Below are 56,230 nucleotides of genomic sequence, written 5' to 3' on the forward strand. Positions count from 1 at the left end.
CACTGCCTCCGTCATGACTCGTCTCCGCTGCTAACAAATCCATCATCAGCATCTCAGATTCGAGCCTCCAAGGCTCCGGCAGTCATGGGGTCTAACGCCACGTCAGCGCGCCGTTTAGCGTCCCAATTGGGATGGTATTTCGGGATTATGGAAGTAGATCGGTTAGCCGGTTCCACCTGAGACATCAGGAGCCACTTTGGGGTCCGGGTCCTGCGCCTTGCCGGTCGCGGGTGCCACCTTCTGGCTCGGCATAGCGGTGAGATAAGCAACGATCGCATCGACGTCCTTCTCGGCCACTGGCGCCTTATACACCTCACGCATCTTGGTGACGGTCGCCTTCCACTGATCCGCCGATAGCGCAGGCTGGGTCAGCGCCATGCTGGCTGAGTGGCACGAGGTGCAATTGGCATTGATGACGTCGGCGTGCGGACCGTCGGGGTAGGTCGCGTCGTCGGCCGGCAGGTCGACGCTGGTCGAGGCAAGCGAGAAGCCGCGCGCTGACACGCTGGCGGCCGGCGCCGGCTCAGACATCTCGGAGATCGGAACGGGCGCCTTGCGGCTGCTCGGCGCGCCGATCGAGACGAGGATGATGCCGGTCAGGCCGATCAGGCCAGCAGCCATCATGCCGGGAGACGGAGTCTTCATGATTTGCTCGCTCCTCAGGCCGCGATGATGGTGGTGGTTTCAATGTTGCCGCGCATGAACCCGCCGGGATTCCAGATCGGCTTCATCGGCTGAGCGACACCGTTGGTGTTCCAGCAGCGCACCATGATGGGGTTAGGCCCGCGTCTCAGCGGCACCCGCCCGTCCCAGCGCCGGAAGCTGTACCTGCCCTCGTCCGCTCCGAGCGTCGTCCTGTACCAGGTGCGGCCACCGTCCGACGACACATCGACCTTGGCGACGCCGCAATCGCCGCCCATTGCGATGCCGCCGACCGGGATCGACGCTTCATAGGCGATCGCCTGACCATCGGGCAGGCTGGTCATCCAGCTACGCGGGATCATGCGATTGATCGGTACGGTCGGGAAGTCCTTGGCACCGGGCGCGACATTCGCGCCGGGTGTCGCGGGGATCTTGTAGGCCTTGGCCATCCAATACTGGTCGTCAGGGCCGGGCAGTACCTCGATCGCGTTCAGCATCTTGACCCAATAGGTCGAGTACCAGCCCGGCACGATCAGCCGGCAGGGAAAGCCGTTGAGGAGCGGCAGTTGCTCGCCGTTCATGCCGAAGGCGATCATGACCTCGCCGTCGCGGGCATGGTCGATGTCGAGTGCCTTCTCGAAGTCAGGAGCGCCCGCCACGACCGGCTGATCGAGAGCGCCGAAGCGCACCTGCACCGCGCCTGCCTTGACCCCGGCGAGGTCGAGCACGTCGCGCAGGCGAACGCCGAGCCACTTGGCGTTGCCCATCGCGCCATTGCCCCATTGCGCGCCGGCGACGCGCGGCTGGAACAGCCCGCGGCTGTTGCCCGAGCACTGGTTCACCGCCGCCATCTCGACCCGTGGAAGGCGCAGCAGCTGAGCGAGGCTGATCGACAGCGGCCGATTGACGTGGCCGAAGACGTTGAGGCGGAAACTTTCGACGTCGATCGAGGTCGGTATGTCGGCCCAGTGCCAGCGGACGAAGAACTGGTCGTTGGGCGTGAACACCGACTTGTCGAAGACCTCCATCGGCGTCTCCAGCAAGGGTGGATGGACGCGCTGGAGGATCATGCTGCCCTTGCCGGGAAAGGCGCTGGTCATCGGCCGCTCGGCATTGCCGCCGGGCAGCTTCAGGTCGACGAGCTGCTGCGCCAGTGCCGGCGCGGCGGCAAGGCCGGCGGTGCCGAGCGCGGCATGGCTGAGGAAGCGGCGACGGCTGGTCTCACTCGCCAGCCCGGCGTCGAAATTGTCCATGACAAGGCTCTCCTGTGGCCAGTCACGCTGGCGGATCGAAGGGGCATTCTGCAAGTGATCGGACCGACTGATCCGATCATCATGGCGGATCAGTTCGGGGTGGCGATGCAGGGCGAGACGAACAGGTTGCCCCGCCATGCACCGGCTAGCGTCTTGGCACCGACCAGCAGCCACATCGCCGCGAGCGCAACCGTCAGCACCGTGCCGACGATACCGAAAAACATAAGGTTCAGCGTCGTGCCGAGGCGGAAGGTGGCGACGGTGTAGACGCCGAGCGGGAAGGTGTAGCCCCACCAGCCGAGGTTGAACGGCACGCCCGCGCGCCAGTAGCGGATGGTGATAAGCGTCGCGAGCGCCAGCCACCACAGGCCGAAACCCCAAAGGCAGAGCCCGGCGACAACGCCGATCCCCTGCGCGACGGTGCCGACGCCGGCTAGCCCGTGCGCGGTGAGGATCGCCGGCGCATCCGCGCCGAGCACCAGCATGCCCAGAGCACCCGTGCCGATCGGCCCCAGCGCCAGCCAGGAAGATGCCGCCATGCTTTCATGCGGCAACTTGTGGAGTGCCATGCGCAGGATGAGGATGGCGAGGATGCCAAACGCGACCGGCACCGAATAGGCCCACAGCACATAGGAGGTCGCGAGCGTCACTATCTGCGCGTGGGGATCGGTTAGATGCGGCGCGAGCAGCCCGCCGCTGGCGCCCGCCACTTCGGCAGCGACGACCGGCAGCAGCCATACGGCGGTCATGCCGTCCAGGCTGTGCTCGTGGCGGGTAAACATCAGGTAGGGGATCAGCACGCCGCAGGCGAGCGACATGGCGACGTCGATCCACCACAGGATATGCGCGACCGGCACGATGCCATTTCCGAACCGCGCGATGCCGAAGGCGAGACAGCCGTTGATGATCGTCGCCAGCCCCATCGGAATGGTCCCGATGAACATCGACACGGTGTTGTGCCCGAAGATGCGCCGCGCCTCGTGCCCGAACATCACCCAGCGCGCGCCATAGAGGCCGGCGAACAGCGCGAAGAGCGCGATATTGAAGAACCACAACACCTCGCCGACAGGTTTAAGCGAAGGCCCGATGCCGGGCACCTGCGGCAGCGCGAGGGCAAGGATGCCCGTGCCCATCGTCGCGGCGAACCAGTTGGGCGTGAACTGGCGGATCATCTCGCGGGGGTGATCGAGCCGGCTGAGCGGCTTGAGGCCGCTGAGAACGGAGTGCGTGTCGGCAGTCATGCGACCTGCTCCTTGATGAGATCCGTCAGCGCGTCGGCCGCGCGGGTGCGATAGCGTTCCTTGTGGCGCAGCGCGTGAAAGGCGCGGTCGGGCAGCCCGAGCGGCAGCTCGACGAGATCGCCAGCCTTGAGCGCGCGCGCGACGACCAATCGCGACAAGACGGCAACGCCGGCACCGGCCTCAACGGCGGTGCGCACCGCCTCGTTGGACGGCAGCGTCATCGCTATCGTCAGCTGGGCCGGATCAAACCCGCGCGTTCGCAGCACGTCCTCGAAAGTCGAGCGCGTACCCGATCCCTGCTCACGGACGATCCAGCGTGTAGTGCGCAGCCAGGCCTCGTCGATGCGTTCGGCTTCCTCGCGGCCGACCAGCACCATTGGGTCATGCCCGACATTCCAGTGGGCAAGCGCCGGTTCGTCCACCTCGCCCTCGACAAAGCCGAGTTCCGCCGCGCCGCTCAACACCTGCGCTGCCGCGCCTTCGGTGTTGTCGATCGCCAGCTCGACCGCGATCTGTGGGTGGCGTTCGTGGAAGGCGGCGAGCTTTGCCGGCAACCAATAGCTCGCGATCGTCTGGCTGGCGACGATCCGCAACGAACCACGCGCGAGCCCGGCATAGTCCGCGAGCATCGTCTCGGCATGCGCTGCCCGCCCCAGCACCGCGCGCGCTTCCTCCAGAAAGCCGCGGCCTGCCTCGGTAAGCTGGATGCCACGCCCGACGCGGTGGAACAGCGGAACGCCGTAGCGCGCTTCGAGGGCCGCAACCGCCCCGGAGGCAGCAGACTGCGTGACGTTCAGCGCCTCCGCTGCCTTGGTGACGTGTTCGCGCTCCGCGACACCGACGAATATTCTGAGCTGCTCCAAAGTCATGCATCATATATCGCGTACTTAGATCGATACGACCAACCGTTTGATATGGTCATTCCAATCTGGATATCGGAATGGTCGGCAGCCTTTCGTCTGCGATGGTCTCGAAGACTTGAAGCGTTACGCGTGCCCGCGACGTTTGATCGTCCATGACCGATATGATCGAGCGCAGTTCTGATCCCTACAATGCCAAGCCGACGCCCGGTGCGTTGATCGAGCGGTTTCTGACGCCGCAGGCGCTGTTCTACGTGCGCAGCCACGGGCCGGTGCCGGATCTGCCCGCCAATCATCGGATCGAGGTGAGCGGGAGGGGCATGGCGAGCCGCTTCTTCTCGGTGCAGGAACTGAAGAGCACGTTTGCCACGCGCACGGTAACGGCGGTTCTCCAGTGCGCCGGCAACCGGCGTACCGATCTCCAGCAGGTCGCCAACACCTCCGGCGATCCGTGGGACGTAGGCGCGATCGGCAATGCGGAGTGGACCGGCGTACGCTTGGCCGATGTGCTCGATGCGGTCGGCGCGCCGGATGCGTCCGAGCTGTTCGTGGCGTTCACCGGCGCGGACGAGGTGGACGTGGAGGGTGAAGAAGCCTTGTTCGGGGTATCGATCGCCATGAGCAAGGCGCGGGAGCCCGACGTACTCCTCGCCTGGGCGATGAATGGCGAGCCGCTGACGCCCGAACATGGCGCCCCGCTCCGCATGGTGGTGCCTGGCTATGCCGGGGTCCGCAGCGCCAAATGGCTGACACGGATCGAGGTGCGTGAAACGCCCTCCGAGGCACCGATCCAGGCGCACGACTACAAGCTCTTCCCCGCCGCTGTGACGAGCGACACCGTCGACTGGAGCCAGGGTCTGACGATCAATGCCATGCCGCTCAACGCCGCGATCTGCTCGCCCGGTGCGGGCGAGAGTTTGGCCGCCGGAGAGGTGCGGATTGAGGGATATGCCATTGCCTATGACCGCCGTATTTCTCGGATCGAAGTGTCGGTGAACGGCGGTCGCGACTGGCAACAGGCGACCTTCGCCGATGATCCGGAGACGCGCTGGGGCTGGCGGCGCTGGATCCTTGACGCCACACTTGCCAAGGGACGCCAGCACCTTGTCGCCCGTGCCTTCGACGAGACCGGGCAGGGACAGCCCGAGCGGCCGGATACGATGTGGAATTTCGCCGGCTATCTGTGCACCGCCTGGCATCACGTTCACGTGCTGGTCGAATGATCGAAGCATCAGCGGCACCGGACGTCGCTTTCTGGATCGATGCGATTGGCCGGCTGGTGGTGGCGACCGCGGCCGGGATGGTGCTCGGCTGGGAACGCTCGCGTGAGAACCGGCAGATCATGGGCCTGCGGACGCTGGGTCTGGTCGGTCTGGCGAGTTGCATCGCCGTTCAGGCGATCGTGCATAGTGGCTTGCCGAACGTGAACGCCGATGCCGCAGGACGGGCGATGCAGGGCATTCTGTCCGGCGTCGGCTTCATCGGTGCCGGTGCGGTGCTGCGGGTCGGCCAGGGTCAGGAAGTGCATGGATTGGCGACCGCCGCGTGCATCTGGGTGACAGCCACGATCGGCGCGGCAGCAGGGTTGGCGGTGTGGCCGCTCATCATCGGCGGGGTGAGCCTTGCAATGCTCGTCCTGTTCGTCGGCGCGCCGCTGGAACGCCGCATCCGCGAGCGAGCCCGTCTGACGCCGGCCGAGACCGACAGGAAGGATGTCGAGCGCAAGCCGTGATCGCGCTGGACCGCCCGGTGCCCGTCGGCGCCGGGAGGCGGCAAGGCGCTATCAGGACACAAGCGCGGCATCTGCCTGACGCCGGACTTCATCGGCGATCGGATGCAGTTCGGCCGCGGGTCGCTCGCCCACCACACTATAGCCGATCCCGTCGACCGCCCATGTGACCCGGCCCATGGTCCCGCTGGACGTGCTGGTCATGCTCGCGGTCTTGTCGATCTGCATGGGCCTCGTCAGCACTGCAAGTTTCGACGCTTGCGGTCCGTCGTAGAGGAGCAGTGCCGCAGGGCCGTGGGGCGTCGCGACCAGTCGCCCCCCGCCATAGCGATAGCCGGCCGTGCTGAGGTCCGGGATCGTGACGCGCTCACCCAATCGAGCGGAGGTCCATCGGATCAGCATGGCGCGCTGGTCGGGGCCGATCTCCGCCGGTCGTATCCGGTCGGCGGCATAGACACGGAAATTATCACTCGCCTCGTTGGCCAGCGCCGCGATGCCCGCGCGGGGTTCGCCGCTCCACCGCGCGCTCGACCAGCCACCGCCAAACCCCAACGCCAGCAGAAGTGACGCGGCGATGGCGAGCTGCCAACGCGGTTGCCGTTGCCGTCCCCTGATCGCTGCCACGCGCATCGTCGCCGGGATCGGTTCATCCGCGACGGGGGCGAACAGGGATGCAAGGGCTCGCGCCTGCTCCGCCTGCTCTCGCACACGGGCATGCACGTCCGGCTGGCCTTCAAGATAGGCGTCGACCAGGCGCTGCCGCTCGGGCGACAGCCTGCCATCGATCCATGCGGCCAGATCGTCCTCGCCGATCGGGCTGGTCATTGCACGCTCCTCAATCGCGGCCGTTCACCCTCCCGGAGGAGGGTCGCCAGACGGTCGCGCCCCCGCGATATGCGCGACATTACCGTGCCCAGCGGCACGCCGACTACGGCAGCGACCTCCGCATAGGGCAGGCCCTCGACCGAGACCAGGAGCAGCACCGTTCGCTGTTCTTCAGGCAACGCATCAAGCGCGCGCAGCAGGTCGCGGTGGTGCAGGCCTGTGTCCTGATCGGCCGGGCGGCCGAGCGCGGCGTCGTCCACGAGGTGGAGCGGAACCGCCGTACCTCGCCGGCTATGCTGCCGCTGATGATCGACCAACAAATTGTGCAGGATCGCATAGACCCACGGGCGGACCTCCGCACCCCGTCGCTGTCGCCAGCGCCCGACCGCGCGCTCCAGGCAATCCTGCACCACGTCATCCGCCATCACCCGGTCGCGCAACCACGACCGGGCATAGCGGCGCAGCCCGGGGATCAGCGGTTCGATCGCGGCGGCAAGCGGGTCCATCTCAGTCGCGCTGCACCTGCACGATGCGCCCCGGCGCGCCGTTCACCACCTCCGCAACCGCCAGAAAGCGCCGGGGTGTCGCGGTCCTGCCCTGAACGATCTGGCGGATCGGACCCGATGCGTTGACGATCGCCGCACCTGCCGGGTTGCTCATGAAGTTCGCAAGCGGCTCTACAGCGCCGCTGCCGTCCGCATTGGCGGTCAGTACGAGCATGTAAGGCTTCTTGGGCTGCAAACCGGTAACGGCACTCTGCACGACCTGAATGATGCCCTGGTCGAAGAGGGTGATGCTGCTTGCCGTACCTTTGCCGCCAATCGGCCCCATGGTCAGATGCAGCGCCTTGCCCGCTGTGCCGAGCGGCTGGAGATTGTCGGTGCCGGGGCCTGTCGGAACTGCGTTCGACACATAGGCGATCGCCTGCGGTGCCTGTCCGACCGGCACGGTAGCGACGACCGTGTTGCCGGCAGTGTCGATCGCGGCCAGCTCATCGGAATTCTCTAGCCCGACATAAACGCGCCGGCCGTCGCCCGATGGCCAAACACCGTGCGGCATCTTGCCGACCGGAATTGTTGCCACCGGCGTGAAGTCGGACGTGCGGAACACCTTGACCACATTCTCTCCGCCGACCGTCACATACGCGAACTGCCCCTTGGCCGTGCGGGCGAAATTGACATGGTTCGTGATAGGCCCGGTATCCAGCACCTTCAGGATCGCGAAGGGTGGCCGAGCATCGAATGCGACCGTCTTGCCGATGTCCTTCAGCGTAAACCACACTTGCTTGCCGTCCGGCGTCGCGGCGATGTTGGGGCAGAAGGGGCTTGGCTGCGCCACCTGTCCGACCTGCGCGTGGGTCGCGACATCGAACACAGCCAATACCGGATTGAACGAAGAGCAGACATAGCCGTACCGGCCATCGGGAGAGAAGATCGTCATGCCCGGACCACCGGGCGTCTTGATGCGCCCCGTCTCCTTGTACGTCGTGGGGTCGAGCACGGCGATATAATCCTCGCCGCGGACCGTGACCCACACCTCCTTGCCGTCCGGCGTGAAGAACGCCTCGTGCGGACTGCGCCCGACATAGGTCGTGTGCTTGACGGTGTTGGTGGCGGTGTCGATCCACGACACGGCGTTCGATCCGATCGACACGACCGCCAAGGTCTTCCCGTCCGGCGAGAAGCCCAGGCCGTGAACCAGCACCTGTCCCTTGTAGAGCGGGGAGAAGTTCATCGGCTGGGGATCGCCGAGTTTGATGACGCCGAGCAGCCGGTTGTCGGCCGGGTCGGTCACCGACACCGTGTTGGAGAATTGTTCAGACGCATAGACGCGGTCGCGGTGGCTGACGGGCATGTCCTTAGCGTTCCACGGCGCCTGCTGGGCCATGGCGAGGCCCGGTGCGGCGCTCATCAGCAAGGCGGCCGAGCGCAGGATGGTCCGGATCATGTCAGTGCTCCATAGGGCTATGGTGGTCGCCGCCCTGCGTCGGGGCTGGCGTCGAAGGCGGTAGCGGCTGGCCGATCGCCAGCTTCATGGCGGCGATCTCCTGCTGCTGATCGATGATGATTTCCTGCGCGATGCGCTTGAGCTGCTCGTTATGGCCGTAGCGCAGCTCCGCCACCGCCATATCGATGGCACCCTGATGATGCGGAAGCATCATCGCCACGAAGTCGCGGTCGACGTCACCGGACGGCTTGACCATCATGCCCGCCATCATCCGGTCCATCGCGACAGACATCATGGTAGCGTAGCCATCGGCGGGGGCGGCCGCGACTGCGCCGGTAAGTAGGGCCGAAGCCGTCAGACCCAGCATCCAATCTCGTCTACGCATAAGCCTCCAGCGCATCGGTCTCGAAAGCGTAGACGATGCTCGTCGGGGTTTATTCCGTGGCCAAAGCCATTTTATCGGTCCTCACCAAAACGATAGTCTCATGCTTCTGCGGTTGGTTGACCGGGTCGCGGTCGGACAGCATATGCGCAGGCACGGCGATGGATTTCCGCCGGGCCATTCGGTCGAACCGCCCTCGCAAGGGCCGATGATTCCTACCAGGCGCCGCAAGGCAGCAAGGAGGAATCGTGCGCGCGACATTTCGCAATCTCTATGACCAGTTCAACATGGCAGCGTTCATTCGCGATCGCCGCACCCATGCCACGTCGGTACTGCGGTGGGCTTTGATCCTGGTCCCGATGGCCGCAGCGGTGGGAACGCTCTGCGCGGCCTTCCTGCGGAGCCTCGACGCCGTAACCCGGCTTCGCTTCGCCTTTCCCTGGCTGCTCTACCTGCTGCCGATCGGCGGGTTCGTGGTCGGACTGCTCTACCATCTGACAGGGCGCTTGGTCGAAGGCGGCAACAACCTCATCGTCGAGCAAATCCACGAACCGGGGGGCGGCGTGCCGCTGCGCATGGCTCCGCTCATCTTCTTCGGCACGGTCGTGACACATCTGTTCGGGGGATCGGCGGGACGTGAAGGCACCGCCGTGCAGTTGGGCGGCAGTCTTGCCAGCGGGTTTGGACGCGCGCTCAGATTGGATGCGGAAGCGACACGCACCCTCCTTATGACCGGGATCGCGGCTGGGTTCGGCGCGGTCTTCGGGACGCCGATTGCGGGCGCGGTCTTTGCACTGGAGGTGCTGGCGATCGGTCGGGTCGAGTATCGCGCGCTGGTGCCATGCCTGGTCGCGGCGCTGGTCGGTGACTGGACCTGTCTTGCCTGGGGCATTCATCACGGCGTCTACCATGTCGATGCGCTGGTGCCGGTCGACGCGCTGCTCGTCGCCAAGGCCGGTGTCGCCGGCATTGCCTTCGGTCTGACCGGGCTGACCTTTGCCGAGGCCAATCACGCGCTGGGCGGATGGTTGAAGCGCGTGATCCCCTATGGCCCACTACGACCCGTTATCGGCGGGCTGGCCGTGATTGCGCTGGTCTGGCTGCTCGGAACCCGCGACTATCTTGGCCTGGGTACGCTCGCCGCGACACCGGACAGCCTGACCATCGCCAGCTTCTTTGGTCCCGATACGCACTCGTGGAGCTGGGCGCTGAAGCTGCTCTTTACCGTCGTGACCCTGAGCGCGGGCTTCAAGGGGGGCGAGGTCACGCCGCTGTTCTTTATCGGCGCGGCGCTCGGCAATGCGCTCGCGCCGATGTTCGGAGTACCGTCGGGGCTATTCGCAGCGATCGGCTTCGTCGCGCTGTTCGCGGGCGCGGCCAACACACCGCTGGCTTGCACGTTCATGGGGATCGAGTTGTTCGGCGCGGCCTATACGGTGCCGATCGCAGTCGCGTGCTTCGTCGCCTACCTCTGCTCAGGCCACAACGGCATCTACCTGTCGCAGCGCGTCGCTGTGCCAAAGGTACCTGCCGCACACCTCACACCCGACGCGACCCTGCGCGATGCCCGCACGCACCGCGCTTCTCGCCGGCGCACGCGCGCCTGATCCTGTTTCCTGTCGAAAGCCCGTCATGCCCAATCGTTTCACCGTCCATCACCGCGAAGTCGGGATGCTGCGCATCTATCTGAAACCGTCCGACAAGATCGGCCCGCGTCGCTTCTGGGGGGCAAAGCCGCTCTATCGCGAGCTGATTCGCACCGCGAAGGCGGACGGCATCATCAACGCCGTCGCGCAAAATACCCATTACGGCTTCAGCAATCACGAACCGATCCGGGAGAACGGCTCGGAAATTGCCGATCCGCATCTGACGATCTGTGTCGAACTGGTCGGCGATCGCGATCAGCTCGACCTCTTCTGTCGCCGGTATGGAGATCTGATCGGCGACAAGGTGATCGTCTACAAACGACTGGAGCATTGGACTATCACGCGCAAAACTGAGCTAACCAGAGCCTGATCGGCGTTCCCGTAAAGGAAGGTTGATCGAGAATGACGGTGTACCCCGTGCAGTTTGATCAGTGCTACTGCGGTAGGCTTTCCCAAATTCTGTTCCCGGTTGCCTTTTCCCGGAATGGCGCCGGACCAACGGGGAAACGGGACGCTTGAGCCTGTCGGAACGCACCTGATTCCCGGTGCCAAATAGCAGTTTTAAGACAACTGTTCGCGCCCCTCGCGATCTCGACACGACAATCCATGCCGGATGGCCAATATGCGCGACAGTCAACCCGGCCGGGTTTTCCGATAGGCGAAGCGCCGTTTCGTGCTCGTTCTATGTTATGCCCCCAATGAGTGACGCCGGGGCCGTGCGGGTGATCAAACGGCGATCCGCTCGATCACGGCACTGGCCGCCCGGACAGGAATGAACAGGCGGGTCTTGTGCTGAATGATCTCGGTGAAACACCCGGCCGCCTTCAACTCCCCGAGGCGCGAATATGGCCAGTCGAGCAGTTCGAGCCGATGCTCACCTGCCACCAGGCTGCGCTTCAGCCTGTAGCTGCCAAGCGTCGCCATCTCGCCGGTGCCCAGCACGTGTTTGGCGGTATCCTCCCCTGAGACAACGATCGCTGCCTCGATCCCGAAAGCGGCGGCAAGTTTCGGGACGACCGGCGCAGGCACCAGACGTCCGAGGAACGACTGGCCATCGTCGGTGGTGATACGCCAGACCTGGACATGGTCGTCCGGAAGGCGGTCCCAAACAGGCAGGAGCAGGCCGGCCACCAGATAGATGGTGCTGGTGCGGGTTTTGCCGCGCAGATCGTCGACCTCGGCTGACCAAAGCGTCGAGAACTCTTCCTCGCTTGCTTCCTCCCACATGGTCTCGAGCAGCAGGTCCTGGCGCATCCGCTCGGTTCGGGTCGGCCGGATGAGTTCGAAGCGGCGGACAATTTCGCCGTCATCATCGGTGAGGGAAAAGGTGGTGCAGCGGATGGCCGCCTTGCCGGACTTCCGATTGACCATCGGCCGCGCATCGTCGCCGAGGCGGCGCAATGCCTGTTCCAGGGAGATAGGCTTGTAGCGTTCCTCTGTTTCGAGGCGCAGGATCTCGGTTTCGGCTCCGCTGACCGGATCGCGCCTGATCACCGTTCGATCGAGAATGGTAATTCGCTCGGCGTTGATGGTCTCGACGCCGACGTCGAGCGTCCCAGCCTCCCGAGCCGCTTCAACCCGGGCTTCGATCAGGCCGAGATATTCGTCGAAGATGGCGTTCTGAAGAGCGACGCGCAGTGCCAAGATGCGATTGAGCCAGCGCTGGATGGGGGGTAGATCCTCCCTCAATCCGCCACCTTCACCTTCGAGTTCGAGCCCGGTCAACTGCTGGAACGTGGCGAAGGTGATCGAGCGAAGCTTGCCCTCGGCGAGCAAGCGAAACCATGTCTCGAGCGCCTCTCGTGCATAGTCGCTCTCGAGGTTATCGCGCGGATCGAAAAGTCCTTGCCCCCCCGTTTGGCGTTGGCCGCGGGTCAGTGCACCAAGGCTGTCGAGCCGTCGCGCGATCGTCGAAATGAACCGGCGTTCGCCTCGACAATCGGTGGACACCGGTCGGAAAAGCGGTGCCGCTGCCTGGTGGGTCCGGTGGGTTCGACCGAGGCCCTGGATCGCCGCATCGGCACGCCAGCCCGGCTCGAGGAGATAATGGATACGCCGGGACTGGTTCTCGGCTGAAAGGCTCGCGTGGTACGAGCGACCGGTGCCGCCTGCATCCGAGAATATCAGAATCTTCTTCGCACCACGCATGAAGGCGTCCGTTTCGGCGAGATTGGTGCGCGCTGAACGGTTCTCAATTCGCTGCCGACCACCGACGTCAACGATGATGCGCCGACTACGGCCGGTGACCTCGGCGACGGCGTCGGGGCCGAAATGACCGATGATATGGTCGAGGGCGGACTCGACGATCGGCAGCGCACCGACCTGCTCGACCAGGGTGTCGCGCATCTCGAGCGCCTCCTGGCTCAACACCGGATGACCCGCTTCGTCGCACATCGGCTCCGACCGGGTCTTGCCGGTGTCATCGACGAAGGTCTTCATCTGACGAACGGGGAAGGCCGCGATTAGATAGTCCATCAGAAACTCGCGGGGTGAGAGTTCGATGTCGAGATTGCCGCGTTCCTGTGAGCCGAGCCCGGCCAGTGCGCGATTGAGCATCGCTTCCGATGTCGAGACAAGTTGGACCACCACACTGTCACCGCGCGCCAGATCGGTGCGCATGGCGGGAATGAGGGCGGGGAGCTTCATGCCGATCAGAAGCTGGCCGAAGAAGCGCTGCTTCGTGGATTCGAAGATCGACAGCGCGGCCGCCTTTGCACCCCCGTTATACGTGTCCTTCGAAAAGCTGTCGGTGACCCGCGTTGCGTCCAGTGCGGCACGAAGATTGGCGTGGATGATCGCCCAGGCATCGGCATAGGCGTCGTATACGGCGATCTGATCGTCGGTGAGCTGATGCTCGAGGATGTCGTACTCCACGCCCGCGAAGCTCAGCGCGCGTGCCGTGTACAGCCCCTGCATCTTGAGGTCGCGCGCGATCAGCTCGAGGGCCGCCATACCGCCGCGCCGCAAGCTTTCAACGAAGGCGCGGCGATCCGCGAAGGCGGTACCTTGACCCCACAGGCCGAGGCGGGTCGCATAGGCAAGATTGTTCACATCGGAGGCACCGGTGGCCGAGACGTAGAGGACTCGCGCGCGTGGAAGGAGGTTCTGCAGCCGCACGCCTGCGATGCCTTGATCCGATCCGTCCTTCGTGCCGAACCGGCCTTCGCCTCCAGCTACACCGGCCATCTCGTGTGCTTCGTCGAAGACGAGCATACCTTCGAAGCTATCACCCGCCCAGTCGAGGATCTGCTGGAGGCGACTGCCCTTATCGCCGCGGCTCGATCGCAGCGTCGCATAGGTGAGAAAGAGGACGCCCTCTCCGGCGCCGATGGCCGTACCGAGCTTCCATTGGTTGAGATGCTGGATGTCGAGTGCGAGTCCTCCCACCGCGGTCCAGTCCCGTCGCGCGTCCTCAAGGAGCGTTTCGGTCTTCGAGATCCAGACGTGCCGGCGATGACCGCGGAGCCAATGATCGAGGATGATAGACGCGACTTGCCGACCCTTTCCCGCCCCGGTTCCATCGGCGAGGAAGAAGCCCGTCCGATACGGGCGACCTTCATCGTCCGGAATCAGGGTCAGGCCTTCCTCGCCGGGATGAAATCGGCCGGGAAGGTCGCGCTGAAAGGCGTCACCAGCGTAGATCAGCGTCTCGAGCTGCGCGTCCGACAGGACCTGGCTTTCGAGAATGGCGACGGGAAGGTTCGGCGCATAATGCGGTTGCGGTGCGGTGATCGACCCCATTGCGATCGATTCCACCAAGGCGGTTGGATGCTGCGCGGCGTCCTCAATCACAATGCGGCTTGGTCGATAGGGAAGGTAGACGCCAGCGGCTTCGCCTACCGGTGCCGGATCGTCGAGCACCGCATAGGAGATGTCCCGCATCACGGCAGAGGGCGTAGGGCGGGCAAGTGGCGTCGCCAGCCGGGGACGAGCCGCAAGAGCACCGAGCAACGACGACGGCCTGGGAACCGGCGATGAAGGCGCCGCGACCCGTGTAGGCGCTGGGAAGGCCACGATATGTCCGAGGGCATCGCTGAGGGTGGAGCAACGGATCAGCTCTGCTTCTCCTGAGCGCCCCTTCTCGAGGACCATGATCTTCACAGCCTGACCCGTACCGTGCTTCGCATAGGCATTGGGGGGCAGCGCAAGATGCAACGTCAGTGCGCAGCCCTCCGTCGCCCTTTTCCAGGCTCGACTTGACGTATCGACCCGTTCGGGGAGATCGGCCGCACACCGTCCGCCAACAGAAAGCCGGGACAATGTCGAGCGGAGATGTCGGAAGGCCGCGAGCGGATCGGCATGGCGCCCCAGGCTCCGCGAAAACGGCGGATTGATCAGGGCCGCAGTGGGCCGGATGACCGGGTCGAGAAAGTCGTGGATCAGCTCGGCGTCATGCGTGGTGACGGTCGTGTCGGGAAAAGCGGCGCACAACATCGCAGCGCGGGTCGCGTCGAGTTCGTTGAGGACAAGGCGTGCGCCGGCCCGGTGAGCGAAGGTTGCCAGAAGCCCGGTACCGGCGGAGGGCTCGAGGACGAGATCGTCGGACCCGATGCGCGCGGCAAGGGCCGCCAGAAAGGCCAGCGGCGCGGGCGTTGAGAATTGCTGGAGCTCGATCTGCTCTTCGCTGCGCACACTATGGGTCGGCAGGTTGGACACCAGCCCGTTGAGCTCCGCGAGGCAGGCCGCAGGCCCTGCGGGCAAGTCCGCGGTCGCGAGGTAAAGGACCTGGGCCAGTTCCAGCACGTCATAGGCGTCGCGCAGTGACCAGCGACCGTCGGCTGAGGACGTGCCGTGCGCCTGTTCCATAAGCCACAGCAACGACTCCCGCTTTACCGGGTCTTTCCTGGCGATGATCACGGCGAGCGCCCTGGCGGCCGTGATCGATGGCGCGGCAAACTCCAGCTCGGAAGCATCGAGGAGGCGGGCTGCGGGTAGGTGGCGCATCGAGGTTACTCCGTTCTTCCGTCCGGTGTTCATCACCGGATCGACACGCCGGAGGCGGCCTCCCCTCTTGTCGGCCTGGCGAGAATCGACCGGCGAGCTCGGGTTTGATCGCACACGACCCGTCCCATGCCGCCGCACGGAATCGTCTTGACGCGAATGCCAACTTTACGGAACATAAAGGGAACACACTGAGTCTAGCTGATATGTCCGCCGCCCTTCATCCTGCCGTCCCCGGCATTGACCATTTGCGCAGGATCGCTTCGCCGGCGACCGACTTCAGGGTCATGCCGTTTGGCATCGCGGCGCTCGACGCACGGCTGGGGGGAGGGGGCTTACGGGCGGGGGCGTTGCACGAAGCTACGCCGCGCAGCCCCTCGCTCGCCGATGATGCGGCCGCAACGCTCTTCCTCGCCGGCATCGCCGCGCGGGAAGCGATCGCCACAGGCGGTCTGGTGTTATGGGTGAGCTGCCGCACTGATCTCTACGCGCCGGCGCTGGAGCAAGCGGGGCTGCCGGCCGCAAGCGTGATCTATGCCCAGCCAAGGGACGATACCGCGCTCCTGGCGGTGGTCGAGGACGCGGTGCGTGACGGCACGCCGTGTGCGATCGTCGCCGAGGCGAGCAAGGTTTCAATGGTCGCGACGCGACGCTTGCAGCTCGTCGCGGGTGATGCCGACATACCCATTCTTCTCCTTCGCCGCGCGCGCCGTCTCGGCCAGGAAGTCTTCAACGAGCCGTCCGCAGCCTGGACGCGCTGGCGCATCGGGTCCGTTTCGTCCCAGCGCCTCGCGGTCGCGGGGGTGGGTCGTCCGCGTTGTTCGCTGGAGTGCAGCCGCCAACGTGGTGGCGAGAGCTTCACCATGATCGTGGAGGGCAGCGATGAGACGGGTCGTCTCGCTGTTCCTGCCGACCTTAGCCATCGATCGGCTGAGGCGGCTGGAACGGTCCGCTCTGCAGCAGCCTGAACGGTCTGTCCTCGAGGTGCCGATCGACGACGATCCGGGGGACTGTTCGGTGCCCCGGGGCGGCGGATGGCGTCCGGGCGCCCGGTGGGCGCGGCAAGGGCTGCCGACGCGGGCTGTTGTTGAGGCACAGATCGCAGCGCTTCCAACGCATGCGCGTCCCCCCGTACGCGAACTCGGTCGCCGGTCGGAGGCGGCCAGCCATCCGTTTAAGGCCATGGTGCAGGCTGCTCCGACATCGCCCCATCCCCTCCCATTGCTGGGGCACGCGCCGCTGGCGTTGGTAGGCAAGGTCGGGCGGCGAGAAGACATCGTCGCCGCGTGCGATGGGGCGCGCGCCCTGGGCGTGTATCCGGGCATGGCGGCGACCCACGCACGCGCGCTCGTATCGGACCTCGACGTCCGCCCGGCTGATCCGGAGGCGGATAGCGCGTTGCTCGATCGCCTGGCCTTGCTCGCCGTACGACGCTGGTCGCCGGTCGCAGCGGCGACGCCGAACGACGGGATCTGGATCGATCTTTCCGGTTGCGCGCATCTGCATGGCGGCGAGGAGCTGTTCTGCCGCCGTCTTCATGCCTTCTGCCGACGGGCGGGCTTCTCCGCACGGATCGCGGTCGCCGATACGGGTGGAGCGGCGCATGCCCTGGCAAGATACGGACGCGGCGAGATCATACGGGCACCCTCGGGCGCGACCGCGGATGCATTAGCGCCGCTGCCGGTTGCCGCCTTGCGGCTTGCGCCCTCCGCGCTCCGTGCGTGTCGACGCTTCGGCTTCGATACGATTGCAGATCTCCTGCCCGTGGCTCGGGGACCACTCGCCAGGCGCCTCGGGCTGCCAGCGATCGTTCGGCTCGATCAGGCGTTGGGTGCCGTAGCGGAGCCGATCACGCCCCGCGAGGATGCCGAGGTTCCTGGCGTTGAATGCCGGTTGCTCGAGCCGATCGGTACCGCTGAGGCGATTGAGCAGGTGATGGGCGATCTGCTGCGGGATCTTGCCCGTGTTCTGCAAGCGCGAGGGCTGGGCGCGCGGTCGCTGCGGTTCGCCGGCCTGCGGGTCGATGGATCCGAACAGATCGTCGGCGTGGGGACTTCGCGACCCACGCGAGAAGTTTCCCACTTGCTTCGCCTGCTGAAGCTCAGGATCGAGCGGATCGATCCGGGCTTGGGTTTCGAGCAGTTTCGGCTCGTAGCGCCGCACACCGAACCGCTTGACGCGGTGGATCTGGGCGCCGTGCTGGTCGACGACCGACAGAAGCGCGATCCAGCGCGCCTCGTCGACGTGATCGCGGGCCGGATCGGTGCCCAGGCCGTCTACCGCGCAGCCCCACGCGAAAGCCACGTGCCCGAGCGCGCCGTGATCCGATCCGACCCCATCGCTCTGCCGGGCGCATGGCCGGCATGGAAGCGGCCCATCCGGCTCTTTGCTCGACCCGAACCCCTCGGCCGGGTCATCGCGCTGATGCCGGACCAACCTCCGCGCCGCTTCGAATGGCGAGGGCGCGTGCATCGGATCGTCGCCGGCGATGGTCCCGAACGGGTGCATGGCGAATGGTGGCGGCGTGACGCCGAGGTCTGGGCGATCCGTGACTATTACCGGGTCGAGGATGAGGAGGGCGGCCGGTTCTGGGTATTCCGGCGCGGCGACGGCTTCGAGGACAACACCGGCGATCTGTCGTGGTGGATGCATGGGGTCTTTGGATGACCCATTACGTCGAGTTGCAGGTCCTCACGCATTTCTCGCTATTGCGCGGTGCATCGTCTGCCGAGGAATTATTCTCTGCCGCAGCATTGCTCGGATATCCCGCGATCGGGGTAAGCGATATCGGGACCGTGGCCGGCGTGGTCCGGGCCTGGGAGGCGCAGAAAGCGACCGGCGTTCGCCTGATTGCGGGCACCCGGGTCGATCTGTCCTGCGGCCGACGCCTCCTGCTCTATCCGACGGATCGACCAGCTTGGTCGCGGATCACGCGGCTCCTGACGGTCGGCAAGAAGCGGGCAGGGAAGGGCGCATGTCTGCTGCACTGGCATGATCTTGCGCCATGGTCCGACGCCGTCATCGCGATCCTGTTACCGCACGAGGCGGACGAGGAGAACCTTGAGGCGCTGGCCGACCTCAAGGCGGTCTTCGGGCAGCGGGGTTATATGGCGCTGTTCCAGCGGCGTCGGCCAGGTGATGCGGTTCGCATCGACGCGCTCGCGCGACAGGCAGGTGGTGCGGGCATACGCGCGGTCGTCACCGGCGACGTCCTTTATCACGCTCCGGAAGCGCGGCTGCTGCAGGATGTCGTCACCGCCGTCCGAGAGAAGTGCTCCGTCGACGAACTGGGCTATCGACGCGAGGTCAACGCCGATCGCGCGCTCAAATCGCCCGACGAAATGGTACGCAGGTTCCAGGATTATCCGGACGCGTTGCAGGCGAGCGTCGACATCGCCCGGATGTGCACCTTCGACCTCGGCGAACTGGCATATCAATATCCGCACGAGCGGGTCATTGAGGGACTGACTGCACAACAGGCGCTCGAGCAACTCGCGACCGAAGCGGTCGAGGGCATGTTCGACGGAAACGTGCCCAAGTCCTATCGCGACCAGATCGCACACGAGCTGCGGCTGATCGGCGAACTCGGCTATGCGCCCTACTTCCTGACGGTCCATTCGATCGTGCGTGAGGCCCGCCGGCGTGGGATCCTGTGCCAAGGGCGCGGCTCGGCTGCCAATTCGTGCGTCTGCTTCGTGCTCGGGGTCACGTCGATCGATCCGATCAAGCATGAACTGCTCTTCGAACGCTTCGTATCGGGCGAACGGCGCGAGCCCCCCGATATCGACATCGATTTTGAGCATGAACGGCGCGAGGAGATCATCCAGTGGATCTACGAAACCTATGGGCGTGACAGGGCAGCGCTGACCGCGGTCGTCACTCGTTACCGGGCGCGCGGCGCGGTACGCGATGTCGGCAAGGCGATGGGCTTGCCCGAGGATCTCACCTCCTCCTTGGCAGGCCTGGTCTGGGGGTGGTCCGCCGAAGGGGTCGGCGAGAAGCAGGTCGACGAGCTCAACCTCGACATCGGTGATCGCCGGCTGCGTCTCACACTCGATCTTGCGCGCAAGCTGATCGGTGTACCGCGTCACATGAGCCAGCATCCAGGCGGTTTCGTCCTGACCCATGATCGTCTCGACGACCTCGTTCCCATCGAACCAGCGGCGATGGAGGACCGCCAGATCATCGAATGGGACAAGGACGATATCGACAGCCTCAAGTTCATGAAGGTCGACGTGCTTGGGCTCGGCATGCTCGGTTGCATGAACCGCGCCTTTGACATGCTCGAGGCGGACAAGGGCCTGCATGTGGAGCTGAAGGATCTGCAGGACGACGATCCGGGCGTCTACGCCATGATCCAGAAGGCCGATACGCTCGGGACATTCCAGATCGAGAGCCGCGCCCAGATGAGCATGCTGCCGCGCATGAAGCCGCGGCGCTTCTACGATCTGGTCATCCAGGTCGCGATCGTAAGGCCCGGGCCGATCCAGGGCGATATGGTCCATCCCTATCTCCGCCGACGGGAGGGTCTTGAGCGCCCCGAGTATCCACGCCCTGAGCTGCGCGCCGTTCTCGAAAAGACGCTTGGCGTTCCACTCTTTCAGGAACAAGCCATGAAGGTTGCGATCGTCGGCGCCGGGTTCACGCCGGCTGAGGCGGACGCGCTGCGCCGTGCGATGGCGACGTTCAAGTTCACCGGCGGTGTCAGCCATTTCAGCGAGAAACTGGTGGAAGGCATGGTTGCCCGAGGGTATCCACGGGACTTCGCGGAGCGTACCTTTCGTCAGCTCGAGGGCTTCGGTTCCTACGGCTTTCCTGAGAGCCATGCCGCGAGCTTTGCCAAGATCTCCTATGCGTCGTCGTGGATGAAGCATCATCATCCGGACGTTTTTTGCGCCAGCTTGATGAACGCGCAGCCGATGGGCTTTTACGCGCCGGCTCAGATCGTGCGCGACGCGCGCGAGCACGGCGTCGAGGTTCGGCCGCCTTGCGTCAATGCGAGCCGCTGGGACTGTACGCTGGAGCCGACCGGGAGCCGATATCTGGCCGTCCGGCTCGGACTGAGGGTGATCCGCGGTTTGTCCAACGCCGATGGGGCCAAGATCGTCGCAGCTCGGGCAACCGCCTCGTACGACAGCGTGGAGGACGTCTGGCGCCGATCGGGGGCGCAACGCGCCTCGATCGAGAAGCTGGCCGACGGCGACGCCTTCCACGCGTTCGGCGCCGATCGGCGGCAAGGGCTGTGGAAGGTGAGGGGGCTGGGGGAGGCGCCGCTGCCCCTCTTCGCGGCCGCCGATCGTGCGGCTGTTGCCGGCAGCGTCGAGGGTATCGAGCCTGCGGTAGCGCTGCGCCCACTCACCGACGGGCGCGAGGTCATCGAGGACTATCGCAATCTGCAACTGTCGCTTCGCGCACATCCCCTAAGCTTCGTGCGCGACGAGCTGTCCCGACAAGGCGTGCGCTCTTGTGCCGACCTGAGCACCATCCGTGATGGCCGCCACGTCGAGGTGGCGGGCATCATCCTTGTCCGGCAGAAGCCGGGCAGCGCCAAAGGCGTGCTGTTCATCACCATCGAGGATGAAACCGGCATCGCCAACGGGATCCTGTGGCCGGATCGTTTCGAGGCGCAGCATCGCACAGTGATGTCGGCGTCGATGGTCGGGTTGAAAGGGCGCGTGCAGCGCGAAGGCGAGGTGATCCACGTGATCTGCGATCGGATCGTCGAGTACGGGGACCTGCTGATGAAGGTCGGCGACATGTCGTTCCCGCCTCGGACCGGTCGCGGAGACGCCGCGCAGCATCCAGGATCTCCCGATCGCGGAGAACCCGGTCATGACGCCGACCGGTGGAAGCCAGAACCGCGCGACTGCTATTGGCCGCCGCATGCCGACGGCAGGGATCCGGAACAGGTCGTGCGCTTCAAGTCGCACGACTTTCATTGATCCGATGGCGAGCTTGCCACGTCACCAGCGAGTCGTGATCGCGCTCTCCGTCCATATCCTCCGCGCGGGCGTCGCGCGCTGTTCGGAAGGACGCGTCGATGGCATCGAGGTACGGCTCGCGTTGCGATGTCTGCTGCCGCATTGTCCGGAGCCCTGGCCGCTGTCGTTATACTGGGATGCTGCGGCACAGGAGAACGAGATCGGCCGGGCACAGGGCGTAACCGCTGCATTCAATGGCATCGTCCGACAGCTGCGCAAGGCGGGCCGATACGATGAGAACGGCTTTTTGTAAGAGCGGCGTCGGCAGCCGGTGCGGAAGGGGATTTTGGACTCGATAGCTCGATGCAGCATACCAGCATGCGATCCAGCGAACCGGGATCTGGTGATAGGATGATCAAAATCGTCCGATTTCGACCATCCTAACACCGGTCCTCGAACCGCGCACGCTGTCGCTCGCCCGAGCCAGGAGTATGATAGGTGCCGCGAAGGCAACGGTGTGGGCGCCTACACAATACAAGGAAGAAGCTTGTGACGCAGCCACCGCTGCGAATGATCGCGCATCGCTTTGGCATTCCGATGGAGGTGCTCGCGTGCGAACCGCTCGGCAGACCGCCGGTAGCGTACGGCGAGGTTCTCGTGCGCATGACGGCAACGCCGATCAATCCATCCGACCTGATCCCCGTTGCCGGTGCCTATGCTGCGCGAACGTCGCTTCCGTTCGTGCCAGGCTATGAGGGGACGGGAACGATCGAAGAGGTCGGCGACAATGTCGATCCCGGGCTAATCGGTCGGCGCGTGTTACCCTTGGGCAGTGCGGGATGCTGGCAGACGTTGAAGGTCCTGCCGGCCGACTGGTGCATCCTGGTGCCGGACGATGTCGACGATGACGAGGCCGCGACCGCCTATATCAATCCCCTGACCGCCCTACTGATGGTGCGTAGGATGGCCCCGCAGCCAGGAGACGCGGTCGGAATCACCGCCGCCGCGTCGGCAATCGGTCGCATCCTGATCCGCATGATCGCATCGACGAGGGCGCACGCGGTTGCCATCGTGCGCTCGCAGTCGGCGGCCGAAAGCCTCCGCTGCGAACCTGCTGAGGTGGTCTGGAGCGATACGCCAATGCCCAGGCTCAATGGAGCCATGGACGCGGTTGGCGGCCGCGCGGGATGCGATCTGGCGGCCGCGGTCGTGCCGGGCGGCCAGATGCTGCATTATGGTTTGATGTCAGGGAAGCCGCTGGCCGGGACGGGCGCCACCACAGCACAATACTTCAGACTGCGGGATATCGTTCATGCCATATCGAGAGCGCAGCTCGACGAATTGATGTCTGTTGTATTTGACGAGATACGGGTCGGCCGTGCCGCGATCTCGATCGCTGCCCGCTACCCCCTGGCGGAAATCGGTCTTGCGCTCACGCACGATGCCCGTGTCGGACGAAGCGGCAAAATCCTGCTCTGCCCGTGAGAGAGGGACGGGGATGGGGCGGCGAGCGAAGCCGCGCCATCTTCCGACGATGCATCACCCCGCCGTTAATTGCGAGCGACCGCGCAGTGCCGCTCTGCGGCAATCGGTCCCTCGTCCTGCGTCATCGTCGGGCGAATGAGTCTCTAACGCGCTTGGCGCGCCAGGCATCGTTCCAGTCGTTGTGAACATCGGGCACATGTGCCACAAGTTCACGGCGGTGACGGGACAGGTGCTCGCGTGCCTTCTCAAGGAGCCGCGCTGCCGCCGGCCCGCGATCGGCATAGACGATGATCCTGCGCACTTTTTCGGGGATAGCGACGAATGCGAGCCGTTCCACGCCGCCCAGCGCCCAGGTCGGCGTACCGAACCAGTGCATCGCAGACAGTGCGTCCTCAATGCCTTCGGCGAGACCAAGTTCGTCCGTCGCGGGTGCAAGCCTGATGGCGCCGGTACCTAGGAGTCCGAGCGCAACTTTGGGCTTCGGGATTGGCTTGTGAAGGATGTCGACCGGATCGAGGAAGGTCCGCTGCACCGCGATCACGCCCAGGTCACTTTCTACGGCTGCGATCAATGCGGGCATGACCCGCTTGTCGGAGCCAGAGCCAAGCACGGTCTTCGGATTGAACCGTAAGCTTCGCGGATAGGGTCCGGTCAGTCCGCGGGCGCGCAAATACGTCTCGGCCAGCGTTCCGACGACCGGCTTGCTCGCGTGCCACAATCGAACCGCAAGCGCACTCATGTCGCGCCGCGGTTCCTTGGCAGGCATGTCGAGCGGCGCGCGATCATGAAGGCGTTGCCGCTGCAGCGCCTTGAGCACCTCGGCGGTGGTGCACCCGGCGAAGCAGTGGAACAGGATGGCGCTATCGCCAAGCCTGACCGAGAGGCTGGGCGACACATCGTCATGTGCTGGGCATCGGCATTCGCCACGGGTGCCGCGCCATACCCCGCCAAGGCGCTCGACGATCGTCTTTGCGCGGACTTCAGCGTCGAGCGGCAGTCTAGGCATCGGCCGAGCTCCGGCATCGTGCTGGACTGCGATCATTTCCTGACACTCCGGTAACTTCGAACCGCAGGGTCATCGTCGCCCTCGCCTCTGGACGGCGAGCGAAGAGCCAAAGACTGAAAGGAACTGATCTCGTGCGCGCGCGGCGTCGCCGCATGAACGCCCTTGGGCGGCTAGCTAACCGTAACGTCCTGTGAAGAGGTCGCCGAGCGCGCGGCGTCGAAAGGCGTTCCACCACCGACGGCGACGATGTTCTGGCGCATCGTGGATCATGTGGCAGCGCGGACAGAGGGCGGCGAGGTTTCGCCAACGCGGACCGCTGAAACTCGGATCGTGATTGAGATGCGCTGTGGCCAGGTAGACCGGTCTGCGCGTGATGCAGATCGCGTCTAGAGCAACAAAAGCGGGAGGCCGTCGCAACACGCGGCCGCGTCCATCCCGCCAGGAACGCCCGTCTGCGTCCCACCAGACCCCTTTCGCATCCTTGAGCTGAGCAACGTGTCGGCCATGCGGCCGTCCGCAATGTTCGCAACGACCACTTGCACGTTCGAAGCGTACGATCCGGCTGATCTCGGGCCAGTCGATCGGATAAAGCCAGCGATGTTCCGGACGGATCGGCATGCGACGATTCTGAATCATGCGCACCGAGAACGAAAGGAGAAAATGCGGCGAATGATCTGCCGATCCCGGCATACCGAGTTTGAAAGGGCGTGACGACCGCCAGCCGATCGCTTGGCCAGAGCCTCACACCTGTTCGCCGGTACTTTTGGCCAGAACCGAAAAGGTGTCGGCGATGAGCTCTGTTCGGTAGCCTGTATCATTGGTGTCGCCATGCTGCCCCTCGCGCACGCGTCCTGTGATATGGACAAGATCACCGACGCCGGCAACCTCCAGTTGGTTGGTCAGGTTCGAGAAACACACGACGCTATTCCATAGGGTATCCTGCTTCCATTCGTCGCCATCACGTCGGTTGTAATTTGCTGCAACGTTCACGAACGTGACCTTTTCTCGCCTGTTGATCTTGCCGACACGCCCGATGATGCGGAATTCAGCGATATTCTGGGGCATGATGCTCTTCTCCAGTGACTCACTCAATTGAACAGGCGGGGTCGCGCGATCAGTCGCTCTTTGTCAGCGCGCGCGGCTGGAAATGGTATTTCGTGACGTTCTGAGGTGTTGCGTAGGTCTCGTACGCCGCCAGCCAGTCGCGACTGATGGCTCGTTGCGCGGTTGCTAGCGGAAGCCGGTGCTCGCACACGAGCCGCCACAGAACGAAGGCGAGTGCATTCTTGTCATCCGCATTCGCTTGTCCGCGGCGCGGTTGAAGCCAGAGATTGCCGGCATCGAATGGTGCGCCGCCTAGAGAAATCGGAATGAGGTGATCAAGCTCATAGTCGGCCAATCGTCCGTCTGGATATTGCGCCTGCATCATCCGCCGCTTCAGGGGACCGGTGACACCGTAGGAGGGGCGCATCGATCGGGAATATCCCGGTCGACAGATCGTCCTCCCAATGTTCCCTTGCGTGATGCGAGCGTCGATCGAGCCTCTCACATCGGGCGGCGGCAATCGTCCATCGATACCCAGCGGAAGCGGCGGACGCAGGATCGTCGACGCGAGACTCTGGACAGCCTCGCAAAACGGCTCATCGCATCGGGCGTTTCCCGAAAACGGCGCGCCAATCGCATGGCTCAAACCGCCGTGCCACCATGCAAGTACGGCAAGCACCCCTGCACCGACGATCAGCGCCAGCCACCTCATCGCCCGCCTTTGGGACCGCAGGTGCAGGTGAAAATCTGAATGGATCCGTGTCGAGACATAGTCCACGTTTACCACAGGACGTTATTGGACGCCAAGTCAGGTTTGTCAGTGTGCTGCCATTCGTTCGGTCCGGAATCCCCACAGGCTCTTTGCAAGATCGAGTTCGTCGCGCTTTGCCTTGCCGATCATTCCCGTGAAATATGCGCCTGGCGTCAGCCGAATTTCCGACCGCGAATGGCGTTCGGCGGTAATCATGATCGCCACCGCTGCGGCATCCGGCCCAAGCTTTTCCAAGGCGTCCACATAGACCCCGATGCGGATCCCGAGATCGTTGCGCAGCCGAGAGGCGGCCCGATGAATATCGGACCACGCGGGTCTGCTGTTGCCGACGTACATCGCGGTGGTCGGGAACATCTCCATCAACTCTGCTGGACGAGTGTTGAAGCGACTGTTCGACGGTGACGCCGAGAGGTCGGCTGGAGGTGGAGCGGAACCGATTGGATCAGAACTACAAGCTCGCTCAGCCCGTACATCTTTGATGGGGTGAGGGCTGGTTTGTATATGTATGAAGGGCTCATTTTTTGACCCTGACCCATCATTATCTTCAGGAAACATACATTCGTCGATGGTCGTGGCAACGAGTTGCTCGACGTGCGGCAAACGGCTGAGTGCAGCCCGATAGAGATCACTGTCACGCACGGAACGCGCCTGCGCTGCAGCTTCAGCCACGCTATCGATGGCTTCCTGGAGGGCAAACCACCGCGGGCCCGTCAACCGCATATCGGCTGCTTGCGCGAGTGCCTGACCAACAATCCGGCTAACGCGGGCAATCTCCTGCCGACCCTCCTTGAAGAGCCGAGATTGTGCCGAATAGGCATCGGCGCGCTCGCGAAGCTCCTCGAAGCGGATGCGAAGCGGCGAGAGGTCGACACCAAAGGCGGTTGAGATTGCACCCGTATGATCACGGCGGCCTGTGCGCCGTCCATGAGCGCTGTCGCGCGCGAGGATCAGTCCGAGCGCTCTGAGCTGCCGGAGACGGGCTTTGATCGCACTGACCGTCTTGCCGGCGTCCTCAGCGAGCGTGAGGTTGCTTGGCCAGGCGATCGGCGTGCGCCCTTCCTTCCAATCATCGGCATGGGTGTAGCTGATGAGGTGTTCGAGCGTCTGTAGCGCACCGATCCCAACGCCTAGCGCCGCTGCTGAGCGCTTGACGACGGCGAACACCGCTTTCCGGTCGACCGTCGTCGGCGCATCGACAATCCTAGTCTCGAGCGCGCGTGCGATCTGGCGGGAGAAGGCCGTGATCGGTCGGGCTCCCGTTCCCCCCGTAAAGGCATTCTGGGTATAGGTCATCGTTCGTCCCCTCGTTCGAGGGGCCGTCAGCAGGCAAAACAGAGGCGTGGCGCGAAGCGCGCTCCCTTGAACCGAGGCTCGGAAACCGGTACGTGGAAGATCTCTGAGTGACCGGTCAGCGTTTGGCGACGCTGCCACGTTGCGATTTCTGGGTGCCCGGCCTTCGTGCCGGGCATTCGTTTATGTGCTCACGGCCACCCTTTCTGTTCGGTCTCACGCTGGCCGCCGAGCGGCCGCGGAGAACATTAAGGGACGATGCCAGCCCAATCAGGGGTTCGGAAGCGGGCACGACTCGTGCTTTCGCGGACCGAAGCGAGAAAAAGTTCGTGCTTTGACGGACCGACGCGGAGTCCGTTCGTGCTTTGACGGACGTCCATTCGTGTTTTGGAGGACGCTACTTCGTGCTTTGACGGACGAAAGTTCGTGCTTTGAGGGACGCTCGTTCGTGTTCTCGCGGACCGGTCCGCGAATCAGTCGCGAATCGCGTCGCTGGTCGTCTGCTCGGCCGACAGAAGGGCCTTTTTCGGCGTCAACGTGACCAGGGAAGGGGCCGCGACCCTGCGTTTCGGGGCGTCCACTGCAGGAGCATCTGCTTCGTTGAGCAAAACCCGGTAGTCAGGAATCGAGTCCAGGTCCGCGATGCCACGCAGAACGTGGCGAAAATGCTTCAGCGTGTTCTGATAGCCAAGCTGAAGGCGCAAATCGTTCAATCCGATCTGCACGGGACCATCGATACAGGTGGAGCGCGCGACTTCGTAAAGTCGTCGTTCGACTGGACCAAGCTGGAAATAGTCCGGCGAATATTCGAGGACCCGGCGATCGCGCAGGATCGCACGGTATAGCCAGTCACAAAGGCGGACTTTCACGCCCTTGAGACGTGGTTCACCGGTCCGTGTCTTCGTATATTGGAGTTGCGCCTCGGACAGCCACGAGAAGAAGCCCGTCTGGCCTTCGCCACCGGCTTCGATGTTCGTCTTGATCTGCGTACCCTGAAGCCGTCCTAACGCATCAGAGAGGCGTGTATAGGAGCGTGCAGAACCGCTGACCCCCGTCACTCGGAAGAGGTCGTGGGCCGTAAAGTAGAACTCCTGGGCCACGCGCTCGCCTGCATCCATCTTCGAGACAAGCAAGCTCGCGATATACAGTAGGATCTCCTTGTCATAGATTGTGGCAACACCGCTGGGACCAGGGCCGATCTCTATGGAAACACTGTCAGTCTTATAGACTAAGGAGCGCTTCAGCGCAGTCTTCGACAGCGAAAAGAAGGGATAGGCCATGAGTGAGTGCTCACCGCGAACCTCGGTGAGGAGCGGACTGTCGAGGACGAAGAGGTCGCCCTGCGTGGGAGAGGTGCCCGTCATGCCGCCCAATCCCGGGTCCGCAAAAGCACGAAAGCCCGCTCGCGAAGGTCCGCGAAAACACGAAGGGCGGGAGTGCCACCGAGGGAAAACGCTCGGAACAGCGCACTATCGGAGTGAAGTTCGTGTTTTTGCGGACCGACCGCGCGCCCGATGCTGGGAGCCACGCGGAGGGTCGTTTCGACATGGAGTTCGCGCAGATTCATACGAGCCGCTGTAACAGGTTGGCGCCGCAGTTCACAGTCGTTGCTCGGGCAGGTCGCGCGTTCCTGCTACTGCTGCAAGCGCCATAGGGTCTCCTAAGTGGCTCACTAACGCGTCTCTCATCGCCGGCTATCCGGTCGCGCGGGACGATGCGATCTGGAGATCGAGCCACTCCTCTGCGGCATTCCTCAGCCGTGGAAGCATCGACACGTTCGCTCGGCGCCGATCTGCCGGGTCGGGGATGCGCTCTATATAGCCGACCGCTTCAAGCTGCTCGATATGCCTGAGCGCAGTGGTCATTGACGCCCCGCTGAGGGAGCAGAGTTGCGACACCGCGATGTCACGGTGCTCGCCCTGCGCTACATAGAGCTCAAGGATCATATCCCAGCTGGGATCGAGGAAGCGCGCCCCGGAAAAGCAGCGGGTGCGTCGACGGCGCCCGGCCAAAATCGCCTTAGCTTCGCCAAGGCGCAGGTCCGCGATCGTGCCCCCGGCAGCGGCGGCAGATAGCAGGCTTTCCTCGACGGCCTTACGCGGAAGACGGACGATGACGTCGATCAGTTCGTCGCCCGCTGATGCTGAAGCCATGATCGTCGCGATCCATTTTTCAGATAGGGCGCAGCATCACGCGGCAATCGCATCGTTCCCAGCGCAAGCGCGCCAAGCGCGAGATAGGCGTAGATACCGAGACCTGTGTGATAGGCGAAGAGTGGAATGCCGGGCAGTAACGCTCCGCACAGGCTCATAAACAGGCCGCCCAGCGCGAAGCCGGCTGCCCAGATCGGCCAGAAACGGATAGTCGTCACACCTAACCAAAAGAAGCCGCAGGCGACTCCCAGGTCCACAACCAACGTTGGAAAGTGCCCGGGATCCCAAGCGACCTTGGTAGAATAAACGCGCAGACCGGTCGTGAGAGCGAAGCCCGCCAAGTTTATTAAAACACCCAGTCGCTCAGGCCTCCCGCCGCGTACGAGAGCGAACAGAAGAACCACTGCCATTATCGCATTGAACAGTAAGGCGAGTAGAACTTCCACTTTCATACGCGGGTTCGCTTCAGGCAGTGGCCACTTCGACCGGTGATTCGATTTCGGCGTTCATCGGCGGCTTTGGGAGATTTTCTCCCCAGCTCGTCTCGTTCAGGCCGAGATGACGGCCGACCCGCTCCGTGAAGGGGTGAGCCCGCATCGCCATCTGATCCTGACCTTCGACCAGAGCAGCGAGCGCAGCTACCGTCGCTTTGACGGTTCGCTGCGCCATCGCCGGCGAGAGCCGATGAACCTCCGTCGCATCGAGCGTCGTCAAGAGGAACTGGGCGGTGTCGCGCGCCGCCAGGTTGATCGATCGCTCCGCCTTGCGAAGTTCATCCGCCACGATGCGACCAGTATTCTCGAGTGCCTGCATTACGTCTCCTTGGGCGCCGCAGCGCCGCTACCGTACCTTGAGGCCGAGCAGGAACGTCAGCGTCAGCATCACCATACCCGCGACGGTCAGGCCGATTGGAGTGAGGATCGCAATGATCGCACTCCAGATCGCCGCCTGCTTCCAGGTGAGCATGTTCGCTGCCGCCCCTGCGGTCGGCAACGGCGGTGGGAGAGGAAAGACGTGCTCATCGCTAGGTAGGACGATTGCAGGGGGCAAAGCCTCTACCCCTGCATCGTGCTCCGCGACGATCCGGGCGGCGTCGATCCGGCTCGTGGTGCCCAGCAAATTGTTAGCCTTCAACAATTGCTTATCGACAGCGCGGGGACTTGCCCCGGTTAACATCGCGATCTCCTTCGAACTTCGATGCTGGTAAACGAGACGGAGGTAGGAGAGCTGCCGTTCGCTCAATTGGTCGACAGGCGATGGTCGGTCAGAGCGCGCGGGGCTATCCGTGGCGGTTTCGCTGGCATCTGTCTTGTCGTATCCAGCGGGTGATATTTCCATGTGTCGACCCTGCAGGATGGAGCGATTCGCCGCCAGAAGTTCCGTAATCCATGTTGGGACGCGTCGTTCCAGCAGAACAGCCGGCCCGCGGGAAACGAACGGTAGCGAACCGATCCCGCGAAACTGTCATTCAGCAAACAGGCGGACGTAGCGGCGGGCAGATTGGCTCCCTTGAGATCGGGTGGTTGTCACGGTCGCAGTGCGGTACAGGCCGTCGGCTTTGCCTAGCGTCGCCGTACCCGCGGTCAGGCCGATCTGGCAGCAAGGGAGGAGAAGCGGCGCCGCCTTCCAAGTACAAGGCGTTAACGACTACCCGGTACAGGTTGTCGCCGGCTCCCGTACGGGACACGCGTGACCACTGGTACTTGTATCCGGCATGGCGAGCGCGTACATGGAGCGGGCAGGGAGACCTGCAAAGCGACTTATTCCGGCCCCGTGTTGGATGAGCGCTGTGGCTACCCAGGGTCTCAAACCCTGGTTGCCGGCCACCATTCTCCCTGACACGTTTCTGAGCCGCCCTTCGGGGCGGCTCTTTTCGTATCAGAGCAGATCGATCCCGTACTTTTCACGCAAGCCCTGCGCGTTCATCTCACCATCCACGATCCAGCGCCGCGCATAGGCCACGACATCGGCAAGCTGAAGCAGCCGGGAGGCCCCGGAATCAAGGCGGACGACCCGATTGACGCCTCTGAAGCGACCGTCGTCCTTGCGCGCCCGCTCCATCTCGGCATCAAAATCAGGGTGATCGTTATGCTGATTGACGTCGGTGATGACATCGACGTTGCCGACGCTGTCGCGCCCGAGCACTGAACGAAACCGCTTCATGCCGATCTTCACCGTCTCGACGACCGCTTGTGCATAGACGACCGGCGGGGCCCCCTGCCGCCCCTGAAAATGTTGGTTGATCATCACCACCCGATCGAGGTCGGCGCCAGCACGCAGGCGATCGAGCAGTCCTTGAAGATAGCCGTTCGCCATTTTCACGGCATGGACCTCGTTTGCATCCGCCGGCAGCAGGTCGCTGAACGCCTTGTCGAGACGCCCGGCTTCCCGAGCGAGGACGAAAAGCGCGCCGAGCTGAAAGGGGCCGCTGCCGGCGGTCCCGGACTCGTCGATGAAGCACAGCACCTTCTTGTTCAGGCCCTTCGTCACTCAGGCCTCCGCATCCGCCGGAGCCGCCGCTGGTCGGCGGCGCCGCATGCCAGGGCGGGCGACGGCCTGCCGCTTGGCACGCGCTTCTTCGGCTGCCTCACGGAAGTCCGGCTCGATCTCGGCCAGCTTGTCGACCAGTCCCTGAAGATCATATTCGTTCGAGATCTTGCCACGGTGCGACGCACGGCGTTCGATCCGGCGCACGAAGCCCGCCTCCTCCAGTTCCGCGATGTAGCGCTGCACCTGGCGCTCGCTGAGGTTGAGGCGCAGTGCAAGATCGGCCTTCTTCGGAAAGGGCTTACGGCCGGCATCCCACCAGAAATCGGCGAGCTGGATCAAAACGGCAAGCTGGGTCGGGTTGAGCCCGAGACGTCGCTGCGCGCGAAGCAGCAGCGAAGGCAACATGCAGAACCCGAGCGCGATCACCTTTGCGCCCCATTTATTGGCGGCCGCACCCGACTTTCGAGGCGCTTTCGCCGCGGATGCCGCTTCCAGCTGGCCATCTTCGCTTTCGATCTTGTCACTCATCCGATGTCTCCGTAGGCTCGCAGATGAGCGCTTGATAGGCCGAAGACAAGACTGACCGACCGGACACCTCTGCCTGGTCGGGAGGAGACAGATGCATCTCCTCGGACGAGGCAGAGGTGTCCGGTCTGAATAAGGACGCAAGTAACCCGATTAACCCGTAAACCGATTAAGCGAGATAAACAGGTACCAGACAAAGACGTCCGGTCGATTATCTTAAAGCGCAGCGGCGGCCGAGCGACCCGCCCTGACTGGACGGACGCAGAGCGTGCCCTCAAACCGGATCGGATCTCGGATCGCCACGTTGCGCGATCTTCAGAGGAACTTGTCGCCGGCGTGGTCGCGAAACGCTTCGTGATCGCGGACATAGCCGCTGACCGTCTCGATCGACCGGTGGCGGCTGTGGTCCTTCATCTTGAAAAGGTTCGCGCCTTGGCGTCCCGCCTCGGTGAGGAACCCAGCGCGCAGCGAATGGCCTGAGAACAGTTCGGGGTCGTAGCCCGCGGCGGCCGCGCGCGCTTTGACCACCAGTGCGACGCCGCGATCGCTCATCGGCTTTTCGGTCAGGCGCCCTTGTGGGGTCAATTTCCGGAACAGGAAGCCATCCGTGATCGGCGCCGCCGATATCCAGGCTTTATATAAGGCGACTGGTGCGATACGCCGGCGATCGGGAATGACCACGTCGGCGCCCCGTCCAAGCTGGTCGCCCTTGGCATGCGGCACATGGATGCGCAGACCCTCGGCCAGCTCGGTCACCTGCGAAAAACGGATCGCCACCAGCTCGGAGCGGCGGAACGCCCCGCCCATGCCAACTGCGAGCAGTGCCCTGTCGCGCAAGCTGCGGACGCTGTCGCCATCGATTGCGCGCAGCATGTCACGCAGGATATCGCCGTCAGCAGCGCGTTTCTTCGCGACCGGCTGGTCGCGCTTATCGGCACGCACGCCGCGCATCGCGCGCTCCAAGATGTTGGCGTTCACCTGATCGGTCGGCGGCGGGTGCCCCGCCGCGCGGTGGGCGAAGATGATCGCGGCGAGCCGTCGGCCGATGGTCGAGCGCGCGCGGCCCTGATCGGCGAGATCGGTCAGGAAGGCCGCAACGGTGACTGGCGTCGCTGGAAGGGTGACCAGCGCTCGCGCCGCGCACCATTGTTCGAAAATCGCCCAGTCTGACCGGTACGCACGTAGCGTCGCCGACGACGACGCACGCTCCATGTAGCGGGCGATCCGCTCCTGGTCATCGATGCCAAGCCCGGCGAGCGGCAGGTTCGCCTGTGCGACATTCACCAGGCTCTGGCGATCATCTAGCTGCGAGTGATCGTCGGCTATCGGCTCATCGTCGTCTATCGTCATCAGCCGAAGATCCCGCCAGCCCGCCATTCGCCGATGCGGGCAATCGCTTCGTCGGCGTAGGGGCGGGGGAGACCATCGTCCGGATCGCGCCAACCGGGATAAAGCTCGACGCTACCGCCACTTACACGCGCCAAGGCGATCGAGCCGCCGATATCGCTTCCTGCGTCCGCCGCGATCACCGCCTTGATCGCCCGCGCCGGCACATACTCGATGCTGCCGCCGAAACCCCCGTCGATGGCCGCACTGATCTCCGGTTTATGACTTCCCAGAAGATGGAAGCTCCCCGGCTGAGAAAGGTCAATCTCGCGCGGACCATAGAGGCGTCCGGCCTCATCACATCCGAATTTGAAGACCTGCACCGGCGGGTTGCCCGTGCGGTGCGGGGTTTGACCAACCACGAATGCCTCGAAGCGCCGCTCCGTTTCGCCGGCGTAGCGCGCGCCGATACGGCCGATCATGTCGGCAATGTCGCTGATCGTCGGAAATTTCTCGAACGCAGGGCCGTGCATCGCCTTCAGATACGAGGTCGCCAGCTGATACGTCGCGCTCGCTGGTTGAGTGTCACCAGCCCAGGCGAAGGCGATTTCGGAGTGGTAGGTTGGCGTCATGCCGGGACCGCCATCCTCGTGCTCCTGGAAGAACCGCAGCGTGATCGGGAGAATCTTCATCGCGGCGTCGGTCGTCGGGATGCGGCCATGCTCGGTCGGCATGCTGATCCGGCTATCGGCGGCCAGCCAGATGTCGCCCTCGTGGATCCACGGCTCGACCGGAAACTCCGGCGGCTCGCCCTCCCATGCTTCAATCAAGCTTCCTCGATCCATCAGCTCGCGCCGCCGCCAAACTACCACACTCGTCATGGCCGCGACCGTACCCGAAGCTGTAGGTTTTCCCGAATCAGTGGACGACGTCGCGCTCTGGAGCGTGCACCTTTAAGGGCAGACTTGAACCTGAAAGAGTGGATGTTCCGCGGCTAACGCGCAGCTGGATCTATGCAGGTTGCGCTAGCAGGTTACCTAGGTCGTATCTGCTGATGCTCGGCGCAATCGAGCACACGACGGCAGGCCAGCCCTCGACCTCCGCTCAATCACCGAAATCATCGTCATCAACCGACCCTGGCTTTGCAGATACTGAGCTCATAGGCATCAGTCTCTTTCGGCTCAGCCCAGCAGCGTGCAGTGTCGACCGGTTCCGCATCCAAGCGTCATTGACTAAGTCCTGCCACTGAATGACCTCTATCTGCCCACTATAAGCGCCGCGCAGAGGCCTAATGCGACCTTGGCCGTTCGCAGTCGTGTCCCAACTCGATAGCTGCTGGGTCAAGTCCCCCACAATGTCAGCAACAACATAACAATAGAAGATGCAATCCTTGGCTATCCTGACGCGTGAGCGTCCGAACGACTCAATTTCTCCGCCCTGCATTTGGGCTAAATACCTTGTGATCTGTTGCTCTATCTGGTCCTTGGCACCGCTATAGTTTCGCCGACCGGGTTTCTTGAATTCGACCACCATAACCCGGCGAAGCGGCTCCGATAGGTCAACCGCATCGGGCTGGTCAGGATCAGTGGAGCTCAGACCGTAAGCCAAGTCCCATAGGAATAGATCTGGCCGATCGGCCGTACCGCCTTCAACCAGTACTTCATCAAGGCGCTTGTCAGAGGAGAACGCGCGCGTGAAGGCGAGCCGCTCATCGACGATCCAGAGCTCGTGCGCCCGGCTCTTCAGCTCAGTCACGTCATCGCCACGAACGTTCATCGGGCAAATGAAGGAGTGAAGGGTCCGTTCCAGGTGATAGTCGTCGGCACTGCCATCGCGACTTCTGATCCTAGTGATGAGCTTTTCGAGTAGCTCCAGAGCAAGCTTGCGGCGCACGACGTGCTGCGCGAGGGCTAGCTGCTCCGAAGCCTGAATTTCGCGAGCTGCATCCGAGACGGTCTGGCCGAAACTGAAGGGGACGGTTCCGGCGTCAAGCGCATCAATGAGCCTTTGCAGCGCATCCTGTCGCTCCTCGTCCCGCCGGATCTGAAACTTAACGAGAAAAGAAGCGAACTCCTCTGGCGTCGCCGCATGAAGCGGCACTCGGCCGAGCTGTGTATCGTCATCGTCAAAACCGTAAGTGGGGTAGCGTTCGACGAAGGACTCGTACCGCTCCCTCCGCGTTTCGAAGTAGCGCCGCACCTGGTCTGGGATCATCTGCGATCGAACGGCATCCATACATTGCCGGCTGATCTGCTTGAGCGTTCGCTCCGTAAGGTTGAAGGCTGTTCGCCCCTCATTGACCCGTAGATCGAGGTACTCGCCCGAAACGCAGCCATGGAAGGCGAGGTCCTGTTCGCCATCACGCTCCAGACGCTCGACGCCAAGCAAGTTGTCAACCTTTCGGCTCTCGACGGTACGTCCATTGGCCAGAAGGTGCAGCTGATGAAGGCCCTCCAAACCCGTGCTCGCCTCAGGCTTGCAAAAGAAGCCGGTGATTTGGAGCTCGCCGAACTCGTCGCTCAAGATCGTTGCCTGCATCGGCTCGCCAACGACGAGGTCAGAAACCGCTTTCGGGTATTCTGTCACCTCACCGTCCACATCGACGAGGATCGTCGGACCACCACCTAGCAAAAAGTCCGCAATGAAGTGCGCGCTGAAGTAGCGCATGAAGGTGTCGGCTCGTTTGGGGAAGGGGTCAGCATACTCTCTCGTACGGAGACCGCGGAACTGCACCCTTGTGCCGTGGTGCCCGGCCGAGTCCGGCTTATCTTCGTACGTCGGCACAACTTGCTCGGCATTATTGAGGACGAACTCGAACGACCGCCGCTTGAACTCTGTGGCGTCGCGATACCCACTTTCGATAGTGATCCCGTCGAAGGCGTCTAACCAGAACAGGCGCCCCACGCCCTTGCCGCCTTTGCTCCGCTTAAAATCTGTATCGATGGTACAGAATGCTCCGTACCGCTCCTGATCGAGCCCGATCCCGTCATCAGCGACCTCAATGGTGATCTTCGCCGGGTCGCTTAGATGCGAAACGGATATGTCGATGCGTCCTTCGGACACGCGATCGTCAAACTCATCCTCGATCGCGAACATGGCATTGCTCACGGCCTCAAATAGCGGCTGCAGGCTCTGCGTAGCGTTCGAGGGCTTGGGTAGCTTTCGGACGCGGTTCTCGATGTTAGGCGTGAGCGCCGGCAATGGTCCTGTCTCCCCAACGGATCGGCCGCTTATATCTCAGGCAGCGATCGCGGCGAGCCTGTCCTTGCGCCATAGCGAACGCGTCTGCTGACCCAGTAGGTTGAGCATACCGTACCCAAAAGCACGAACTTGCGACTACACCGTCCGCGGTCGCACGTTGGTGATGGTAATGCCAACGTCCGCGCTCGCCAGAGGTCCGTCTGTCGTAAACATCTCAGCTTGCAAGTCGATCGCCAAGGCAAGACATGCCCGCTCGCCGAGGGACAGGCCGAGCGCCATCGTCGCTGGCCGAAGGTCGCCTACTATGAGCGCCTGGGCAGGAGTAAGCGGCCGGACATCGAGGTGCAGCCCGCCAAGCGCCTCACGCACGTCGTCAAGTGGCAGTCCTCGGACCCGTAGCTTGGAAATGACCTCCGCGAGGTTGGTTGTTCCAATGATGCTGCGAGTCAGGACATCGACTACCCGATCCGCCCCGGGTTCATCATTCAGAAGGCAGAGCAGGGCGGAGGCGTCGAGTACGACTTTGCTACTCACGCTCCGCCTCACGCCGACGCTCCGCGATCAGCTCGCCAGCCAAACCGACGCCTTCGGGCACATACCTACGCAGGATCGCGCGAGCACGCTCAAGTGCCTTAGGCACGGAACGTACCCGCAGCTCGCCATCGTCCACATCGACGAGAACGGTGTCACCCGTGGTGATCCCGAGCTCACGGCGCATTGCCGCCGGGATCACGAGCTTACCACCGTCCACGATCTTGACCCTCTGTGCTTCCATCTGCACCAAACCCGCTGCTCTTACCCGCCCAACGGCCTTATACCGGAGAGCAAAGTCGGACACCAGCGTGGAGGCAGGGATCGATGCACGGCCGATCACCAATATAGCGTTCATCGATGATGGAGCAGCTACTTAGACCCGGCTCGCTTAGCTAGGCTACGTAGGACCGGTAGTTGCCGATCTGAGCCGACTGCTGCATGACTGGCTCACAAGGGTATACCCAACAACGCCAAGTAGGAGTGATGAGCAGGTGGCAGGCAGCGAGGTTAGGGCGGCGCGGGTGTATTTGCGGGTAAGCACGGACGAGCAGGACCTGACGCGGCAGGAGAGCATTGTGGCTGGTGCGCGGGCGGCCGGCTTTTATGTCGCGGCCGTATACCGGGAGAAGGCGTCGGGCGCGCGACCGGACCGGCCGGAGCTGCTGCGCATGGTGGCGGACCTGCAGCCGGGCGAGGTGGTGGTGGCCGAGAAGATCGACCGCATCAGCCGCCTGCCTCTGCAGGAAGCGGAACTGCTGGTGGATGCTATCCGGGGCAGGGGGGCTCGGCTGGCGGTGCCGGGCATTGTGGACCTGTCGGACTTGGTAGCTGATAGCGCAGGCGTGGCGCGCATCGTGCTGGAGGCGGTGCAGGACATGCTGCTGCGGGTCGCGCTGCAGACGGCGCGGGATGACTACGAGACCCGGCGCGAGCGGCAACGCGAGGGCATCGAGATTGCCAAGCGGGCGGGGCGGTACACCGGCCGCAAGCCGGACCTCGCCCACCACCGGCGCATCGTAGGTCTGCGCGAGGCGGGCATGAGCATCGCGAAGACCGCGGAGCTCGCCGGGTGCAGCATCGCCCACGTCAAGCGCGTGACCGCGCTCCACCGCTCAAGGGCCGCTCAGCCGCAGAAGACTAGTTGAGTACCGTACATGTTTTACCTGCGGGTCGTGGCAGACCGAACCCCACCGCGGATTGGTCTCCGCGTGGAGCAGCAGAGCGGCATCCTGGGTATCACCGCAGGATAATCGCGCATAGTCGCTTCCAACCTGCCATTCTGACACGGGGTTCCGACACCTGTAGACCCGCGGAAAAGCTGGGGTGCTACGCAGGTGTCACAACCGGACGGTTGTGACACCGGCCGCGTTACGGACTGGAATGATAAAACAGGAAGTTCGGTACGATCAGTCAGGGATCAGCGCCCAACCACGTATCTGCAATGTCGCCATTGTGGTGAGAGCCGAGACATCGACTTCGATAGCCTTATCGACCGTGACCGGAGCGATCCCATTCCCGACTAAAGCCTGGCTGCACACTCGAACGGACACGCCTGCCCGCCTTAGCGCCGCTATCAAGGCAAGATTGGGGTTCGTCGTGGCACCGGTTTTCGTCGCATATGCCTCATCATCGGCAATAATCGGTGTCGCCGGCCCGTGGACGATCACGATCACATCTCCCTGTGCCGGCCGCACGCCGTCCGCCCCGAGCAGGTTCAGGAAGCGTGCGACCTTCTCCAGCGAGGGATTGACCTTGTCGGGAGATGACGCCGCCTTCGTCACACTGAACAGCACACGATATCGCAGCGAGTGGTCCGGCCGCTCAACCGCGCCTTCTACCGGCGTGATCCTGCCATAGCCGGCAATCACGGGTTGTTGCGCGGTGACGCCTGCTGACCCGGCACTGCTCATGACGGCCAAGCATCCTGCAACTGCGATAGCGGGAAGCCGCATCTGGTTTGTCCTTTCGAAACCGGAATGATTATCCGACCCTCGCAAATACGGCTGCGCCTATATTTTGCGGCCGCGTGGCAGCCGACGCCCCGCGCGCTCGCGACGGTCGGGAAGCGGGCGCTGCCTCATGCACGGCTAGATCATCGGCGCCGAATATCGCCTCGAGCGTGCGCACGCACATTGCGGCTGCGTCATCGGCGAGCCGGTAATGGACCTGCTTTGCCTCGCGTCTCGTCTTCACCAGCTCGGCGCGGCGCAGCTCGGCAAGCTGCTGGCTGAGGGCCGGCTGGGTCACGCCGGTCGCAGCCTCTATGTCCGCAACCTGCCGCTCACCGCCCAGCAGATAGGACAGGATCATGAGGCGCTGGGGTTGAGCGAACACGCGCAGCTTTTCGACCGCCGCATCGGCGATCGCGCGGGATTGATGGATCGCCGTCATCGATCGGCCTTCAACTGATGAAACCAGTCGGCACCGGCGCTGCACGGCAAGGCGGGCGGGAGCAGGACGTCGTCACCCGGCTGCCAGTCGGCCGGCGTATAGGCCTGCCCATCGGCCGATCGCTGCAATGCCCTCACCGTGCGGAGCATCTCGTCGACCGATCGCCCGACGTTCATCGGATACCAGTTGAGCGCACGGATGATGCCCTCAGGATCGATGAAATAGGTCGCGCGCACGGCCGAGGCGTCGCCGGCCTGTTCGTCAAGCATGCCATAGGCGTAACCCACCGCCATCGACGGGTCTTCCACGACCGGGAACGGCACCTCTACACCGAAGACATCCTTGATCGCGCGCAACCAGGCGACATGCGAATACAGGCTGTCAACCGACAGCCCGAGCAAGGCGCAGTCGAGCTCCTCGAATTGCGGTGCGGCCTTCGCCAGGGCCACGAACTCGCTGGTGCAGACCGGCGTGAAATCAGCCGGGTGCGAAAAGAACACGACCCAACGACCACGATACTGATCGAGCGACATCGCGCCCTGCGTCGTGCGGGCGGTGAAATTCGGGGCCGCGTCCCCGATGCGCAACGAGCGCGGTACGTCTGCATCCATCGTTTCCATGCTTTTCAGATGGCACGGGCAGCCCGTTGACGCAAGCGGATTACACAACTACATAAACCATGAAATCAATAATTGGAGGCGATCGTGGAATCGGCGTTGAATGAGGCAGTTGCGCAGATTGAACGTGCGAAGGCGGCGGTATCGCCGGTCGTTCACTCGTTCTTCGACGAGCCGACCAACACCGCGACCTACGTCGTCTGGGACCCCGCCACGCGAAAGGCGGCGATCGTTGACAGTGTCCTGAACTTCGACGCTGCGGCCGGTCGCACCAATACGGCGTCGGCGGATGCGGTAATCGCTTATGTGCGGGAGCACGGCCTTTCGGTCGACTGGCTGCTCGAAACCCATGCTCATGCCGACCACCTGTCTGCGGCGCCCTATCTGCAAAAGGCGCTGGGCGGTCAGCTCGCGATCGGCCGCGACATCATTCGCGTGCAGAACGTCTTCGGCAAGATTTTCAACGCCGGCACCGACTTCGAACGGGACGGCTCCGAGTTCGACCACCTGTTCGACGATGGCGACCGTTTTACGATCGGCGACATCGAGGCCATCGCGCTGCATGTGCCGGGGCACACCCCCGCCGATATGGCCTATGTCATCGGCGACGCAGTCTTCACCGGCGATACCCTGTTCATGCCGGACTACGGCACCGCACGCGCAGACTTCCCCGGTGGTGATGCGCGCCAGCTATTCCGCTCGATCCGTCGACTGATGCAGTTGCCCGACGAGACGCGGCTGTTCCTGTGCCACGACTACAAGGCTGCGGGGCGCGACCGGTATGTCTGGGAGACGACCGTGGGCGCGCAGCGCGTCGGCAACGTCCACGTTCATGAGGGGGTGGACGAAGACAACTTCGTCGCGATGCGCACCAGTCGGGACGCCACCTTGTCGATGCCCAAGCTCATCCTGCCATCGGTGCAGGTCAATATGCGCGGCGGCCATCTGCCGGAGCCGGAAGTCAACGGCACCCGCTACCTCAAGATTCCACTGGATACGCTGTGATGCCCGGATTTCCCCATGCCATGCCGCTTGCCGGCTTCATCGGCGGCCTGATGATCGGGTTCGCTGCGGCGATCATGTTGCTGGGCAACGGCCGCATCGCCGGGGTCAGCGGCATGTTCGCGCGTGTCCTCGCTCTCTCTGAAGGGGGAGCGCCTTGGATGATGGCCTTGCTTTTCACGGCGGGGCTGCCCCTGGGCGCGGCGCTGACCGCAGCCAATGTGAATGTGGAAGCTCGCTTCCCGACGTCGCTCGGGCTGATCGCCGTCGCCGGGCTGATCGTCGGGATCGGGACGCGGCTCGGCGCGGGGTGCACCAGCGGTCACGGCGTCTGCGGCCTGTCGCGCCTGTCGCCGCGGTCCATCGTCGCGACCGGCACGTTCATGGCGACCGGCATCGCCACCGTGACCCTCATGCGTCTCGCGGGAGTGGTATCGTGATGCGCCAGAGCCTTCTTTCGCTCGTCAGCGGCACGCTGTTCGGCGCCGGCCTCGCCGTGTCCGGCATGATCGATCCTGCGCGGGTACGGGCGTTTCTCGACGTCGCCGGTGCCTGGGACCCGACCCTGGCATTCGTCATGGCGGGAGCGATCCTGCCGATGGCGATAGCCTGGCTCATCGTGCGTGGACGCTCTACGCCGATCGTCGCGGAGCAATTCCATACGCCGGCCACGTCGCCGATCGACGCGCGCCTCCTCGGCGGTGCCGCCCTGTTCGGCATAGGCTGGGGCCTTGTCGGCCTGTGCCCCGGCCCCGCCATCGCCGCGCTCGCGATCCAGCCTGCCCCCGCGCTGCTCTTCACCGCTGCAATGGCGCTCGGCGCAGCCATCCACCGCTTCGCACTCATCCCACGCCGTTCGGCGTGACCGGACAGGAGACATTACATGGCCTTCAAGAAGATCACACCGTCCTTCTCGGCTGCTCCCCAGCTCACCCGGGATGATGTCGCTGCCGCCGCACAGGCGGGGTTTCGCTCGATCGTTTCGAGCCGGCCAAATGGCGAGGAGCAGGGACAGCCGAGCGCACACGAGATGGCCCGGATCGCCGAAGAACACGGCCTTGCGTTCGCCCATGTCCCGATCGTGCCGGGCAAGGCGACCGATGCCGATGCGGACCGGATGAAGGAAGCGCTGACTGCGCTGCCGGGACCGACGCTCGGCTTCTGCCGAAGCGGCACGCGGGCGGCTACCCTATGGGCGCTGGCGGAGGCGAGTCATGCCGATCCCGAAACGATCGTCGGTCAGGCCAAGGCAGCCGGGTACGACCTGGCCGATCTGAAGCCGGCGCTCGCTCGCCGGTCCGAAAGAACCGGCAAATGACCTACGACATCGTCATCATCGGAGGCGGAGCTGCGGGCATCGCAACCGCCGCCAGCATCCTGAAACGTAACGCCAAGGTGTCGATCGCGGTCGTCGATGCGGCCCGGGACCATTATTACCAGCCCGGTTGGACGTTAGTCGGGGCAGGCGTTTTCACCCCCGAACAGACCCGCAAGGCCGAAGCCGATGTCATGCCCAAGGGCGTCGAATGGATCCGGCTGCCGGCGATCACCATCGACCCCGAGCGTCAGGCGATCACCCTGGGCGACGGGGATACGATCGCCTATCGTGTCCTGATCGTCGCCCCCGGCCTGCGTTTGGCGTGGGAGAAGATCGCGGGGCTTACCGAAGCGTTGGGCCGCAACGGGGTCACGTCCAACTACCGCTACGATCTGGCGCCCTACACCTACCAGCTTGTCCAGGAATTGCAGCGGGGACGCGCGCTGTTCTCGCAACCGCCGATGCCGATCAAGTGCGCCGGCGCGCCTCAAAAGGCGATGTACCTGTCCTGCGACATCTGGCGCGAACGCGGTGTTCTCCCCGCGATCGACGTCGAATTTCACAACGCCGGTGCGGCGCTGTTCGGCGTCGCGACCTATGTCCCTGCGCTGATGGAATATGTCGAGAAGTATAGGATCAACCTCAAGCTCGAATCCAACCTCGTCGCGGTCGACGCCGATCGGCGTATTGCCACCTTCGAGCGCAAGCAGAACGGTGTCAGCGAGCGGATCGAGCGCGGGTTCGACATGCTCCACGTCGTGCCGCCGCAGGTGTCGCATGACGTCGTTGCCAAAAGTTCGCTCGCGGCGGCAAACGGCTTCGTCGAGGTCGATGAGGCGACGCTGCGCCACAAGCGATACGACAACGTCTTTGCCTTGGGCGATGCTGCGGGGACGAGCAATGCGAAGACGGCTGCGGCAGCCCGCAAGCAGGCACCCGTGGTGGCGGTCAACGCGCTCGCCGCACTCGAAGGCAAGCCTCCTGTTGTCGACTATGACGGCTATGGGTCGTGCCCGCTCACCGTCGAGCGCGGCAAGATCGTCCTCGCCGAGTTCGGCTATGGTGGAAAACTGCTCCCCAGCTTTCCGTCGTGGCTGCTGAACGGCACGCGCCCGACGCGCGCTGCCTGGTTCCTGAAGGAGCGGATGCTGCCCCCGATTTACTGGCAAGGCATGCTGAAAGGCCATGAATGGATGGCGGCTCCGCATAAGATCGGCAAAGCGGCATGACCCTCGAACCGATCCAGTATCTGCTGGGTGCGTTATCCGGCAGCCTGGTGGGCTTTACCCTCGGGCTTGTCGGCGGGGGCGGCTCGATCCTCGCCGTCCCACTCATGGTCTATCTGGTGCGCGTGCCCGACGCCCATCTCGCCATCGGCACGAGCGCGTTCGCCGTCGCGGCTAACGCCGCCACGGGGCTGATCGGCCATGCAAGGGCGCATAACGTCAAATGGCGCTGTGGCGGCATGTATGCGACCGCCGGCGTCATCGGCGCCCTGTTCGGCTCTACCGCGGGCAAGGCCGTCGACGGCGGCAAGCTCCTGTTCCTGTTCGCACTGGTCATGGTCGTCGTCGGCGTCCTGATGCTGCGCGGGCGCGGTGACACGGGCAACCCGGGGGCGGAGTGCAACCGGGAAAAGGCGCCGAAGGTGCTGGGCTACGGCCTCGGCACCGGTCTGTTCTCGGGCTTCTTCGGCATCGGCGGGGGCTTTCTGATCGTCCCCGGCCTGATCGGATCGACGGGCATGCCGATCCTGAACGCCGTCGGCACGTCATTGATCGCCGTCACCGCGTTCGGGCTGACGACGGCCGCCAATTACGCATTTTCGGGTCTGGTGGACTGGCCGCTGGCTTTCGTGTTCATCGCCGGTGGAGTTGTCGGCGGCTTGATCGGCACGCGCATCGCGAAGCGCCTCGGTACGGGCGGCACGCTCACCACGGTCTTCGCCGTCCTGATCTTCGTGGTGGCGGCCTACATGCTCTGGAAAAGCGCGGCCGCGTTTCTCTGATGGCGGGTGCGATTGCCATCGGGCCGCTGATGCTGGCCGTCGATCGCGGGCTTGCCGTGCTGTGCATCGTCGTGTTCCTTGGCCTCACGACACTGGCCGGTCGGTTCCGCTTCCCTCGCGTATCGACGGTCTCCACCAGCGCCATCGTCGCTGGACTGGTCACGGCACGGATCGGTTACGTCGCAGCGCATTGGTCGAGCTACACCGGCGCTCCGCTGTCCATCCTTGCCGTGTGGCAGGGTGGCTTTTCCCCCGTTGCAGGGCTTCTGGGCGCTGCGGCGATGCTGGCGATCCGGCTTGGCCGCTCAAGCGCGCTGGCGGCAGGCTGGGGAGCGTTGGCTGTTGCGGGTGGCCTCTGGTTCTCGCTTCAGGCGCTGATCCCTCCCGTGACCTACGGCCCGTTCCCCTATCATCTCAACCTGACAACCCCGTCCGGCGCGCCGCTTCCACTCGATCGCTTCCGTGGCAGGCCCTTCGTGGTCAACCTGTGGGCGACATGGTGCGGTCCGTGTCGGCGTGAGCTGCCGATGCTCGATGCGGTTGCGTCGCGCCCTGGCGAGGTCCCGATCCTTCTTGCCGATCAGGGCGAGGCGCAAGCGATCGTCAGCGGTTTTCTCGGCCGTGAAAATATCGGAGCGCGCCATGTCGCGCTCGACCCCGATCGTGGCCTTTCTCAAGCCCTGAAGGTGGCGGGGTATCCCGCAACGGCCTTCGTTGCGGGCGACGGCACGATCGTACAGCTCCAGCTCGGTGAATTGTCACGCGCTGCGCTCGCCGATGGAATCGAATTAGCAAGGAAACACCGATGAATCGTCGCAACCTGTTGTCTCGGGGCCTCCTGGCCGCGCTTGCCTTCGCCGCGCCGATCACGCCTCTCATGGCCCAGCAGCCCGATCTGTCGCGCAAGGCGGTCGTTGACGATCCCGTGGCTCCCAAGCGCGCCGGCAGGACCTACGACGTCACGGTTGTCGAGTTTTTCGACTATAACTGCCCCTATTGCCGTCGCATGGAGCCGGTGCTGAACGCCCTGCTTCGCTCCGACCCGAAGGTACGGGTCGTGTACCGGGACTGGCCGATCTTCGGACCTGCCTCGCGTGAGGCGTCACGCGCGGCTGTCGCGAGCCAATGGCAGGGCAGGCATGCCGCCTTTCACGAGGCCCTGATGACCTCGCCGGCGCGGCTCGACAGCGCGGGCGTCAAGGCAGCGGCTGCCAAAGCCAAGGTCGACTGGCCCCGTCTGCAACGCGATTTGAAGAACCGTGGCGCCGAAATCGACGCGCTGCTTACGCGCACCGATAGCATCGCCCAGGCGATCGGTTTCAACGGAACACCAGCGCTGATCGTCGGCTCGCAGGTCGTCGCCGGTGCTGTCGATCTCCCGACGTTGCGTCGTCTCGTCGCGGAAGCGCGCAAAAAACCAGCGGCGCGCTGACCATGCCCGGGCCGCTCAATCGGAGACAGCTTGCCGGCTTGGGCGCGGTGGTCGTGGGTGGTTGGGCAGTCGGGCAGGTTCTACGGCGTACCGCCCCGATCGGGCGCGACGTCGGGCCGACCGCCGACCTGATCCTTGCCGGTAACGGCTCGCCCGAGGACGGACCTGCCGATGCTACGCTCCGGCTTGCCGTGTTCACCGACTATCGTTGCCCGGCCTGCCGTCATGGATTTTCCGCCCTGGAAGAGGCTGTGCAACGCGACGGCAAGGTGCGGGTCATCTACAAGGATTGGCCCATCTTCGGTCCGCCATCCGAACGTGCCGCAAGCGTGGCGCTCGCGTGCGCCGAACAGGGAGTTTACCCGACCGTCCATCGTGCGTTGATGACGGACAGCCGCACGATCGACGACGACGTGTTGCGGGACGTCGTGATGCGCGCTGGCGGCGATTGGCTGCGCGCGATGACCTGGCTTGCCGCCCACGCGGACGCTGTCGCAGCCCGCCTGCGGGCGAACGGACAGGAAGCCTATTCGATCGGACTGGCGGGCACCCCGGGTTATCTTGCCGGTCCCATGCTGGTGATGGGCGCGATCGACGCCAGCGATTTCCAACGGCTGTTCGCGCGTGCGCGGGAAGAAAGCTGACGATGCGAGAGGATACGAAACATGATCGAGTATAATCACAAGGGCATGACGGTTGCGTCGCTCCATGACGAGCGCACCGGCAGCTTCCAGTATGTCGTGGTCGACGAAGCCACGAAGACCGCCGCGATTATCGATCCGGTCCTCGACTTCGATCCCCGTGCCGGTGCGACCGCAACCGACAATGCCGATATGATCCTCGAATATGTCCGCGCCAAGGGACTTACTGTGGAATGGGTGCTCGATACCCATCCCCATGCCGATCACTTCTCGGCCGCGCCGTATCTCGCGGAAAAGACAGGGGGCAAAACCGCGATCGGCACCAAGGTCGTGGAGGTGCAGAAGCTCTGGCAGGACATCTACTGCCTGCCCGACCTGCCCGTCGATGGTAGCCAGTGGGATCGCCTGTTCGCCGATGGCGAGCAGTTCAGGATCGGCTCGCTCGACGCGCACGTCATGCTGTCGCCCGGCCACACGCTCGCCTCGATCACCTACGTCGTCGGCGACGCGGCGTTCGTCCACGACACGCTGATGGTGCCCGACAGCGGCACCAGTCGGGCTGACTTTCCAGGCGGCAACGCGCGCGCGCTGTGGCGCTCGATCCGGGCGATCCTCGAACTGCCGCCCAGCACCGCGACCTATGTCGGCCACGACTACGGCAAGGACGGGCGCGAAGTCTTTGGACGATCGACCGTGGCGGACCAGCGTCGTGACAACATCCATGTGCACAACGGCATCGGTGAGGCCGAGTTCGTCGCCACCCGCGAGAAGCGCGACGCAACCCTGCCGCTGCCGGACCTGATGCTTGCCGCGCTCCAGGTGAACATCCGCGGCGGTCGCCTGCCGGAGCCGGAGGCGTGCGGCACAGCGTTCCTCAAGGTGCCGCTCAACCACTTCGGCGCGGGCAAATGACCGAACCAACGCCGCCAACGCCCGGTGATGATGGCGATGCCCAGCGTATCATCTTCGCCATTACCGCCGCGCTGCTCGTCCTCGTCGTCACCTACAAGGTAGGGCAGTCTGACGCGCCCGTGCAGGCACCCGTCGAGGTAGCAGCGGACGCCGCCTTTTCGCCACCGGCGGAAAGCACCATCCCCGCCGGGCCGGACGGCGACGCGATCCGGCGCGGTCGACTGATCTTCACCGCGAGCGCGGCTCATGCCGGCCAGTACGTCGGCAACGGCCTGACGTGCAGCAACTGTCACCTCGATGCCGGGCGGAAGGCCGATGCGTCCCCGATGTGGGCGGCCTGGGTCAGCTACCCAGCTTATCGCGCGAAGAACGGCCGGGTGAACACGATGGAGGATCGCATCCGCGACTGCTTCCTCTACTCGATGAACGCGCCCGCCTCGAAAGCCGGCGCCCCGCCGCCCTTTGGCGACGATATCTACCGCGATCTCCAGAGCTATTTCGCCTGGCTCGCGACCGGCGCGCCATCCGGCAAGCCGCTGCCCGGTCGCGGGTTCATAAAGCTCGCCACAACCCCGATCGGGCACGATCCGGTTCGCGGCGCGATTGTGTTCGCCGGCCAGTGCGCATCATGCCACGGTGCGAACGGCCAAGGGCAGGCGAACCCGGACGGCAGCTATACTATCCCGCCGCTGTGGGGAGCGCGCTCCTACAATTGGGGTGCGGGCATGACCGGGCTGGCGTCGGCTGCCGGGTTCATCAAGGCCAACATGCCTTATGGTGAGGGCAACACGCTGACGGATCAGCAGGCGTGGGATGTCGCCGCCTATGTCGATAGTCGCGAGCGACCCCGCGATCCGCGGCAGACCGGGACTGTCGAGAGCGCACGTAAGCAGTTTCACCCCAAAGGGGACTATTATGGTCAGGAGATTGACGGAAAAATGCTTGGCAGCTGATCGCTCGGCTTCCTAACCAGTGTCACAACCGAACGGGCCTGTTGAAAAATGCCGGACATGCCGGGTTGCTCCTTCGTTTCACCCCTGCCGAAAGGAGCGTCGCTATGATGGGACCAGCCTGTCGCGGTAAGCGGGAAGGGGCGTCCCGCCGCACCATAGAAGCCATGTTGCCCGCAGACCACCTGCTGCGTCGCGTCGATCGATGTCTCGACATCGGCGAGTTGAGACAGGCACTGGCCGGTCACTACAGCGCAAGGGGACGGCCATCGATCGATCCCGAACTCCTCATCCGCATGGCCTTGGTCGGCCGCATTTACGCGATCACGTCCGAACGGCGCCTGTGTGAGGAGCTGCGCTACAATCTGGCCTATCGCTGGTTCTGCCGTCTCGCGCCGGGAGACAAGGTTCCGCACCACTCGACGTTCAGCAAGAACCGGCACGGTCGTTTCCGCGATGCCGACGTGTTCCGGATCCTGTTCGAAAGCACGGTCCGACGCTGCATCAGTGAAGGACTGATTGGCGGAAAAGACGCCGCGATCGATGCATCGTTCATAGCTGCGGATGCGAGCTGGCAGCGCAAGACCGTTCCTGGCTACCTGCCGTATGTCGCCAACGCGTCGCGCGCGGTTAGGGAGTGGGTGCACGACACAGGAGATGCCGTCTTTGAAATGGCGCGCTCGAAAAGCTGCCAAGGCGTCTCTCGAACGGACCCTGCCGCGGCTTGGTCGGCGCGAACGGTGCGTGGCCGGTTCGGCTACGCCCTGAATGCGCTGGTCGACACCCCGAGTGGCGTCGCTCTCGATGTGAAGGCGACACCGGCTCGGTTCGCGGAGGAAGTTGATGCGGGGCGCGTCATGCTCGAGCGATCGGCCGATCGCTTTGATTATCGTCCCAAGCGGGTTGCGGCCGACAAAGCCTATGGCAGCGCCAACTTCCTCGGCTTCGTAAGGGATCACGGCGCAATCCCGCACATTCCGGTAATCGACCGTACGCAACAGACCAAGGGCAAGCTGCCGCGAACGGCCTTCAGCTATGATCGTGACATTGACAGCTTTACCTGTCCGACCGGAAAGCCGCTCCGACATCATGCCTTCCATCTGCCCACCGGCGTACACCGTTATGCAGCCGATGCGCGTGACTGCGAGGCGTGCGTGCTTCGGAAGAAATGCACGACGGCGCGGCGTCGTACCCTGGTTCGGCTGGACGATGAGGACGTCCGCGATCTTGCCAGAGCCGAAGTGGAAACCGGGCTCTACAAGCGGTCTATGCGGTTGCGGCGCGGGGTTGAACGGTTCTTCGCTGACGCCAAGGGTAAGCATGGCATGAGGCGGCTTCACCTGCGCGGTATCCGCGGAGCGGAAGAAGAGTTCCTGATCGGCGCGGCGGTGATGAATCTGATGGTCCTGGCGCGACCCCAGCGGCTGACGGGCAAGCCGCGCCGGGGAGTATGCGTCCCCGCAGCGCTGACGCCGACTGCGATCTCGGCCCGGTCGATTGAACACGACGTGATCGCCTCGCCTGCTCGACGATATGCCTGATCGCTGAGGCGCGGCGTGATCTATCACGCGGCTTGCAGCCGTTCTTTGCGGTATGGCACACCGTCGAGCAGTGCCTGGCCCGGCGCCTTGGGCGTGCCGTCACCGTTCACGTACATATAGAGTGTCGTCGTCGTCATCCCGAGACGGCGCGCGACATCGGCTGCGATCGCGTTGCGATCGGACATGGCGGCCATCGCTATCGCCAGCGTTGCCTTGTCCATCTTGCGGGGTCGCCCTCCCATGCGCCCCCGCGCGCGTGCCGCGGCAAGGCCGGCCTGTGTGCGCTCGGCGATCAACTCGCGCTCGAACTCTGCAAAAGCGGCGAAGATGCCAAAGGCCAGGCGGCCGTTGGCGGTGGTGGTGTCAATCTGCGCGCCGGCGCCGGTCAGCACCTTCAACCCAATGCCGCGCTCACGCAGCGCCTCGGCGGTGATGACCAAATGCCTCAGGTCGCGTCCGAGGCGATCCAGTTTCCAGAGCACCAGTGTATTGCCGGGCTGCAATGCCTTGAGACAGGCAGTCAGGCCGGGACGTGCATCATGACGACCCGACGCGAGATCCTCATAAATGCGCGAGGCATCGACGCCTGCGGCGAGCAGCGCATCGCGCTGCGGTGCCAGCGTCTGCGATCCGTCAGCCTTGGACACCCTCACATATCCGATGAGCATCGCCACCCCGCCAGAAAAGATATCTGACACCCTGCAATGTGCTGGTGGTTTCCGCAACGGGTATTCCGACCACAAGGCAGGGGGGACGAGGCAAAAACAGCAATCGCCAGAAAACCGGTCGTTTTTCTGGCGATCTGGCATAGATCGCTGTCCTATTACTCGCTCGTTTCGGGAAGCTGTTTCCGCAAGAGGCAGCCTTTCGAAGCTGCCGCATACAGGCATCGTAGCTCACCCATGCAGCAGGAACGAAGATGAATGATCGATAACGATTGTATTCAGCAACACTAAAACACGGATCAGACATTAGAATAACAGCGGATCGCCCGCGAGGACAACTCCGATGGACAAAAGGTTAATTTCTGCCGTTATCATTTCCAGCGTTGCTGTTGCGGGCTTTGCAGCGGCTCCAGCCTCGGCGCAGGACTATTATGGCCGTGACGGCTATCGCCAGCAATATCAGGGCGATGGGTACGACTATGACCAGGACGCGCGCTATCAGAACCAACTGCGGCAACGCCAAATCCAACGCTCCGAGCGGCAGCGCCGCGCACAGTATCAGTATGACCAGCGTTACGCACGCAATGGCTACGAGAGCTATCAGTACGATCAGGGCCCGTATTACGCCGATCGCGGTGCCTATGCCGAGCGCCGCACCTACTATCAGGGTCAGCGCTGCCGTTCGGGCACCACTGGTACGATCGTCGGAGCGATTGCGGGTGCATTGCTTGGTCGCGAGATCGGACGTGGTGGCCCCTATGACCAACCGAGCACGACCGGCTTGATCCTCGGCGCTGGCGGCGGTGCGCTGGCCGGCCGGGCCATCGAACGCAGTGGCAATGACTGCCGCTGACAGTCGTTAGAGAGGAAGGCATCATGTTCAGCATTCGCAAGCTCGCGATGGCAGCGAGCATCGCTACCGCTTCGACGATCGCACTCGCCGCGCCGGCGTCGGCACAGACCTTCGGCGGCTTCAGCCTCAGCTTCGGCTCGGGCGGGTATGGCGGCCAAGACTACGATTACGACGACGATTACTCGTCCAACGGATACTACGCCTACCGCTCGCCCCAGTATCAGCCCTATTACCAATACCAGCAGCGGGACTATCGCTGGCAGGAATGGCAGCGGCGCCAGCAGTTGCAGCGCTGGCGTGCCGAGCAGCAGCGGCGGCTCTACTGGGAGCGCGTTCGTCGCGAGCGGGAACAGTGGCGCTACGACGACGACTATTGAGGCCAGACGATCGTTCGCACCCGGCGTTCAAATAGCGTCGGGTGCGCGTCGCTTCTTCATTTGTCTAGCGGGTTGCTCGTCCGACGTCTTCCGCGTCCCATTCGGTGAGGTAGACGAGAGGTGGCCAGCAGGTGGTTATACCGGTAGGCTGGCCGTGGTGTTCTTGCAAGCCGCCTTACCATAAGGGCCTAATCTTCGGCGGAGATAAAAAGCTGTGCGCTGGCTGACACTCAGCGGCGATATTGACCAGTACTTTACACCGGCTGAAAAATCAATGCTTGTTGATTCACTTATTCTTTAATTGGACCCAGTATGGAGGCGTGGCCAGCTCGATACTGGGTCTTGGCTTATTTCAACAATCAGACTTTAAAATATTATATCAAATGATTCAACATAATTTATGTAGAAATCGTGAGTAAACTCTCTTACGAGTAAGAATCTCGCCGGTTGAACCGAGTAGACATGTTTTTTCTGGTCAGTGATTATCGGCATGATTCTCTGCCAAATTATTTCTCACAATGTCAAAATCGGTCAGCGTTCATCACCTTTGTCCAAGCCGCGGCGAAGTCGTTGACAAACTGCTGTTGCGACCCACGGGTTGCGTAGACTTCGCTAACCGCTCGAAGCTCGCTGGTGTAACCGAACGACAGATCGACCGGAGTCGCATACCAGCGGATCTGGCCGCCGTTGCGATCCTTGCCGACAAACCGGGTGTTGGTGGCGTCCATCGGGGCCCACGCCGTGTTCATGTCGAGCAGGTTGACAAAGAAGTCGTTGGTAAGCAGGCCGGGTCGCGTGGTCAGGACACCGGCACTCGACCCGCCGGCATTGGCGTTGAGCGCGCGCATACCACCGATCAGCACCGTCATTTCACTCGTGGTCAGACCCAGGGTGCTCGCTTTGTCTACCATCGCTTCGGGTGCGGTCAGACGCTGGCCGGGCAGGTAGTAGTTGCGGAAGCCATCAGCCTTCGGCTCCAGATAGTTGAAACTTTTGACGTCGGTCTGTTCCTGGCTCGCGTCAGTGCGTCCGGCCATAAAGGGGATCTTTACGGGTGTGCCAGCGTCCGCTGCCGCCTTCTCCACCGCGACGGAGCCGCCCAGCACGATCAGATCGGCCAGCGAGACCGGCCGGTCGCGGTGGCGCCCGTTATACTGATCCCGGATCGCCTCGAGTTTCGGCAGCACGACGGCTAGCTCCTGCGGATCGTTGACTGCCCACGTCCGTTCCGGCGCGAGCGCCAACCGTCCGCCGTTCGCACCCCCGCGCCAATCTGTATTGCGGAAACTCGCCGCGGCGGCCCATGCGGTACGTACCAGCTGAGGGACAGTCAGTCCTGATGCCATGATCTGTCGACCAAGGTCTGCCACGTCGCTGGTAGATAGCGTCTTGGTCGGGGCTGCGGGGACGGGATCCTGCCAGATAAAATCCTGCGCCGGCACCTCGTTGCCCAGATAGCGAGATTTCGGGCCAAGGTCGCGGTGGGTCAGCTTGAACCACACGTCGCCAAACTCGCTTTTGAACTGATCGGGATGCGCGCGATAGCGCTCGATCGTCGCGAGCCACGCCGGGTCGAGCTTCAGCGACACGTCCGTCGTCATCATCATCGGCGCATGGCGCTTCGTCTTGTCGAACGCGTCGGGCACCAGATTCTGTGCGCGCTTGTCGTCGGGTTCCCACTGCGTGCCGCCGCCGGGGCTCTTGGTCTTCACCCAGTTATATTTCAGCAGGTTCTCGTTGTAATTGTTAGTGAAATGCGTCGGGTCCTGCGACCACGCGCCCTCCAACGGCGAAGTAATAGCGTCCTTGCCCACCCCGGTCGCGCAGGTGCTGTGCCAGCCAAGGCCCTGTGATGCCATATCGGCCGCAGCAGGTTCCTTGCCTTGGCACGTTTTCTGATCGTGCGCGCTGTGCGCCTTTCCGATGGTATGTCCGCCCGCGATCAGCAGTGCCGTCTCGCGGTCGTCCATTCCCATGTTCGAGAACGTCTGGCGAATATCGTCGATCGCATGAACCGGATCGTGATCCTTCATGTGACCCTCGGGATTGACGTAGATCAGCCCCTGCGTGCTGTTTGCAAGCGGCTCGATGAGCTTGCCGTCCTTGTCGTATCGCGCGACCGTGAGCATCTCGCGTTCCGGACCCCAGAACATCTCTTCCGCGGCCCAGTCGTCGCGTCGCCCGCCACCGAATCCGATGACCTTGAAGCCCATCTGCTCAAGAGCGACATTTCCGGTCAGAACGATGAGATCGCCCCAGGACAGCGCCCGGCCGTACTTCTGCTTGATCGGCCAGAGCAGCCGTCGCGCTTTGTCGAGATTGGCGTTATCGGGCCAGCTCGATAGCGGTTCGAACCGCTGCTGCGCACCATCCTCGCCACCACGTCCATCAGCCGCACGATAGGTGCCGGCATTATGCCACGTCATGCGAATGAAGAAGGGCGCGTAGGTGCCGTAGTCGGCCGGCCACCATGGTTGCGACGTCGTCAGCAGCTTGGCAATGTCGGCCTTGACGGCCGTCAGATCGAGTTTCGAGAATTCAGCGGCGTAATCAAAATTTTGATAGGGGTTGCTGCGCTGTTCGTTACGACGGAGAGCCGTGAGGTCGAGCCGATCCGGCCACCACTCCTGGTTGGTCTTTCCCGTGACCCGATCTTCAGCGGTCTTTGGCGTAGGCGCTAGAGGCTTGGCCATCGGCGTCGGCTTCGTCAACGGCAACTGGGCGAGCGCCGGGGTTCCGATGGCCAGCAGCGGCAAACCAATGGATGTCATTGTTTTGAAAAATTTCGGCATCGCCATACCCTTTCGCTTCGGATTTTTTCCCGGCCTAACCCGGAGGATATTGAGGTGAAAGAGTTTGGGGGCACCGAGATTCTAAAATCGGGTTTAGTTTTGAATGCTTATGAGGATGAATGGCTGACCTAATCGTCACTAGTGCAAATAGCTGTTTCCTACTATCCAAAGCGGCTACAGCCAACGTTAGGTAACTGGAAGATCTACGTTTTCGCGATTAGACCTCTGTGGGCGGCTGGGTGGACGTCGAGAGTCTGTCAGGGAGTGCCCCCTACAGCGCTTGCAAGAGCCTGGATGACGGTACGCCTTCGCACGCGGAGCAGCATTGTAATTCCATCGACCCAAAATTAGTCGTCTGTCGAACCCAACCCGATTGACGTTGCCTCGGTGTAGGCATGGGAGACCACTATGCGCGCCTTGGCTCTGGCCGGCTCGGTTTTGATCGCAGCCACCCCCGCGGCTGCCCAGACGACGAATTCGATTACGCTCGATGCCTTGGTCCAGGATGTCATCGCGAACAATCCCGAGCGGCAATTCTATCAGCGGCAGATCGAAACCGCCGGCGTCGAGCGGAACGCGGCCGGACGCTGGGCCGATCCGGAGGCTGTGGTCGAGTTCGGCCAGCGGCGTGCGCAGAACCTCGCCAACAATGCGGTAACCGGTGAGGGACGGACATATGCCGTGTCGGTGGTCCAGCCGATCGAGTTCGGCGGCCGGATCGCATTGCGGCGTGCGATTGCCGATCGTCAGGTTTCACTCGCCCGTATCGGTTTGCAGCAATTCGACGCAACACTCGCCGCACGCGCCCGATCGATCGGCTATGGATTGTTTGCGGCAGACGAGAAGGCTGCCGCCGCGCGTGAGGTGGCGGGGCGGATGCGCACGCTCGCCCGTGTCATCGTTTCACGTGATCCCGCCGGTCCCTCGCCGCAGCTCGAGGCGGCATCGTTGGTTGCCAGCGCGATCAGCGCAGAGCGGTCAGCGGCGATGGCCGATGCCGAAGCGAACTCATTCCTTTACGAACTGAATCAGCTACGCGGAGCGCCCTTCGCTGCGCGTATTCGCATCGTTCGTCCGGATATGTCGCTCCCGGCACTTCCCGCGGGCCCGCTTCTGGCCGCGAACGCCGCGCAGAATAACTTCGAACTGAAGTCGCTGCGCGCCCAGTTCGAGCAGCAGGGACTGCGTGTCGATCTGGCGAAGAAAGCGCGTATCCCGATCATCAGCGTTGGCCCCTACTTCGACCGTGCGCGATCGGACATTCGCGAAACGAATTATGGCGTCCGCTTGTCGACCACACTCCCCTTGTGGAATCGGCAGGCGGGCGACGTCGCAATCGAGCAGGGTAGACAAGCGCAGGCTAATGCAACGCTGATCAACGCCGAGCGGCGAATTCAGCGCGACGTATTTGATCAAGCTGCTCAATATGAAGCGAAACGTGAGGCGCTGACGAAATGGGACGGCGAGAGCCCCAAGCGCTTCGCGGAAGCCGCTGCCGACGCTGACCGGAATTATCGG

General features: G+C 63.6%; 56 protein-coding genes and 1 riboswitch (1 of these 57 cut by a window edge). Of the genes, 25 read left to right on the forward strand and 31 right to left on the reverse strand.

From position 1 onward, the window contains the following. Positions 1 to 162: 162 nt before the first annotated feature. The 4 genes from GGQ89_RS13980 to GGQ89_RS13995 form a co-directional block, all read right to left on the reverse strand. Positions 163 to 645, reverse strand: coding sequence for a c-type cytochrome (locus GGQ89_RS13980; protein ID WP_007406258.1), 483 nt, complete (start codon positions 643 to 645; stop codon positions 163 to 165). A gap of 14 nt (positions 646 to 659) precedes the next feature. Continuing rightward, on the reverse strand, positions 660 to 1,895 hold the full coding sequence (locus GGQ89_RS13985; RefSeq protein WP_007406293.1) for a molybdopterin-dependent oxidoreductase: 1,236 nt from the start codon (positions 1,893 to 1,895) through the stop codon (positions 660 to 662). A gap of 89 nt (positions 1,896 to 1,984) precedes the next feature. Beyond that, positions 1,985 to 3,136, reverse strand: a complete 1,152-nt coding sequence (locus GGQ89_RS13990; protein ID WP_007406242.1) for a TDT family transporter — start codon at positions 3,134 to 3,136, stop codon at positions 1,985 to 1,987. Continuing rightward, a complete protein-coding gene (locus GGQ89_RS13995) occupies positions 3,133 to 4,005 on the reverse strand; it encodes a LysR family transcriptional regulator (RefSeq protein WP_007406272.1) in 873 nt (290 codons plus the stop codon). Before GGQ89_RS13995 ends, GGQ89_RS13990 begins: the two co-directional genes overlap by 4 nt. Positions 4,006 to 4,151: 146 nt before the next feature. Here GGQ89_RS13995 and GGQ89_RS14000 point away from each other — a divergent pair, with 146 nt between their 5' ends. Then, positions 4,152 to 5,219 carry a molybdopterin-dependent oxidoreductase gene (locus GGQ89_RS14000; protein ID WP_043061557.1) on the forward strand — a complete coding sequence of 356 codons (1,068 nt, stop codon included), beginning with the start codon at positions 4,152 to 4,154 and terminating at the stop codon, positions 5,217 to 5,219. Continuing rightward, a complete protein-coding gene (locus tag GGQ89_RS14005; RefSeq protein ID WP_007406274.1) occupies positions 5,216 to 5,728 on the forward strand; it encodes an MgtC/SapB family protein in 513 nt (170 codons plus the stop codon). Before GGQ89_RS14000 ends, GGQ89_RS14005 begins: the two co-directional genes overlap by 4 nt. A 51-nt stretch (positions 5,729 to 5,779) precedes the next feature. Here the strand turns inward: GGQ89_RS14005 and GGQ89_RS14010 are convergent, their stop codons facing one another. Genes GGQ89_RS14010 through GGQ89_RS14025 form a run of 4 tightly spaced genes read right to left on the reverse strand, consistent with a single transcriptional unit; the run spans position 5,780 to position 8,882 of the window. Continuing rightward, a complete protein-coding gene (locus tag GGQ89_RS14010; RefSeq protein ID WP_007406229.1) occupies positions 5,780 to 6,550 on the reverse strand; it encodes an anti-sigma factor family protein in 771 nt (256 codons plus the stop codon). Beyond that, on the reverse strand, positions 6,547 to 7,056 hold the full coding sequence (locus GGQ89_RS14015; protein ID WP_007406239.1) for an RNA polymerase sigma factor: 510 nt from the start codon (positions 7,054 to 7,056) through the stop codon (positions 6,547 to 6,549). The genes GGQ89_RS14010 and GGQ89_RS14015 overlap by 4 nt, the downstream gene beginning before the upstream one ends. 1 nt (position 7,057) lies before the next feature. Beyond that, positions 7,058 to 8,497, reverse strand: coding sequence for a YncE family protein (locus GGQ89_RS14020; protein WP_043061556.1), 1,440 nt, complete (start codon positions 8,495 to 8,497; stop codon positions 7,058 to 7,060). A gap of 1 nt (position 8,498) precedes the next feature. Next, complete coding sequence (locus GGQ89_RS14025) at positions 8,499 to 8,882, reverse strand: DUF305 domain-containing protein (RefSeq protein ID WP_093667159.1); 384 nt, start codon at positions 8,880 to 8,882, stop codon at positions 8,499 to 8,501. A 145-nt stretch (positions 8,883 to 9,027) separates the two neighbouring features. Continuing rightward, positions 9,028 to 9,104, forward strand: a riboswitch (Fluoride riboswitch). A gap of 23 nt (positions 9,105 to 9,127) precedes the next feature. On the opposite strand from GGQ89_RS14025, the gene GGQ89_RS14030 reads away from it, so the two are divergent. Both GGQ89_RS14030 and GGQ89_RS14035 read left to right on the forward strand, forming a co-directional pair. Then, positions 9,128 to 10,486, forward strand: coding sequence for a voltage-gated chloride channel family protein (locus GGQ89_RS14030; RefSeq protein ID WP_116462976.1), 1,359 nt, complete (start codon positions 9,128 to 9,130; stop codon positions 10,484 to 10,486). Then, positions 10,443 to 10,895 carry a DUF190 domain-containing protein gene (locus tag GGQ89_RS14035; RefSeq protein ID WP_240456350.1) on the forward strand — a complete coding sequence of 151 codons (453 nt, stop codon included), beginning with the start codon at positions 10,443 to 10,445 and terminating at the stop codon, positions 10,893 to 10,895. Before GGQ89_RS14030 ends, GGQ89_RS14035 begins: the two co-directional genes overlap by 44 nt. A gap of 356 nt (positions 10,896 to 11,251) precedes the next feature. Here the strand turns inward: GGQ89_RS14035 and GGQ89_RS14040 are convergent, their stop codons facing one another. Then, positions 11,252 to 15,469, reverse strand: a complete 4,218-nt coding sequence (locus GGQ89_RS14040; RefSeq protein ID WP_184106166.1) for a strawberry notch family protein — start codon at positions 15,467 to 15,469, stop codon at positions 11,252 to 11,254. A 203-nt stretch (positions 15,470 to 15,672) separates the two neighbouring features. Between GGQ89_RS14040 and GGQ89_RS14045 the strand changes: the two genes are divergently transcribed. From GGQ89_RS14045 to GGQ89_RS14065, 5 genes are all read left to right on the forward strand, one after another. Then, complete coding sequence (locus GGQ89_RS14045) at positions 15,673 to 16,434, forward strand: ImuA family protein (protein WP_174521628.1); 762 nt, start codon at positions 15,673 to 15,675, stop codon at positions 16,432 to 16,434. Continuing rightward, on the forward strand, positions 16,349 to 18,133 hold the full coding sequence (locus GGQ89_RS14050; protein ID WP_241768968.1) for a DNA polymerase Y family protein: 1,785 nt from the start codon (positions 16,349 to 16,351) through the stop codon (positions 18,131 to 18,133). The genes GGQ89_RS14045 and GGQ89_RS14050 overlap by 86 nt, the downstream gene beginning before the upstream one ends. Then, the gene (locus tag GGQ89_RS14055) at positions 18,130 to 21,408 is read left to right on the forward strand and encodes an error-prone DNA polymerase (protein ID WP_116462973.1); all 3,279 of its coding nucleotides are present in this window, start codon (positions 18,130 to 18,132) and stop codon (positions 21,406 to 21,408) included. The genes GGQ89_RS14050 and GGQ89_RS14055 overlap by 4 nt, the downstream gene beginning before the upstream one ends. A gap of 34 nt (positions 21,409 to 21,442) precedes the next feature. Beyond that, on the forward strand, positions 21,443 to 21,700 hold the full coding sequence (locus tag GGQ89_RS14060) for a hypothetical protein (protein WP_241768967.1): 258 nt from the start codon (positions 21,443 to 21,445) through the stop codon (positions 21,698 to 21,700). 236 nt (positions 21,701 to 21,936) lie between these two features. Then, complete coding sequence (locus tag GGQ89_RS14065; RefSeq protein ID WP_133178099.1) at positions 21,937 to 22,872, forward strand: zinc-dependent alcohol dehydrogenase family protein; 936 nt, start codon at positions 21,937 to 21,939, stop codon at positions 22,870 to 22,872. Between the two features lie 121 nt (positions 22,873 to 22,993). Here the strand turns inward: GGQ89_RS14065 and GGQ89_RS14070 are convergent, their stop codons facing one another. The 17 genes from GGQ89_RS14070 to GGQ89_RS14145 form a co-directional block, all read right to left on the reverse strand. Beyond that, the gene (locus tag GGQ89_RS14070) at positions 22,994 to 23,914 is read right to left on the reverse strand and encodes a DUF7146 domain-containing protein (protein ID WP_240456351.1); all 921 of its coding nucleotides are present in this window, start codon (positions 23,912 to 23,914) and stop codon (positions 22,994 to 22,996) included. A 138-nt stretch (positions 23,915 to 24,052) separates the two neighbouring features. Further along, positions 24,053 to 24,514: a hypothetical protein gene (locus tag GGQ89_RS14075; RefSeq protein ID WP_244955794.1), complete on the reverse strand. Its 462-nt coding sequence runs from the start codon at positions 24,512 to 24,514 to the stop codon at positions 24,053 to 24,055. A gap of 105 nt (positions 24,515 to 24,619) precedes the next feature. Further along, entirely contained in the window at positions 24,620 to 24,943 is a 324-nt protein-coding gene (locus GGQ89_RS14080) for a single-stranded DNA-binding protein (protein ID WP_043061535.1), read from the reverse strand. 49 nt (positions 24,944 to 24,992) lie between these two features. Then, positions 24,993 to 25,634 carry a hypothetical protein gene (locus GGQ89_RS14085; protein WP_240456353.1) on the reverse strand — a complete coding sequence of 214 codons (642 nt, stop codon included), beginning with the start codon at positions 25,632 to 25,634 and terminating at the stop codon, positions 24,993 to 24,995. A gap of 105 nt (positions 25,635 to 25,739) precedes the next feature. Beyond that, positions 25,740 to 26,987 (reverse strand): plasmid replication protein RepC, encoded by a 1,248-nt coding sequence (gene repC, locus GGQ89_RS14090; RefSeq protein WP_082049419.1) that lies wholly within the window; start codon positions 26,985 to 26,987, stop codon positions 25,740 to 25,742. 470 nt (positions 26,988 to 27,457) lie between these two features. Then, the gene (locus GGQ89_RS14095; protein WP_043061531.1) at positions 27,458 to 28,348 is read right to left on the reverse strand and encodes a replication initiator protein A; all 891 of its coding nucleotides are present in this window, start codon (positions 28,346 to 28,348) and stop codon (positions 27,458 to 27,460) included. Positions 28,349 to 28,678: 330 nt separating this feature from the next. Beyond that, positions 28,679 to 29,137 carry a MarR family winged helix-turn-helix transcriptional regulator gene (locus GGQ89_RS14100; RefSeq protein WP_061781136.1) on the reverse strand — a complete coding sequence of 153 codons (459 nt, stop codon included), beginning with the start codon at positions 29,135 to 29,137 and terminating at the stop codon, positions 28,679 to 28,681. Further along, complete coding sequence (locus GGQ89_RS14105) at positions 29,107 to 29,478, reverse strand: hypothetical protein (RefSeq protein WP_240456354.1); 372 nt, start codon at positions 29,476 to 29,478, stop codon at positions 29,107 to 29,109. The genes GGQ89_RS14100 and GGQ89_RS14105 overlap by 31 nt, the downstream gene beginning before the upstream one ends. A 124-nt stretch (positions 29,479 to 29,602) precedes the next feature. Continuing rightward, on the reverse strand, positions 29,603 to 29,950 hold the full coding sequence (locus tag GGQ89_RS14110) for a hypothetical protein (protein WP_043061526.1): 348 nt from the start codon (positions 29,948 to 29,950) through the stop codon (positions 29,603 to 29,605). A gap of 27 nt (positions 29,951 to 29,977) precedes the next feature. Next, positions 29,978 to 30,379 (reverse strand): helix-turn-helix domain-containing protein, encoded by a 402-nt coding sequence (locus GGQ89_RS14115; RefSeq protein WP_244955795.1) that lies wholly within the window; start codon positions 30,377 to 30,379, stop codon positions 29,978 to 29,980. A 636-nt stretch (positions 30,380 to 31,015) separates the two neighbouring features. Next, the gene (locus GGQ89_RS14120; RefSeq protein ID WP_043061525.1) at positions 31,016 to 31,627 is read right to left on the reverse strand and encodes a DUF3800 domain-containing protein; all 612 of its coding nucleotides are present in this window, start codon (positions 31,625 to 31,627) and stop codon (positions 31,016 to 31,018) included. Next, on the reverse strand, positions 31,628 to 32,155 hold the full coding sequence (locus GGQ89_RS14125; RefSeq protein WP_043061524.1) for a helix-turn-helix domain-containing protein: 528 nt from the start codon (positions 32,153 to 32,155) through the stop codon (positions 31,628 to 31,630). A gap of 312 nt (positions 32,156 to 32,467) precedes the next feature. After that, entirely contained in the window at positions 32,468 to 33,502 is a 1,035-nt protein-coding gene (locus GGQ89_RS14130) for a site-specific integrase (RefSeq protein ID WP_082049422.1), read from the reverse strand. Beyond that, positions 33,502 to 34,323, reverse strand: a complete 822-nt coding sequence (locus tag GGQ89_RS14135; protein ID WP_043061523.1) for a hypothetical protein — start codon at positions 34,321 to 34,323, stop codon at positions 33,502 to 33,504. Before GGQ89_RS14135 ends, GGQ89_RS14130 begins: the two co-directional genes overlap by 1 nt. 259 nt (positions 34,324 to 34,582) lie before the next feature. Then, positions 34,583 to 36,574, reverse strand: coding sequence for an ATP-binding protein (locus tag GGQ89_RS14140; RefSeq protein ID WP_131588978.1), 1,992 nt, complete (start codon positions 36,572 to 36,574; stop codon positions 34,583 to 34,585). A gap of 240 nt (positions 36,575 to 36,814) precedes the next feature. After that, a complete protein-coding gene (locus tag GGQ89_RS20375) occupies positions 36,815 to 37,225 on the reverse strand; it encodes a type II toxin-antitoxin system VapC family toxin (RefSeq protein ID WP_353653269.1) in 411 nt (136 codons plus the stop codon). After that, positions 37,206 to 37,568 carry an AbrB/MazE/SpoVT family DNA-binding domain-containing protein gene (locus GGQ89_RS14145; RefSeq protein WP_240456355.1) on the reverse strand — a complete coding sequence of 121 codons (363 nt, stop codon included), beginning with the start codon at positions 37,566 to 37,568 and terminating at the stop codon, positions 37,206 to 37,208. The genes GGQ89_RS20375 and GGQ89_RS14145 overlap by 20 nt, the downstream gene beginning before the upstream one ends. A gap of 136 nt (positions 37,569 to 37,704) precedes the next feature. On the opposite strand from GGQ89_RS14145, the gene GGQ89_RS14150 reads away from it, so the two are divergent. Continuing rightward, on the forward strand, positions 37,705 to 38,358 hold the full coding sequence (locus GGQ89_RS14150; protein WP_056432838.1) for a recombinase family protein: 654 nt from the start codon (positions 37,705 to 37,707) through the stop codon (positions 38,356 to 38,358). Between the two features lie 261 nt (positions 38,359 to 38,619). On the opposite strand, the gene GGQ89_RS14155 is transcribed toward GGQ89_RS14150, so the two are convergent. The 3 genes from GGQ89_RS14155 to GGQ89_RS14165 all read right to left on the reverse strand — a co-directional run bounded on the left by GGQ89_RS14155 (position 38,620) and on the right by GGQ89_RS14165 (position 40,224). Then, positions 38,620 to 39,123, reverse strand: a complete 504-nt coding sequence (locus GGQ89_RS14155; protein WP_018251190.1) for a DsrE family protein — start codon at positions 39,121 to 39,123, stop codon at positions 38,620 to 38,622. A 70-nt stretch (positions 39,124 to 39,193) separates the two neighbouring features. Then, a complete protein-coding gene (locus GGQ89_RS14160) occupies positions 39,194 to 39,604 on the reverse strand; it encodes an ArsR/SmtB family transcription factor (RefSeq protein WP_018251191.1) in 411 nt (136 codons plus the stop codon). Continuing rightward, positions 39,601 to 40,224 (reverse strand): peroxiredoxin, encoded by a 624-nt coding sequence (locus GGQ89_RS14165; RefSeq protein ID WP_018251192.1) that lies wholly within the window; start codon positions 40,222 to 40,224, stop codon positions 39,601 to 39,603. Before GGQ89_RS14165 ends, GGQ89_RS14160 begins: the two co-directional genes overlap by 4 nt. An 84-nt stretch (positions 40,225 to 40,308) precedes the next feature. Between GGQ89_RS14165 and GGQ89_RS14170 the strand changes: the two genes are divergently transcribed. The 12 genes from GGQ89_RS14170 (at position 40,309) to GGQ89_RS14225 (ending at position 50,025) form a co-directional block, all read left to right on the forward strand. Beyond that, complete coding sequence (locus GGQ89_RS14170) at positions 40,309 to 41,226, forward strand: MBL fold metallo-hydrolase (protein WP_380773692.1); 918 nt, start codon at positions 40,309 to 40,311, stop codon at positions 41,224 to 41,226. Then, complete coding sequence (locus tag GGQ89_RS14175) at positions 41,226 to 41,663, forward strand: YeeE/YedE family protein (RefSeq protein WP_170172224.1); 438 nt, start codon at positions 41,226 to 41,228, stop codon at positions 41,661 to 41,663. The genes GGQ89_RS14170 and GGQ89_RS14175 overlap by 1 nt, the downstream gene beginning before the upstream one ends. Then, a complete protein-coding gene (locus GGQ89_RS14180) occupies positions 41,663 to 42,088 on the forward strand; it encodes a DUF6691 family protein (protein WP_018251195.1) in 426 nt (141 codons plus the stop codon). Before GGQ89_RS14175 ends, GGQ89_RS14180 begins: the two co-directional genes overlap by 1 nt. Before the next feature lie 18 nt (positions 42,089 to 42,106). Beyond that, on the forward strand, positions 42,107 to 42,541 hold the full coding sequence (locus GGQ89_RS14185) for a protein tyrosine phosphatase family protein (RefSeq protein ID WP_018251196.1): 435 nt from the start codon (positions 42,107 to 42,109) through the stop codon (positions 42,539 to 42,541). Next, the gene (locus GGQ89_RS14190) at positions 42,538 to 43,770 is read left to right on the forward strand and encodes an NAD(P)/FAD-dependent oxidoreductase (protein WP_018251197.1); all 1,233 of its coding nucleotides are present in this window, start codon (positions 42,538 to 42,540) and stop codon (positions 43,768 to 43,770) included. Before GGQ89_RS14185 ends, GGQ89_RS14190 begins: the two co-directional genes overlap by 4 nt. Continuing rightward, on the forward strand, positions 43,767 to 44,549 hold the full coding sequence (locus tag GGQ89_RS14195; protein ID WP_018251198.1) for a sulfite exporter TauE/SafE family protein: 783 nt from the start codon (positions 43,767 to 43,769) through the stop codon (positions 44,547 to 44,549). Before GGQ89_RS14190 ends, GGQ89_RS14195 begins: the two co-directional genes overlap by 4 nt. Positions 44,550 to 44,578: 29 nt before the next feature. Continuing rightward, positions 44,579 to 45,358: a TlpA disulfide reductase family protein gene (locus GGQ89_RS14200; protein WP_234419289.1), complete on the forward strand. Its 780-nt coding sequence runs from the start codon at positions 44,579 to 44,581 to the stop codon at positions 45,356 to 45,358. After that, a complete protein-coding gene (locus tag GGQ89_RS14205; protein WP_056432835.1) occupies positions 45,355 to 45,981 on the forward strand; it encodes a DsbA family protein in 627 nt (208 codons plus the stop codon). Before GGQ89_RS14200 ends, GGQ89_RS14205 begins: the two co-directional genes overlap by 4 nt. 47 nt (positions 45,982 to 46,028) lie before the next feature. After that, on the forward strand, positions 46,029 to 46,625 hold the full coding sequence (locus GGQ89_RS14210; RefSeq protein WP_243403061.1) for a DsbA family protein: 597 nt from the start codon (positions 46,029 to 46,031) through the stop codon (positions 46,623 to 46,625). A 21-nt stretch (positions 46,626 to 46,646) separates the two neighbouring features. After that, entirely contained in the window at positions 46,647 to 47,534 is an 888-nt protein-coding gene (locus tag GGQ89_RS14215) for an MBL fold metallo-hydrolase (protein ID WP_018251202.1), read from the forward strand. Continuing rightward, positions 47,531 to 48,487 (forward strand): c-type cytochrome, encoded by a 957-nt coding sequence (locus tag GGQ89_RS14220; RefSeq protein WP_056432833.1) that lies wholly within the window; start codon positions 47,531 to 47,533, stop codon positions 48,485 to 48,487. Before GGQ89_RS14215 ends, GGQ89_RS14220 begins: the two co-directional genes overlap by 4 nt. 104 nt (positions 48,488 to 48,591) lie before the next feature. Next, the gene (locus GGQ89_RS14225; RefSeq protein ID WP_232834220.1) at positions 48,592 to 50,025 is read left to right on the forward strand and encodes a transposase; all 1,434 of its coding nucleotides are present in this window, start codon (positions 48,592 to 48,594) and stop codon (positions 50,023 to 50,025) included. 23 nt (positions 50,026 to 50,048) lie between these two features. On the opposite strand, the gene GGQ89_RS14230 is transcribed toward GGQ89_RS14225, so the two are convergent. Further along, positions 50,049 to 50,693 (reverse strand): recombinase family protein, encoded by a 645-nt coding sequence (locus GGQ89_RS14230; RefSeq protein ID WP_038069700.1) that lies wholly within the window; start codon positions 50,691 to 50,693, stop codon positions 50,049 to 50,051. Positions 50,694 to 51,033: 340 nt separating this feature from the next. Between GGQ89_RS14230 and GGQ89_RS14235 the strand changes: the two genes are divergently transcribed. Next, positions 51,034 to 51,543 (forward strand): hypothetical protein, encoded by a 510-nt coding sequence (locus GGQ89_RS14235; RefSeq protein ID WP_018251187.1) that lies wholly within the window; start codon positions 51,034 to 51,036, stop codon positions 51,541 to 51,543. A gap of 23 nt (positions 51,544 to 51,566) precedes the next feature. Next, entirely contained in the window at positions 51,567 to 51,920 is a 354-nt protein-coding gene (locus GGQ89_RS14240) for a hypothetical protein (RefSeq protein ID WP_018251186.1), read from the forward strand. A gap of 521 nt (positions 51,921 to 52,441) precedes the next feature. On the opposite strand, the gene katG is transcribed toward GGQ89_RS14240, so the two are convergent. Then, positions 52,442 to 54,712, reverse strand: coding sequence for a catalase/peroxidase HPI (gene katG, locus GGQ89_RS14245; protein WP_231376779.1), 2,271 nt, complete (start codon positions 54,710 to 54,712; stop codon positions 52,442 to 52,444). Positions 54,713 to 55,120: 408 nt separating this feature from the next. Between katG and GGQ89_RS14250 the strand changes: the two genes are divergently transcribed. After that, a protein-coding gene (locus GGQ89_RS14250) for a TolC family protein (protein WP_018251184.1) crosses the window boundary here: on the forward strand, positions 55,121 to 56,230 show its 5' portion. 147 nt of this gene lie beyond the right edge of the window; 1,110 of the gene's 1,257 nt are visible here — the first part of the coding sequence; it begins with the start codon at positions 55,121 to 55,123; its stop codon lies off the right edge, out of view.

Source organism: Sphingomonas yabuuchiae (assembly GCF_014199595.1).
Classification (GTDB): domain Bacteria; phylum Pseudomonadota; class Alphaproteobacteria; order Sphingomonadales; family Sphingomonadaceae; genus Sphingomonas; species Sphingomonas yabuuchiae.

Bases quoted from the DNA above. Each gene is read 5' to 3' on its own strand.
- GGQ89_RS14140 (WP_131588978.1), bottom strand. From the start codon at position 36,574: ATGTTCGCGATCGAGGATGAGTTTGACGATCGCGTGTCCGAAGGACGC.
- GGQ89_RS13985 (WP_007406293.1), bottom strand. From the start codon at position 1,895: ATGGACAATTTCGACGCCGGGCTGGCGAGTGAGACCAGCCGTCGCCGC.
- GGQ89_RS14010 (WP_007406229.1), bottom strand. From the start codon at position 6,550: ATGACCAGCCCGATCGGCGAGGACGATCTGGCCGCATGGATCGATGGC.
- GGQ89_RS14015 (WP_007406239.1), bottom strand. From the start codon at position 7,056: ATGGACCCGCTTGCCGCCGCGATCGAACCGCTGATCCCCGGGCTGCGC.
- repC (WP_082049419.1), bottom strand. From the start codon at position 26,987: ATGACCTATACCCAGAATGCCTTTACGGGGGGAACGGGAGCCCGACCG.
- GGQ89_RS14085 (WP_240456353.1), bottom strand. From the start codon at position 25,634: ATGAGGTGGCTGGCGCTGATCGTCGGTGCAGGGGTGCTTGCCGTACTT.
- GGQ89_RS13980 (WP_007406258.1), bottom strand. From the start codon at position 645: ATGAAGACTCCGTCTCCCGGCATGATGGCTGCTGGCCTGATCGGCCTG.
- GGQ89_RS14000 (WP_043061557.1), top strand. From the start codon at position 4,152: ATGACCGATATGATCGAGCGCAGTTCTGATCCCTACAATGCCAAGCCG.
- GGQ89_RS14025 (WP_093667159.1), bottom strand. From the start codon at position 8,882: ATGCGTAGACGAGATTGGATGCTGGGTCTGACGGCTTCGGCCCTACTT.
- GGQ89_RS14220 (WP_056432833.1), top strand. From the start codon at position 47,531: ATGACCGAACCAACGCCGCCAACGCCCGGTGATGATGGCGATGCCCAG.
- GGQ89_RS14190 (WP_018251197.1), top strand. From the start codon at position 42,538: ATGACCTACGACATCGTCATCATCGGAGGCGGAGCTGCGGGCATCGCA.
- GGQ89_RS14070 (WP_240456351.1), bottom strand. From the start codon at position 23,914: ATGATCGCAGTCCAGCACGATGCCGGAGCTCGGCCGATGCCTAGACTG.
- GGQ89_RS14050 (WP_241768968.1), top strand. From the start codon at position 16,349: ATGAGACGGGTCGTCTCGCTGTTCCTGCCGACCTTAGCCATCGATCGG.
- GGQ89_RS14100 (WP_061781136.1), bottom strand. From the start codon at position 29,137: ATGGCTTCAGCATCAGCGGGCGACGAACTGATCGACGTCATCGTCCGT.
- GGQ89_RS14205 (WP_056432835.1), top strand. From the start codon at position 45,355: ATGAATCGTCGCAACCTGTTGTCTCGGGGCCTCCTGGCCGCGCTTGCC.
- GGQ89_RS13995 (WP_007406272.1), bottom strand. From the start codon at position 4,005: ATGACTTTGGAGCAGCTCAGAATATTCGTCGGTGTCGCGGAGCGCGAA.
- GGQ89_RS14040 (WP_184106166.1), bottom strand. From the start codon at position 15,469: ATGCGCCACCTACCCGCAGCCCGCCTCCTCGATGCTTCCGAGCTGGAG.
- GGQ89_RS14045 (WP_174521628.1), top strand. From the start codon at position 15,673: ATGTCCGCCGCCCTTCATCCTGCCGTCCCCGGCATTGACCATTTGCGC.
- GGQ89_RS14240 (WP_018251186.1), top strand. From the start codon at position 51,567: ATGTTCAGCATTCGCAAGCTCGCGATGGCAGCGAGCATCGCTACCGCT.
- GGQ89_RS14080 (WP_043061535.1), bottom strand. From the start codon at position 24,943: ATGCCCCAGAATATCGCTGAATTCCGCATCATCGGGCGTGTCGGCAAG.
- GGQ89_RS14035 (WP_240456350.1), top strand. From the start codon at position 10,443: ATGCCCGCACGCACCGCGCTTCTCGCCGGCGCACGCGCGCCTGATCCT.
- GGQ89_RS14135 (WP_043061523.1), bottom strand. From the start codon at position 34,323: ATGGATCGAGGAAGCTTGATTGAAGCATGGGAGGGCGAGCCGCCGGAG.
- GGQ89_RS14180 (WP_018251195.1), top strand. From the start codon at position 41,663: ATGCGCCAGAGCCTTCTTTCGCTCGTCAGCGGCACGCTGTTCGGCGCC.
- GGQ89_RS14155 (WP_018251190.1), bottom strand. From the start codon at position 39,123: ATGAGCAGTGCCGGGTCAGCAGGCGTCACCGCGCAACAACCCGTGATT.
- GGQ89_RS14230 (WP_038069700.1), bottom strand. From the start codon at position 50,693: ATGCTCATCGGATATGTGAGGGTGTCCAAGGCTGACGGATCGCAGACG.
- GGQ89_RS14175 (WP_170172224.1), top strand. From the start codon at position 41,226: ATGCCCGGATTTCCCCATGCCATGCCGCTTGCCGGCTTCATCGGCGGC.
- GGQ89_RS14195 (WP_018251198.1), top strand. From the start codon at position 43,767: ATGACCCTCGAACCGATCCAGTATCTGCTGGGTGCGTTATCCGGCAGC.
- GGQ89_RS14200 (WP_234419289.1), top strand. From the start codon at position 44,579: ATGCTGGCCGTCGATCGCGGGCTTGCCGTGCTGTGCATCGTCGTGTTC.
- GGQ89_RS14235 (WP_018251187.1), top strand. From the start codon at position 51,034: ATGGACAAAAGGTTAATTTCTGCCGTTATCATTTCCAGCGTTGCTGTT.
- GGQ89_RS14110 (WP_043061526.1), bottom strand. From the start codon at position 29,950: ATGCAGGCACTCGAGAATACTGGTCGCATCGTGGCGGATGAACTTCGC.
- katG (WP_231376779.1), bottom strand. From the start codon at position 54,712: ATGCCGAAATTTTTCAAAACAATGACATCCATTGGTTTGCCGCTGCTG.
- GGQ89_RS14165 (WP_018251192.1), bottom strand. From the start codon at position 40,224: ATGGAAACGATGGATGCAGACGTACCGCGCTCGTTGCGCATCGGGGAC.
- GGQ89_RS14130 (WP_082049422.1), bottom strand. From the start codon at position 33,502: ATGACGATAGACGACGATGAGCCGATAGCCGACGATCACTCGCAGCTA.
- GGQ89_RS14095 (WP_043061531.1), bottom strand. From the start codon at position 28,348: ATGACGGGCACCTCTCCCACGCAGGGCGACCTCTTCGTCCTCGACAGT.
- GGQ89_RS14125 (WP_043061524.1), bottom strand. From the start codon at position 32,155: ATGAGTGACAAGATCGAAAGCGAAGATGGCCAGCTGGAAGCGGCATCC.
- GGQ89_RS14160 (WP_018251191.1), bottom strand. From the start codon at position 39,604: ATGACGGCGATCCATCAATCCCGCGCGATCGCCGATGCGGCGGTCGAA.
- GGQ89_RS14145 (WP_240456355.1), bottom strand. From the start codon at position 37,568: ATGAACGCTATATTGGTGATCGGCCGTGCATCGATCCCTGCCTCCACG.
- GGQ89_RS14215 (WP_018251202.1), top strand. From the start codon at position 46,647: ATGATCGAGTATAATCACAAGGGCATGACGGTTGCGTCGCTCCATGAC.
- GGQ89_RS14055 (WP_116462973.1), top strand. From the start codon at position 18,130: ATGACCCATTACGTCGAGTTGCAGGTCCTCACGCATTTCTCGCTATTG.
- GGQ89_RS14075 (WP_244955794.1), bottom strand. From the start codon at position 24,514: ATGATTCAGAATCGTCGCATGCCGATCCGTCCGGAACATCGCTGGCTT.
- GGQ89_RS14185 (WP_018251196.1), top strand. From the start codon at position 42,107: ATGGCCTTCAAGAAGATCACACCGTCCTTCTCGGCTGCTCCCCAGCTC.
- GGQ89_RS14005 (WP_007406274.1), top strand. From the start codon at position 5,216: ATGATCGAAGCATCAGCGGCACCGGACGTCGCTTTCTGGATCGATGCG.
- GGQ89_RS13990 (WP_007406242.1), bottom strand. From the start codon at position 3,136: ATGACTGCCGACACGCACTCCGTTCTCAGCGGCCTCAAGCCGCTCAGC.
- GGQ89_RS14225 (WP_232834220.1), top strand. From the start codon at position 48,592: ATGATGGGACCAGCCTGTCGCGGTAAGCGGGAAGGGGCGTCCCGCCGC.
- GGQ89_RS14020 (WP_043061556.1), bottom strand. From the start codon at position 8,497: ATGATCCGGACCATCCTGCGCTCGGCCGCCTTGCTGATGAGCGCCGCA.